Source organism: Sorangium sp. So ce363 (genome assembly GCF_051520435.1).
Taxonomy (GTDB): domain Bacteria; phylum Myxococcota_A; class Polyangia; order Polyangiales; family Polyangiaceae; genus Sorangium; species Sorangium cellulosum_B.
In genome coordinates this window covers 5,447,810-5,504,719 of sequence record NZ_CP150333.1, presented here as the reverse complement: position 1 = coordinate 5,504,719, position 56,910 = coordinate 5,447,810, and the positions used below count along the sequence as shown (strand labels likewise).

Annotated in this window: 47 protein-coding genes (2 of these 47 only partly in view); 27 read left to right on the top strand and 20 right to left on the bottom strand. The window is 72.0% G+C overall.

What is annotated here, in order from left to right; genetic code table 11:
• Window positions 1-1,861 carry the 3' portion of an ATP-binding protein gene (locus WMF12_RS20950; RefSeq protein ID WP_437873280.1) on the top strand. Its footprint begins 320 nt before the window's first position, so the window shows 1,861 of its 2,181 coding nt (coding positions 321-2,181); the start codon falls outside the window, past its left edge; its stop codon occupies window positions 1,859-1,861.
• Between the two features lie 37 nt (window positions 1,862-1,898).
• Here WMF12_RS20950 and WMF12_RS20945 read toward each other — a convergent pair whose 3' ends face one another.
• The 4 genes from WMF12_RS20945 to WMF12_RS20930 all read right to left on the bottom strand — a co-directional run bounded on the left by WMF12_RS20945 (window position 1,899) and on the right by WMF12_RS20930 (window position 5,277).
• Window positions 1,899-3,086: a phosphodiester glycosidase family protein gene (locus tag WMF12_RS20945; protein ID WP_437873279.1), complete on the bottom strand. Its 1,188-nt coding sequence runs from the start codon at window positions 3,084-3,086 to the stop codon at window positions 1,899-1,901.
• A gap of 159 nt (window positions 3,087-3,245) precedes the next feature.
• Entirely contained in the window at window positions 3,246-3,734 is a 489-nt protein-coding gene (locus WMF12_RS20940; protein WP_437873278.1) for a hypothetical protein, read from the bottom strand.
• Window positions 3,731-4,237: a hypothetical protein gene (locus WMF12_RS20935; RefSeq protein WP_012236567.1), complete on the bottom strand. Its 507-nt coding sequence runs from the start codon at window positions 4,235-4,237 to the stop codon at window positions 3,731-3,733. The genes WMF12_RS20940 and WMF12_RS20935 overlap by 4 nt, the downstream gene beginning before the upstream one ends.
• Before the next feature lie 245 nt (window positions 4,238-4,482).
• A complete protein-coding gene (locus WMF12_RS20930; RefSeq protein WP_437873277.1) occupies window positions 4,483-5,277 on the bottom strand; it encodes a hypothetical protein in 795 nt (264 codons plus the stop codon).
• A 136-nt stretch (window positions 5,278-5,413) separates the two neighbouring features.
• Here WMF12_RS20930 and mutY point away from each other — a divergent pair, with 136 nt between their 5' ends.
• Window positions 5,414-6,724 (top strand): A/G-specific adenine glycosylase, encoded by a 1,311-nt coding sequence (mutY, locus tag WMF12_RS20925; RefSeq protein WP_437873276.1) that lies wholly within the window; start codon window positions 5,414-5,416, stop codon window positions 6,722-6,724.
• Between the two features lie 381 nt (window positions 6,725-7,105).
• Window positions 7,106-7,261: a hypothetical protein gene (locus WMF12_RS20920; protein ID WP_020736650.1), complete on the top strand. Its 156-nt coding sequence runs from the start codon at window positions 7,106-7,108 to the stop codon at window positions 7,259-7,261.
• 78 nt (window positions 7,262-7,339) lie between these two features.
• On the opposite strand, the gene WMF12_RS20915 is transcribed toward WMF12_RS20920, so the two are convergent.
• The gene (locus tag WMF12_RS20915) at window positions 7,340-7,903 is read right to left on the bottom strand and encodes a hypothetical protein (RefSeq protein WP_437873275.1); all 564 of its coding nucleotides are present in this window, start codon (window positions 7,901-7,903) and stop codon (window positions 7,340-7,342) included.
• A 198-nt stretch (window positions 7,904-8,101) separates the two neighbouring features.
• Between WMF12_RS20915 and WMF12_RS20910 the strand changes: the two genes are divergently transcribed.
• The 3 genes from WMF12_RS20910 to WMF12_RS20900 are packed head-to-tail and all read left to right on the top strand — an operon-like array spanning window position 8,102 to window position 10,217.
• Complete coding sequence (locus tag WMF12_RS20910) at window positions 8,102-8,779, top strand: hypothetical protein (protein WP_437554491.1); 678 nt, start codon at window positions 8,102-8,104, stop codon at window positions 8,777-8,779.
• On the top strand, window positions 8,776-9,186 hold the full coding sequence (locus WMF12_RS20905) for a hypothetical protein (RefSeq protein WP_437873274.1): 411 nt from the start codon (window positions 8,776-8,778) through the stop codon (window positions 9,184-9,186). The genes WMF12_RS20910 and WMF12_RS20905 overlap by 4 nt, the downstream gene beginning before the upstream one ends.
• Window positions 9,183-10,217: a hypothetical protein gene (locus tag WMF12_RS20900; protein WP_437873273.1), complete on the top strand. Its 1,035-nt coding sequence runs from the start codon at window positions 9,183-9,185 to the stop codon at window positions 10,215-10,217. Before WMF12_RS20905 ends, WMF12_RS20900 begins: the two co-directional genes overlap by 4 nt.
• A gap of 45 nt (window positions 10,218-10,262) precedes the next feature.
• Here WMF12_RS20900 and WMF12_RS20895 read toward each other — a convergent pair whose 3' ends face one another.
• The gene (locus tag WMF12_RS20895; RefSeq protein WP_437873272.1) at window positions 10,263-11,765 is read right to left on the bottom strand and encodes a sulfatase; all 1,503 of its coding nucleotides are present in this window, start codon (window positions 11,763-11,765) and stop codon (window positions 10,263-10,265) included.
• A 77-nt stretch (window positions 11,766-11,842) separates the two neighbouring features.
• On the opposite strand from WMF12_RS20895, the gene WMF12_RS20890 reads away from it, so the two are divergent.
• Both WMF12_RS20890 and WMF12_RS20885 read left to right on the top strand, forming a co-directional pair.
• Window positions 11,843-12,940, top strand: a complete 1,098-nt coding sequence (locus WMF12_RS20890; protein WP_437873271.1) for a hypothetical protein — start codon at window positions 11,843-11,845, stop codon at window positions 12,938-12,940.
• A 24-nt stretch (window positions 12,941-12,964) separates the two neighbouring features.
• Entirely contained in the window at window positions 12,965-15,058 is a 2,094-nt protein-coding gene (locus WMF12_RS20885) for a hypothetical protein (protein WP_437873270.1), read from the top strand.
• Window positions 15,059-15,145: 87 nt separating this feature from the next.
• Here WMF12_RS20885 and WMF12_RS20880 read toward each other — a convergent pair whose 3' ends face one another.
• On the bottom strand, window positions 15,146-17,032 hold the full coding sequence (locus WMF12_RS20880) for an aconitase family protein (protein ID WP_437873269.1): 1,887 nt from the start codon (window positions 17,030-17,032) through the stop codon (window positions 15,146-15,148).
• Between the two features lie 638 nt (window positions 17,033-17,670).
• On the opposite strand from WMF12_RS20880, the gene WMF12_RS20875 reads away from it, so the two are divergent.
• The 5 genes from WMF12_RS20875 to WMF12_RS20855 all read left to right on the top strand — a co-directional run bounded on the left by WMF12_RS20875 (window position 17,671) and on the right by WMF12_RS20855 (window position 24,588).
• Window positions 17,671-18,030, top strand: coding sequence for a roadblock/LC7 domain-containing protein (locus WMF12_RS20875; protein ID WP_012236555.1), 360 nt, complete (start codon window positions 17,671-17,673; stop codon window positions 18,028-18,030).
• Window positions 18,027-18,494 (top strand): type II 3-dehydroquinate dehydratase, encoded by a 468-nt coding sequence (locus WMF12_RS20870; RefSeq protein ID WP_437748006.1) that lies wholly within the window; start codon window positions 18,027-18,029, stop codon window positions 18,492-18,494. The genes WMF12_RS20875 and WMF12_RS20870 overlap by 4 nt, the downstream gene beginning before the upstream one ends.
• A 57-nt stretch (window positions 18,495-18,551) precedes the next feature.
• Window positions 18,552-19,061, top strand: coding sequence for an acetyl-CoA carboxylase biotin carboxyl carrier protein (gene accB, locus WMF12_RS20865; RefSeq protein WP_437873268.1), 510 nt, complete (start codon window positions 18,552-18,554; stop codon window positions 19,059-19,061).
• Between the two features lie 21 nt (window positions 19,062-19,082).
• Complete coding sequence (accC, locus tag WMF12_RS20860; RefSeq protein WP_437747373.1) at window positions 19,083-20,429, top strand: acetyl-CoA carboxylase biotin carboxylase subunit; 1,347 nt, start codon at window positions 19,083-19,085, stop codon at window positions 20,427-20,429.
• Between the two features lie 319 nt (window positions 20,430-20,748).
• Window positions 20,749-24,588: an FAD-dependent oxidoreductase gene (locus tag WMF12_RS20855; protein WP_437873267.1), complete on the top strand. Its 3,840-nt coding sequence runs from the start codon at window positions 20,749-20,751 to the stop codon at window positions 24,586-24,588.
• 133 nt (window positions 24,589-24,721) lie between these two features.
• Here WMF12_RS20855 and yhbY read toward each other — a convergent pair whose 3' ends face one another.
• Window positions 24,722-25,024: a ribosome assembly RNA-binding protein YhbY gene (gene yhbY, locus WMF12_RS20850; protein WP_437747371.1), complete on the bottom strand. Its 303-nt coding sequence runs from the start codon at window positions 25,022-25,024 to the stop codon at window positions 24,722-24,724.
• Window positions 25,025-25,410: 386 nt separating this feature from the next.
• On the opposite strand from yhbY, the gene WMF12_RS20845 reads away from it, so the two are divergent.
• From WMF12_RS20845 to meaB, 3 genes are all read left to right on the top strand, one after another.
• The gene (locus WMF12_RS20845; protein WP_437873266.1) at window positions 25,411-26,205 is read left to right on the top strand and encodes an arginyltransferase; all 795 of its coding nucleotides are present in this window, start codon (window positions 25,411-25,413) and stop codon (window positions 26,203-26,205) included.
• A gap of 62 nt (window positions 26,206-26,267) precedes the next feature.
• Entirely contained in the window at window positions 26,268-26,612 is a 345-nt protein-coding gene (locus WMF12_RS20840) for a hypothetical protein (protein WP_437873265.1), read from the top strand.
• Window positions 26,613-26,678: 66 nt separating this feature from the next.
• Window positions 26,679-27,755: a methylmalonyl Co-A mutase-associated GTPase MeaB gene (gene meaB, locus WMF12_RS20835; protein ID WP_437873264.1), complete on the top strand. Its 1,077-nt coding sequence runs from the start codon at window positions 26,679-26,681 to the stop codon at window positions 27,753-27,755.
• A 50-nt stretch (window positions 27,756-27,805) separates the two neighbouring features.
• Here meaB and WMF12_RS20830 read toward each other — a convergent pair whose 3' ends face one another.
• From WMF12_RS20830 to WMF12_RS20820, 3 genes are all read right to left on the bottom strand, one after another.
• Window positions 27,806-28,087: a hypothetical protein gene (locus WMF12_RS20830; protein WP_437747367.1), complete on the bottom strand. Its 282-nt coding sequence runs from the start codon at window positions 28,085-28,087 to the stop codon at window positions 27,806-27,808.
• Between the two features lie 156 nt (window positions 28,088-28,243).
• Window positions 28,244-29,005 carry an endonuclease III gene (gene nth / locus WMF12_RS20825; RefSeq protein WP_437873263.1) on the bottom strand — a complete coding sequence of 254 codons (762 nt, stop codon included), beginning with the start codon at window positions 29,003-29,005 and terminating at the stop codon, window positions 28,244-28,246.
• Window positions 29,006-29,165: 160 nt separating this feature from the next.
• Window positions 29,166-30,359, bottom strand: a complete 1,194-nt coding sequence (locus tag WMF12_RS20820; protein ID WP_437873262.1) for a Fic family protein — start codon at window positions 30,357-30,359, stop codon at window positions 29,166-29,168.
• Between WMF12_RS20820 and WMF12_RS20815 the strand changes: the two genes are divergently transcribed.
• Window positions 30,349-31,377: a hypothetical protein gene (locus WMF12_RS20815; protein WP_437873261.1), complete on the top strand. Its 1,029-nt coding sequence runs from the start codon at window positions 30,349-30,351 to the stop codon at window positions 31,375-31,377. The genes WMF12_RS20820 and WMF12_RS20815 overlap by 11 nt on opposite strands.
• Here WMF12_RS20815 and WMF12_RS20810 read toward each other — a convergent pair.
• Window positions 31,314-36,611 (bottom strand): protein kinase domain-containing protein, encoded by a 5,298-nt coding sequence (locus WMF12_RS20810; protein WP_437873260.1) that lies wholly within the window; start codon window positions 36,609-36,611, stop codon window positions 31,314-31,316. The genes WMF12_RS20815 and WMF12_RS20810 overlap by 64 nt on opposite strands.
• Before the next feature lie 334 nt (window positions 36,612-36,945).
• Between WMF12_RS20810 and WMF12_RS20805 the strand changes: the two genes are divergently transcribed.
• Both WMF12_RS20805 and WMF12_RS20800 read left to right on the top strand, forming a co-directional pair.
• The gene (locus tag WMF12_RS20805; protein ID WP_437300928.1) at window positions 36,946-37,245 is read left to right on the top strand and encodes an FtsB family cell division protein; all 300 of its coding nucleotides are present in this window, start codon (window positions 36,946-36,948) and stop codon (window positions 37,243-37,245) included.
• A gap of 303 nt (window positions 37,246-37,548) precedes the next feature.
• On the top strand, window positions 37,549-39,186 hold the full coding sequence (locus tag WMF12_RS20800; RefSeq protein ID WP_437873259.1) for a hypothetical protein: 1,638 nt from the start codon (window positions 37,549-37,551) through the stop codon (window positions 39,184-39,186).
• A gap of 412 nt (window positions 39,187-39,598) precedes the next feature.
• Here the strand turns inward: WMF12_RS20800 and WMF12_RS20795 are convergent, their stop codons facing one another.
• On the bottom strand, window positions 39,599-39,910 hold the full coding sequence (locus tag WMF12_RS20795) for a hypothetical protein (RefSeq protein ID WP_437873258.1): 312 nt from the start codon (window positions 39,908-39,910) through the stop codon (window positions 39,599-39,601).
• 24 nt (window positions 39,911-39,934) lie between these two features.
• Between WMF12_RS20795 and WMF12_RS20790 the strand changes: the two genes are divergently transcribed.
• A complete protein-coding gene (locus WMF12_RS20790; protein WP_437873257.1) occupies window positions 39,935-41,263 on the top strand; it encodes a pre-peptidase C-terminal domain-containing protein in 1,329 nt (442 codons plus the stop codon).
• A gap of 329 nt (window positions 41,264-41,592) precedes the next feature.
• Window positions 41,593-42,759 carry a DUF1566 domain-containing protein gene (locus tag WMF12_RS20785; RefSeq protein ID WP_437873256.1) on the top strand — a complete coding sequence of 389 codons (1,167 nt, stop codon included), beginning with the start codon at window positions 41,593-41,595 and terminating at the stop codon, window positions 42,757-42,759.
• A 97-nt stretch (window positions 42,760-42,856) separates the two neighbouring features.
• On the opposite strand, the gene WMF12_RS20780 is transcribed toward WMF12_RS20785, so the two are convergent.
• From WMF12_RS20780 to WMF12_RS20770, 3 genes are all read right to left on the bottom strand, one after another.
• A complete protein-coding gene (locus tag WMF12_RS20780; protein WP_437873255.1) occupies window positions 42,857-43,735 on the bottom strand; it encodes a class I SAM-dependent methyltransferase in 879 nt (292 codons plus the stop codon).
• A 45-nt stretch (window positions 43,736-43,780) separates the two neighbouring features.
• Window positions 43,781-45,319, bottom strand: coding sequence for a protein kinase domain-containing protein (locus WMF12_RS20775; protein ID WP_437873254.1), 1,539 nt, complete (start codon window positions 45,317-45,319; stop codon window positions 43,781-43,783).
• A 367-nt stretch (window positions 45,320-45,686) separates the two neighbouring features.
• The gene (locus WMF12_RS20770; protein WP_437873253.1) at window positions 45,687-48,089 is read right to left on the bottom strand and encodes a DEAD/DEAH box helicase; all 2,403 of its coding nucleotides are present in this window, start codon (window positions 48,087-48,089) and stop codon (window positions 45,687-45,689) included.
• A 640-nt stretch (window positions 48,090-48,729) separates the two neighbouring features.
• On the opposite strand from WMF12_RS20770, the gene WMF12_RS20765 reads away from it, so the two are divergent.
• The 5 genes from WMF12_RS20765 to WMF12_RS20745 all read left to right on the top strand — a co-directional run bounded on the left by WMF12_RS20765 (window position 48,730) and on the right by WMF12_RS20745 (window position 52,326).
• Complete coding sequence (locus tag WMF12_RS20765; protein WP_437747356.1) at window positions 48,730-49,083, top strand: DUF4398 domain-containing protein; 354 nt, start codon at window positions 48,730-48,732, stop codon at window positions 49,081-49,083.
• Between the two features lie 26 nt (window positions 49,084-49,109).
• Window positions 49,110-49,577, top strand: coding sequence for a DUF4398 domain-containing protein (locus tag WMF12_RS20760; protein WP_437747355.1), 468 nt, complete (start codon window positions 49,110-49,112; stop codon window positions 49,575-49,577).
• A gap of 184 nt (window positions 49,578-49,761) precedes the next feature.
• On the top strand, window positions 49,762-50,445 hold the full coding sequence (gene lspA / locus WMF12_RS20755; protein WP_437873252.1) for a signal peptidase II: 684 nt from the start codon (window positions 49,762-49,764) through the stop codon (window positions 50,443-50,445).
• Window positions 50,446-50,704: 259 nt separating this feature from the next.
• Entirely contained in the window at window positions 50,705-51,385 is a 681-nt protein-coding gene (gene lspA / locus WMF12_RS20750) for a signal peptidase II (RefSeq protein ID WP_437873251.1), read from the top strand.
• A gap of 2 nt (window positions 51,386-51,387) precedes the next feature.
• Complete coding sequence (locus WMF12_RS20745) at window positions 51,388-52,326, top strand: prolipoprotein diacylglyceryl transferase (protein ID WP_437873250.1); 939 nt, start codon at window positions 51,388-51,390, stop codon at window positions 52,324-52,326.
• Window positions 52,327-52,506: 180 nt separating this feature from the next.
• Here WMF12_RS20745 and tatC read toward each other — a convergent pair whose 3' ends face one another.
• From tatC to rlmN, 3 genes are read right to left on the bottom strand one after another with little or no spacing between them, the layout of a single operon-like run.
• Entirely contained in the window at window positions 52,507-53,397 is an 891-nt protein-coding gene (gene tatC / locus WMF12_RS20740) for a twin-arginine translocase subunit TatC (protein WP_437873249.1), read from the bottom strand.
• Complete coding sequence (gene tatB / locus WMF12_RS20735; protein ID WP_437873248.1) at window positions 53,397-54,080, bottom strand: Sec-independent protein translocase protein TatB; 684 nt, start codon at window positions 54,078-54,080, stop codon at window positions 53,397-53,399. The genes tatC and tatB overlap by 1 nt, the downstream gene beginning before the upstream one ends.
• Window positions 54,081-54,124: 44 nt before the next feature.
• Window positions 54,125-55,366 carry a 23S rRNA (adenine(2503)-C(2))-methyltransferase RlmN gene (gene rlmN, locus WMF12_RS20730; RefSeq protein ID WP_437873247.1) on the bottom strand — a complete coding sequence of 414 codons (1,242 nt, stop codon included), beginning with the start codon at window positions 55,364-55,366 and terminating at the stop codon, window positions 54,125-54,127.
• Between the two features lie 51 nt (window positions 55,367-55,417).
• On the opposite strand from rlmN, the gene WMF12_RS20725 reads away from it, so the two are divergent.
• A complete protein-coding gene (locus WMF12_RS20725; protein ID WP_437873246.1) occupies window positions 55,418-55,663 on the top strand; it encodes a hypothetical protein in 246 nt (81 codons plus the stop codon).
• A 19-nt stretch (window positions 55,664-55,682) separates the two neighbouring features.
• On the opposite strand, the gene WMF12_RS20720 is transcribed toward WMF12_RS20725, so the two are convergent.
• Window positions 55,683-56,910, bottom strand: partial view of a hypothetical protein gene (locus tag WMF12_RS20720; protein ID WP_437873245.1) — the 3' portion only. Its footprint extends 164 nt past the window's final position; 1,228 of the gene's 1,392 nt are visible here — the last part of the coding sequence; its start codon lies beyond the right edge, outside the window; it ends in the stop codon at window positions 55,683-55,685.

Sequence of the window (56,910 nt, the reverse complement as noted above, 5' to 3'; positions counted from 1 at the left end):
GCTCGCGGAGGTGCTCCGCCAGGGGCCGACCCTCGCCGCCGAGTCCGATCTCGTCGGCGAGGCCTTCCGGCGCGGCGCGCCGGTGTTCCGCGCCAGCGTGGGCGGCGTCGTCGACGAGCATGCCGCGCGCGCGCCGGGCTGGGAGCGCGCGGCGTGCGCCGTCCCGATCCCGTGCGGCCCCCGCGTCGCCGGGGTGATCGAGCTGAGGAGCCGCGCCCCGCACCGCGGCGACGAGCAGCTGCTCCGCGTTCTTGCGTCCGTGGGCAGCCAGATCGGGCAGAGCATCGAGCGGTGGCGCGCCGAGCGGGAGGGCGCGCGCGCCGCGGGCGAGCTCCGCGCGCTATTTCACGCCATCCCCGATCTCTGCTTCCGCCTCGACGCCGAGCTGCAGATCGTCGACTACAACCAGCCGCGGCTCTCCGAGCTCCACGTCGCGGCAGAGGCGCTGTCGGGCAAGCGCATGACCGAGGTGCTCCCCCTGGAGCTCGGGGAGCGGCTCGATCGCGCGAGCCAGGAGGCTCACGAGGCGGGCGCCGTGGTCGCGCTCGAGCACGCCGTCGCGAGCGCCGGCGGAGAGCGGCACGTCGAGGCGCGGGTGATGCCGTTCCTCGAGGGGCACGTCCTCGTCCTCGTCCGCGACATCACCGAGCGGCGGCGCACCGAGGAGGCGCTCCGGCAGCGCGAGGAGCGCTCGCGCGAGTCGCAGAAGATGGAGGCGCTCGGCCGGCTGGCCGGCGGCATCGCGCATGACTTCAACAACATGCTCATGGTGATGCTCGGCTACGGCGAGCTCCTCATCCGCCGCCTCGGGCCCGACAGCGCGCTGCGGCGCGACGCCCTCCAGGTCACGAAGGCCGGGGAGCGCGCCGCGGCGCTCACGCGGCAGCTCCTCGCGATGAGCCGCCGCAAGGCGCTGCAGCGCGAGGTGCTCGACATCAACGCGGTGGTGCTCGACATGCAGACGATGCTGCAGCGCCTCATCGGCGAGGACATCGACCTGCAGACGAACGTCGGCCGGGATCTCGGCTCGATCAAGGTCGACAAGAGCCAGCTGGAGCAGGTCGTCCTGAACCTCGTCGTGAACGCGCGCGACGCGATGCCGAGGGGCGGCAAGCTCGTCGTCGAGACCTCCCTGGGCGAGCCTGGCGAGAGCCCAGCGGCGAGGTCCTTCGCGCCAGCGGAGCGGGACGACGACGACGCGCCCGCCGCTGGAGGCCCCCCCTACGTCGTGCTCTCGGTGACCGACAGCGGCAACGGGATGGATCACGACACGCTCTCGCACCTGTTCGAGCCGTTCTTCACGACGAAGGCGCGAGGCAAGGGCACGGGGCTGGGCCTCGCCACGGTGTACGGGATCGTGAGCCAGAGCGGCGGGCTCATCGAGGTCGAGAGCGAGCTCGGGCGCGGCACGACGTTCCGCGTCTACCTCCCGCGCGTCGAGGAGCGCGCCGAGGTGGCGCCCGCCCGCGCGCGGCCGTCGCCCGCAGGCGGCGACGAGACGGTGCTCGTCGTCGAGGACGACGACGCCGTCCGCAAGCTCATCGTCGATGTGCTCGAGCGGCGCGGCTACGGCGTGCTCTCGGCCGCGAGCGGTGAGGAGGCGCTGGCGATGCTCGCGCGGGAGGGGGAAGACGCGGTGGATCTCCTGCTCACCGATCTCGTGATGCCGGGCATGAACGGCCGCGAGCTCGCCGAGCGCGCCGTCGCGATCCACCCGCGCGCCCGCGTGCTGTACATCTCCGGCTACGCCGAGGACGTCCTCGCGGGCGCCGAGCCCGATCGCGAGCTCGCGCTGCTGCAGAAGCCGTTCACCCCCGAGACCCTCGCGCAGCGCCTGCGCGACCTGCTCGATCGCCGTTAGCGACGCGCGCTCTTCCGGGCGCGGCGAGGGCCGGTGGTCACCGCCCGCCGCGCTCGAGGACGTCGCTTTCGGGCGCCGGATCGGCGATCCCGAGCGGCGCCGACGGCCGACGGCGTCGCAGGTAGAAGAAGTCGCGCTGCGCCGGCTCCGCGACGTACTCCTCGGGCTTGAACTGCACGTCCGGGATCAGCGCCGAGCTGGCGCGCGGACCCGCGCCGTCCGCGCCGCGAGCGTAGAGGAGGAAGCGCGGGTAGGCGTGGTTGACGTCGAGCTCCGCCACGTCGTGCGCGCCCGCGGCCTTCATCCCGCGGGCGAGGCTGCGGGCCGTGACGGCCTCGCCGAGCCCGTAGAAGAGCAGCTTGCCCGTCGCGTCGACGCCGAGCGCCGAGCGCCGGATCACCGTCTCGCCGCTCACCGTCGCGCCCCAGTCCCGGTTCGAGTCGTACAGCGCATGGTGGAGCTCGCCCTGCTCGACCAGGCAAGGCGGCGTCTGCCGGTACGCGGCCATGCGGGCCTCGCCGTCGCGCAGCTCGGGCCAGGTTCGGATCCGCACCGCGCCGCTGCGGTAGAGCGCGATCGTGCACGCCCTGTCGCGCGGCGGCAGGAACGTGTCGCCGTCGAGCATCATCCCGTAGTGGCCATGCATCGCCTTGAAGCCCCCGTTGAAGGCGGCGACGAGCTCCGCGGCGTGGCCTCCTGGCACGAGGCCAGGGCGCCGCTCTGCCGGGATGTCCGGCGAGAACGGCTCCTTCGTGCCCGCGACCAGCCGGAGGTCGACGCGCCCGAGATCGATCGCCACCACGGCGATGGCCGCGAACACGCGCTTCGGGTCGGGGTGCACGACGCTCTTCCAGAGCACCTGCGCCTCGCCGGGCCGGGCGGCGCTGTCGGCGATCGGCGTCCAGACGCCGTCACCCGTGGCCGCGACCTCGGGGAAGGGCGGCTGGAAAGAGGCGGGCGACGTGACCGTCTCCGCCTCCGGGCCCTCGGCGCTCTTCACGGCCTCCGCGGCGGCGGGCGGGGGCTCCCAGAAGGTCTTCGGGGCCGCGTGGCGGTAGATGGTCCGGTTCAGCCGATCGGCGACGCCGTAGGCCACGTCCTCGGCCCACGCGACAGGCGCAGGGCCGACCACGGCGCGTACGCCGTCGGCGAGGGCCGGGCCGAAGCCGCGGACCTCGTGGATGCCGTACCAGAGCGCCTCGACGGCGATCGCGCAGATCGCCACGCAACGCAGCGCGCGCTCGGGCAAGCGAGCGCGGGATCGCCGCCTGCGCAGGGACCCGCTCGCAGAAGGGGGCGAAGGGTTGTCCAAGGCGATACCGAGGCTACCCGATCGCGCGGGCAGCCCCAAGTTTCGGGCTTCGAGCGAGCGCGGCGGCGCTCGTTACGGCTGCCCGTGCGCCATCGTCCGAGGGCCATCCTTGAACAGGATCTCGATCTTGCCCCGATCGATGACCTTCGCGACCACGCCGTCGCCGAACTTGCTGTGGTGGATCAGCTCGCCCTCGCCGAAGGTCAGCGTGACGCGGTACGGCTTGAACGCCCCGGACGGCTTCCCCGCGATGGCGCGCTCCCACGCGAGCGTCTGATCGCGCTCGGCGCGCTGGGCGGCCGTGAGGCGCTCCGCGCCGCCGCGCGGCGAGCTCGACGCCGCCCGCGGCTCGCTGCTGCTCCGAGCGGAGGCGCGCGCCGCCGCGCGGTTTTCCCGTTCGCTCTTCGGCTGGCGGTAGAGGTGGTGCGACATGCATGTCTTGCACTCGACCTTCTTCACCACGTCGCCGACCATCGCGATGATCCGATGGGTAAGATCGAGGCGGCACTTGGTGCACCAGGCGTCGACTTCTCCGCCCGTCCTAAGCTTTTTCGTCGTCACTTCTCCTCACGGCGCCGGTCTCGCCCGGTCTCTTTGCTTCGGTCTTTGACGTTCACCTGAGCGGTGACCTCCGGCTTCGGCAACCCGGTCCTCGGCTCGTCCTGGCTGTCGTCTCTCTTGGCCGCTTCGTTGGGAATGAAGCGGATCTCGGTCTTGATCTCGAAGGAGAGCTTCGTCAGCACCTTCGTGATTTCGTCCGCGAACTGGGTGTGCTCGAGCACATCCCGGATCTCCTTCGCGACGACCCGGTAGAGACCGTTCTTGGTCTCGTCGATCTGGGTATAGAGGTAGTGGAGGACCTCTTTGGGCAGCTTGAGGTCGCCCACGAAGTGTCGGAGGTTCTCGGGCCCCTCGCTGAGCTTGTCGATGCCGCTCTCGACGGCCCGCTCGACCACGCGCTTGAAGATCTCCGGGATAGCGCGCTCGAAGAGGCGTTTCTTCTCGCCTTCGCCTTCCACCTTGTCCCCTTCGTCCTCGCGGAGCGGCTCGGTGTCGTCGGCCATGGCTCGGGCTCCCCTAGCGGGACGGGGCGGCCACGTCAATGCAGGGGTGCGTGCAGGGTGCCGGCGTCGCGCCATGGTCCATGGATCTGCCGGATTTTGATGACGATGGGGAGCCTTTCGCGCGCGTCCGGCAGACGAGAGAGCTCTGCCTTCGATCTCTCGGCAGCGGACACTGCAGTGACCCGGACGGAAACCGTGGCGCCCGCGATGTCCGTGGATCGGGCGATGGTCGAGGCGGTGCCAGCTCAGAGCTCCTCGTAGGCGTCCGTCTCGTTGTTCATTTCGTACGTCTCGTCCTCTCCCGCTTCTGCTTCCGCTTCCGTGCCGGCGTCGCCTTGGCGCGCTCGTTTGTAGGATTTCAGCATCCAGACCTCCGCTGCGAACCGGCCACTGCCGCGGCGGGCGCTGATCTCCACGGTGGCGTTGTCGTCCTCGAGCGGGCAGAAGGGCCGATCCGGCTGGACGATCGGCCATGCGTCCTCGGTGCCGTCGCTGGCGATCATCGCCCCGCGGCTGCTCCGCACGGCGACGTCCAGGTTGAGGACCCCCGGTCCGCCGACGGCGAACACCCGGTAACATGCGCCCCGGACCGCCTGCAGCTTCTCCGTGACGATCGCGCCGCCTTCGGCCACCTGCCCTTCGATAGGCTTCGGCGAGATCCGGCGCATGCCGTTCTCCGGGCCGCAGAGCAGCGACAGGCGCGTCACGTCCTTCAGCGGATCACCGCTGATCCTGAAGTTCCCATAGCAGCGTACCCAGGGACCGCCGACGCGCACCGGGAGGACCGGCAGATCGAGATCCGTGCGCCCTCCGGCGTCGCCATCGCCCTGTCCCGCGTCGACGTCCGCGAGCCCGCCGGTCCCGATCGTCGCGGCTGGGTGCGGCGGCGCTGCCGAGAGCACGACCGCGGGGCCTGGCTTGCCCTCCCAGGGGCGCGGCTCGTCGCGGCACCCAGGCGCGACGAGCCCGAGGAGCAGCGCGGCGCAGAGGCGCGCTGCCCGAGGGAGCAGCTGGGGTGGGCAGGGGCGCCGGGACGACACCGCGGTCGGCTCTTGCGCTAGAGTCCCGCGCGATGGAAGCGTTTTCTGAGCACCGCGAGCGGCAGCCGCGCAACCTCAGCGATCCGTGCGACCTCGGTGATCCGCGTGGACAGCGCAGAGGCAGGGCCTTTCGCGCGTGAGCACGACGTCCCGGCCGCCCGCGCGCAGCCGTGCGAGCGCAGACCAGCAACCCGCGCGCAGCCGTGCGAGCGCAGACCAGCAACCCGCGCGCAGCCGTGCGAGCGCGGGCGAGGATGATCAGGCGCGGCAGCGCTCCCCGCGCCGCCGCGCCTCGTCCGGTGAGCAGGGCGCTGGCGCCCCTCCGCCCGCAGCGCCGGACCCAGGCGAGCGCGACCGGGAGATCGCGGCCGCCCTCGAGGCCTGGTTCGGCCGCGTTGCGCGCGACCTGCCGTGGCGGCGGACGCGCGACCCCTACGCGATCTGGCTGAGCGAGGTGATGCTCCAGCAGACCCGCGTCGAGACGGTGATCCCGTACTACGAGCGCTTCCTCGCCCGCTACCCGACGGTCTTCGCCCTGGCCTCCGCCGAGATCGATGACGTGCTCTCGCTCTGGAGCGGCCTCGGTTACTACCGCCGCGCCCGCGTGCTTCACCTCGCCGCGCGCGAGGTGACCGCGCGCCACGACGGCGCGCTCCCTCGCGACGTCTCCGCGCTGCTCGCCCTGCCCGGCGTCGGCGCGTACACCGCGGGCGCGATCGCGAGCATCGCGTACGATCAGCCGGTGCCGCTCGTCGACGGCAACGTCGCCCGGGTGCTCTCCCGCATCGAGGGCATCGACGACGACATCCGCAGCGCCTCGGGCACGCGCAAGCTCTGGTCCACGGCCGAACGCCTCGTGCGGGGCTCGGCGGACAGCGTCCATCCCGGACGCTTCAACCAGGCCTTGATGGAGCTCGGCGCCACCGTGTGCACGCCCCGGAATCCCCGCTGCGATGCCTGCCCCGTCGACGGCTCGTGCGTCGCGCGCGCCACGGGGCGGCAGGCGGAGCTGCCGGTGATCGCCCCGAAACGCGACGTCCCGGCGGTCGCGATGGTCGCCGCCGTGGTGCGGTCAGGCGATCGCGTGCTCTTCGTCCGGCGCGCCGAGGGAGGTCTCTTCGGCGGGCTCTGGGAGCCGCCCATGGTCGAGGCGCGCTCGCTCGCGGACGCCCGCGCGCTCCTGGAGCTCGTGGGCGTTGCGCGTGACGCGGCGCTCCGCGAGGTCGGCCGCGTGCGCCACATCCTCACGCACCGGCGCCTCGACGTGACGGTGGCGCGCGCCGAGGTGGCGGCCCCCTGGCGCTTCCGGGCAAAGCTTGCCTCCCCCTACGAGAAGGCGGCGTGGCTCGATCCGGGCGCGCTGGATATCGGCGTTTCCAAGCTCGCGCGAAAGGTCCTGTCCGCGGCATCGGCGCCGGACGCCGGAACGGCGCGAAGACCGCGATGACCGCGCGCGGGCGGGCTGAACGCCTGCGTGCCTCGGCCGTCGGCGAGGCCGGAGACGGCTCGAAATCGCGGTGTTGCGGTGCTCCGGGCGCGCCGCGCTCCGCTGCGGGCGGGGAGCGGCGCCGCTTGCGGCTGAGCCGCAGCGACGCAGCGGCGCGGGCCAGGGCGAAAGCCATATGTCGCCGTGGAACGCCGCGGGCTCCGGCGCTGCTGCGCCAACGTCGTGGCATGGAAGGCGCTTGGTGAGATGACGGGCAGGCCCTCTAGCCTCGCGGCGCCGGCGGTGGCCGGAGCTCGATTCAAGCCTGGGAGCTCAAGCGACATGGATGCGCGACGACGGACCACAGAGACGCTGCCCACGGCGAGCGCACCTGTGCGATCCATGACGGTGATGGCGGACGACGGAGCGCTGTACGTGCTGCCGCTGTGCGAGCGGATCGTGCTCGATGTGCTGGCCTACGAGGACGAAGGCCTGCTGGCCTTCATCCGCATCGACGGAGAGGTGGTGGCGGAGCTGCCCGTGCTCGGTCAGGCGTGACCGGGCCAGACCTCGTCGCGCGCCGTGCGTGACGGCGCACCGCGACCTCGCGCCGTCACGCACGGCGCGCGCTGCCTGTCAGCCCGCGTGCCGCCGCATCCGCTGGGTCACCGGTTGCTCGTCCTCTGCTTCGGCGTCCGGCTCTACGGACTCGACGTCCTCGTCTTCCAGGAGATAGGGCAGATCGCCGTCGTCGTCGTCGTGCGACATCACGACGTCGCTGACGTCCTGGCCCCTCGTCGCGCCTTCCAGGAACTCCGCTCCGAGGTCGCTCGCCAGATCGGCGGCGGCGTCGGCGGCGTCGGGGTTCACCTCGAACTCGGTGCTGCCGGCGTCGTTCGGGTGGTGGTGGTAGCCGCGGACCTCGTCGTCGAGCGTCGGGATCACGTCGCTGATCTCGCTGCGCGGGTTCACCTTGCCCCGCAGCGGCGGCGCCGCTGCGGCGTCGAGCATGTCGACGAACGGCTCGTCCAGCTCGCCCGCGCCGGCCCACATCGCGGCTTCATGGGCCGGCTTGAGCGGCCTTCCCGGTTCGCTGGGATCTTCTCGTTCTCGACGCCGCGTCGTGCTGGCGCGCGGCGCGCGCAGCGCCGACGGCTGTGCGGCGGTGCCTTGCCTGCCTCGGGTGCTTGAATTGCTCACGGTGGTCTCACCATGCAGGGTCCGGTCCGCAGGTGAAGCGGGCGGATACGCAGCGGAGGCGAGCGCCGTGCCGGAGGCGCGCGGCGCCGTCGCCGCCGTCGCCGGGCGGCGATGCCGCGGAGAGGCTCGCGCGGCGCGCGGCCGGGACGCAATTGAGCGTGCCAGCGGGCGCTGCCTCGGGGTAGAAGGCTCGTGGCCATGCTGGAACTCCGGACCGGGCTCGCGCTGGTGGCGGTTCTGCTCGGGGCATCCTCGGGGCGCGCCGCCGCGGCCCAGCCCGCCGCAGACCGCGGCGCCGAGGGGGCTGCGGCGCCGCTGCCCGGCGAGGATCGCGGCGGCGCCGAGCTCGATGCGTACCGCGCGCTCGCGCGGCCACCGGGGACGGCGGGGCGGGTCGTGTCGACCGTCGCGATGGGGAAGGGGATCCGGTTCAACAACCCCTACCGCCTGCAGACGCAGCTCGGCGAGACGGCGGAGTCGCTCTCGCTCACCGCGGGGTACCTCGATCTCGGGGTCGCGCTCGCGCTGGGGCCGGCCGACGGCGTTCAGCACGGCGGGGCGCTGCGCTTCTCGGTCGCCGTCGGCGGCGTCCCGCAGGAGTCGCTCACGCCGAGCTACTTCGTCGCTTACCGCGGCCTCTCGCGTGTGCTCGGGTACGGGCGGCTCGGGGCGGCGATCCTGATCGAGCCCGACGTGAACGTCGGAGGCGAGCTCGCCCTGGGGCTAGGGTATTCCCTGCTCGCGGGCGTCGCGCTCTCGGGCGAGATCGTCGGGGATCTCTTCTATGGCGCCGCGACGTACGACGCGGCGTACACCGTCTACCCCGTCGTCTCGGCGCAGCTCGGGCTCATGATCGATCACGAGCTCCTGCCATGAGCTTGCCGGAGCGCGAGCGTCGAGGCGGGCGCCCCCGGGCGAAGGAGATCGCCGGCGTGGCGGCGCTGCTGCTCTTCGTGGGCATCGCGCCGGTGGTCGGCGACATCGGCAGCTGCGGGCAGGCGCCGGAGGAGCTCGACCCCTACAAGTTCTTCGCCCTGAAGGCGCAGATCGACTGCGCCCGGTGCGACGAGTGCGGCCTGCGCACGCGCGCCTGCGACGCCGCCTGCGCCTTCGAGGCTGCGCCGGAGCTCCCGGCCGGCTGCTATCCGCTGGTCCACGACGGCGAGGTGTGCCTGCACAAGCTCAAGTTCACGAGCTGCGACGAGTACCGCGGCCACATGGCCGACGAAGGCGCGTCGACCCCGACCGAGTGCAATTTTTGCCCACTGGAAGAGGCGCCATGAGCGGGCGTGGCGCAGTCGCTTCCCGCCGACGCCTTGCGACTTCCGCTCGGAACTTCTCGTTCGCGGCGCTCGTCGCGGTCCTGTCCGGGTGCGCCTCGAAGCCGGCGCTCCTGGCGAGCTACGACGACTACGCGGCGTACCGGGCGACGCGCGTGTCGAGGACCCTCGAGGGGCGGCTCTCGGCGGCGTCGGCCTACCTGGAGCGCCATCCGCGCGGGGCCTTCGCCGGCGAGGTGCGCGCGTACCTCACGCGGGCCGAGCCGATCTATTACGCAGCGAAGCGCAGGACGGCCGCGGGCCTCACCGCGTACCTCGCGACGTTGCCCAGGGGCGCGTTCCGCGATGAGGCGACCCACCGGCTGCGCGAGCTCGTCCGCGAGCGCAGCGCCGGCGACGTCCTCTCGCGCGCCGCTCAGGAGACGGAGGCGCAGCTCGCGACGCAGCGCGCGGATCGCGCGCGGGTCGGCGAGGAGGTCACCGCGTGGCTGCGCCGGTTCCTGGACAGGCGGGCCTGGGGGCGGCCCCTCGCAGAGGCGCCGGCGGAGGTGATCGTCCCGTTCAGCCTGGCGCTGCCGCCTCCCCGCTGCGCGCCCGCCGACGAGCGCGCCGGCCCGGGCGCAGCGGTCTGCGCGAAGCGGATCCCGCTCTGGTTCGTCGTGACGGCCGAGGGCGAGAGCGCGCCCCGGCAGGCGGAGATCGAGGTCGCCGTCCTCGAGGACGCGTCGGGCCGCCCGATCGAGGTCGCGATCCGCGGGCCTGCGCTCTTCACGCGCCTCGAGGAGGCGCGCTCGGCGCGCGAGGTCGCCCCGGACGACGCGATGGGCCGCATCGGAGGCATCGCCCTGGCGGTCGAGCTCGCGCGCAGCGCCTTTGCGGCGCGCGTCTCGGGCGATCCGTCGTGCGGCCGCCAGGCGGTGGCGCCCGTCGTGCTCCACCTCGAGTGCGAAGGCGCCCGCCTCGTGGCGCGCGCCGGGATCGAGGCGGGCGAGGACGACGTCCTGACGCTCACCGTCGCCCCGACGGCGCGCTAGCGCTGGCCCTCGGCGGTGCCAGCGCGCGGCGCTCCGCTCCGCGCGCTAGCACCGCTTGTTGCTCTTCTTCCCCTTGAGCTTCGCCGTGTTCTTCGGGCACACGTCCTTGATGGCCGCGGAGCGCTCCTTGTAGAGCGCCTTCATCTCCTCGAAGACCGGCGCCTGCGTTCGCTTGAGATCCTTCGTCTCCCCCGGATCCGCGACGAGGTCGAAGAGGTCGAACGCGTCGTCGTCGCCGTACGCGATGAGCTTGTACTGCCCGTGGATGAGCGCCCTGCGCCGGTCGTTGTCGCTCGTGCGCGGAAGATCGACGATGACGTCGCGCGGCTCCGGCGTCGCGCCGTGGAGCTCGGGCACCAGGCTCTTGCCCGGGAAGGACGGCTCTGCCGGCGCGCCGGTCAGCTCCAGGATCGTCGGCGCCAGGTCGATCGAGCTGCGAGGCACGTCGATCCGGCGCGGGGTGATCCCGGGCGCCTGGATCATCAGCGGCACGTGGGTGAGCACGTCCCACACCTCGAAGCCGTGGCGGAACATCTTGTGCTCGCCGAACGCCTCGCCGTGGTCCGCGGTCACGATGATCGCCGTGTCCTTGGCCCACGGCTGCTGCGCGACGAAGTCCAGCAGCTTGCCGACGTGCATGTCGGTGAACCTGACCTCCCCGTCGTACTTGTCGCGGGCGCGCTTGCCGAACGTCGGGATCCCCTCGTGCGTCATGTACACGTCGTGCGGATCGAGGAAATGGAAGTACGCGAAGAAGGTGCCCGAGGTGTTCGCCTTGTCGGAGAGCATCTTCATCGCGAGCTCGAGGTGCCCCGGGCTCGTGACGTTCCGGTCGGTCGTGTTGTCGGCCGAGAGCCCCGGCACGATCTCGTACACGTCGAAGCCCTGACGGAAGCCCGCCTTCTGGTCGAAGTAGAAGTGCGCGTGCGCGCTCATCGTCCGCACCCCGGCCCTCTGCAGGAGCTCCGGGAACATGAGGACGCTGTCGGGGTAGTTGCCGAAGAAGTAGCCGCTGCGATCGACCTCGCTCGGGTACCGGCCGGCGAGGAAGCCGCCGACGCTCATCGAGGTGTACGACGAGATCGCGTAGTGGCGCGTGTAGCTGACGGACTTCTTCTCGAACGCGGTGAGCACGGGCGCGATGTCGCGTTCGTAACCGTTCCACGGCATGTCCGCGCGCAGGCTGTCGATCGAGACCACGAGGACGTTCAACCTCTCGCGCTGCCCTGTCGGCGCCCCGGCGGTGCCGTCCTTCCTGTCCGTCGCGGCGGTCGTCCCGGCGCTCTCTGCCGTGGCGGCCGGCGCCACCGCCGCGGGCTCCTGCCGTGCCGCGGGCTCCGGCGTGCGCGCGGGCGGTGGCTGGCCGTCGCCGTCGCGAGAGCAGCCCGCCCCGGCGCTGGCGAGCGTGAGCGCGAGCGCCGCCGCGAGGCGACGGCGGGCCAGGCGCGGGGGCGCCATGGACGAGAGGGCCGGCGAGGACGGCGCCCGTGGGCCTTCCGGTCCCCAGGCGCGCATGGGTGAAGCGAGCGTGTGCATGGCCGCGTGCATGGCCGCCGTCTTACTCCGACTCGCGCCGCTCCGCCAAAACCGCACACCACGGGCGAGTTCCGCTATGCTGTCGGGTCATGGCCCCGGTCCCTCGGAACCCTCCGCCGCTGCCGCCCTCGGGCCGATCGCAACCGGGGGGGAGGCCGGCGCACGAGCCGCCGAGGCCGCTCCCGCCCGACGCGCCGCGGCGCGTCGGCGAGCACGTCAGCCAGGCGCTGAAGGACCACATCACCGAGATGGCGCTCGGCCTGCTCGAGGAGCAGATGCAGGCCCGCATCGTCCACTACCGCGCCGATCTCGAGACCAACCCCGAGCTCGACGCGGTCACCGCGCAGGTCGTCGCCCAGCTGAAGGTGATCCAGGCGTCGGCGGGCGCCGGGGATCGCGGGGCGAAGAACCGCGACGCGATCCGTGACGCGCACGAGAAGACGCTCTGCGCCCTGCTCGAGCGGGTCATCCGCGAGGACGGCATCTCGCTGCTCGTCGAGCGGCGGCTCAAGAAGATCCACAGGAACCTCGCCCGCCTGTTCTTCCAGTCCGAGCTCCACGAGAAGACGCGCGGCCGCGACGGCGCGCCGAAGGTGATCCACCACGGCGAGCAGGCGCTCTTCTACGTGCTGACCCGCTACAAGAACCGGATCGAGGCCGAGCTCGACGGCTTCGAGTTCGCGTCGGAGGACGCGCGGGAGCAGTCGTTCGAGCTGCTCGCGAAGCTGACGAAGGACATGCAGGACGCCTTCCTCGCGCGCCGATCCAGCGAGCTCAGGCGCATCGTCTCGGTGGTCCACGCCGTGCTCGTCGACTTCTTCAGCGTGCAGCTCGCCCAGAGCCTCGGCGAGATCTCCGCGCGGGTCGTGCAGGACGCGCGTACGTTCGAGGGCAGGGCGTACGCGTACAAGCTGACGAGCGAGGCGTTCCCTCGCTTCCGCGCCGCGTTCGAGCGCCACCTCATGGTGATGCTCGTCGGCTACGCCGAGGACGAGCTGGTCGCCCAGCTCGCCGACACCGCGGGCGCCGAGCGCGACGAGACGATCCTCTTCATCACCGATCCCCACCTCTTCAGCATGATCTGCGGCGAGGTCTGTGAGGGGCTCTACGAGTTCCTCTGCAACGAGGGCTTTCTCGACCTGCCGCCCGACTGGCGTCGCGCCTCGACGGCGCCCTCCGACAGCTGACGCAAGCGAAACCCAGGGACATTCATGAGACGGTACGACGTCGCGCGAGCGGGCTCCGGCCTGCTCCTCGCTCTCACGCTGCTCGCCGGTTGCGCGCGTGGCCCCGATATAGACGCCTCGGGGCTCGCGCTGCGGCGCGTGGTCATCTACAGGAACGGCGTCGCGTATTTCGAGCGCCGAGGGCTCATCGACGCCGATCAGGTGACCTTCCGGATCCGCAAGGAGAAGGTCGGCGACTTCCTCGCGACGCTCGCGGTCATCGAGGCCGGCGGCAGCAGCGTCCGGAGCGCGTCGTTCCCTGTCGAGGTCGACGACGGATCTGGCGAGGACGAGGCCCCGCCGGAGCCTGGGCCCGAGGTGACGACCGTGCCGCCGCCGAAGGACAAGGGCGCGGCGGCGGCGAAGGAGCGCGACGACGACCACGAGACGGTCAAGCTCACCCTCGACGGGCGGGAGCACGATCTCGTGATCGGCTACGTGGCGGAGACGCCGGTGTGGAGGCCGTCGTACCGGCTCGTGATGGGGGCGGGCGGGGCGCAGGGCGCAGCGCCGCGCGCGGACTCGAAGCAGGCGCACCTCCAGGCGTGGGGCATCGTGCAGAACCTCTCGGGCGAGGACTGGAAGGGGGTGAAGCTGTCGCTCGTGGCGGGCGCGCCGCTCGCGTTCCAGGCGACGCTCGACCAGGCGGCGATCCCGCCGCGCCCTGTCGTCAGCGATCAGGGCGAGGTGATCGCGTCCGTGCCGACGAGCGAAACGACGCTGGCCACCGAGGCCGCGCCGCCGCCACCGCCGCCCGTCGCGCCGGCGCCCATGGCGCCGGGCGACGCCGCCGAGGAGTACGCGTCCGCAGACGAGGCCGAGCCCGAAATGGAGAAGGGCGGCGGCGGCAGGCTGCGGTCCGCGAGGCGGGCAGCGGTTGCCACGGTCCCCGCCGCGAAGCCGAGCGTGAGGCTGAACAATCGCGAAGACACGCGCGCCGGCGGGCAACACGCGGGGCCCCAGTGGAAGCAGTCAGCGCCGGCGGCGGCGCCGGCGCCGCCGCGCATGGCGATGAACCCCTCTCCGCCGCGCAACATGAGCGCCCTCGCCGCGGTCGCGATGGAGGCGGGCACGACCCGCTACGATATCCCGTTCCCGGTCGACATCCCCGACAAGAGCGCGACGATGGTCCTGCTCCTGGCCAGGCAGGTGCCCGGCGAGTCGATCTTCCTGTTCGCGCCCGACGGCGGCGTGCCCGCGTCGAGCTCACACCCGTTCCGGGTGGCGCGCTTCACGAACGACACGAAGGGGCTGCTGGAGCGCGGCCCCATCGCCGTCTTCGAGAACGGCGCGTTCCTGGGCCAGGGCATGGTCGAGCCGCTGCCGCCGGGGGCCACGACGACGGTGCCGTTCGCGCTGGAGCGGGGCCTCGCCGTCGACACGACGCGCGAGGAGAGCGCGGAGGGCGCGCGCATCGCGAAGATCGAGGGCGGCGCGCTCGAGATCGAGCGCGACTGGGTCACGCACACGAAGTACGCCGTCCGCAACGGCGCCGACCTCGCGGCGAGGACGCTCGTGAAGCACCCCCGCTTGCACGGGACGCGCCTGCACGCGCCCCCGAAGGGCACGGAGGACAACGTCGGCACGGGCAGCGCGCTCGTGCCGATCGACGTGCCGCGCCGGGGGACGGCGGTGCTCGACGTCGACGAGCGGCGGCTCTTCCGGCAGCAGATCGACTGGCTCGACCAGCTCGCCGACGACGCGGTGCAAGGCTACCTGAAGGACCCGCGCGCCGACGCGGCCGTGGCCAAGCAGCTCGGTCAGGCCTGGGACATCCGGGGCAAGCTCCGCCCGGCGATCGACGAGCGCGACAGGATCCTCGCCGAGCAGCAGCGCCTCGAGCAGCAGAGCCACGAGCTCCGCCAGAACCTCAGGGCCATCGAGAAGAACAAGACCGCCGACGAGCTCCGCCGCGACCTCACGGATCGGCTCGCGAAGGCGTCGGCGCGCCTCGACGAGATCACGAAGCGCGTCATCGTCCTCGAGATGCAGATCAACGAGCAGCAGATCCGCTTCCGCGATCTCACGAACGAGATCAAGCTCCTCGCTCCGCTGGCCCCCGTGCGCGCGGCTCCCTGAGCGCTGCTGTCCGGCTCCCCGGTTCCCGGTGGAAGGCGGCTCCCCGCTCCTGTGGGAGGCGGCCTCGCCACCGGGATCTCGGCCCGGCTACCTCGCTGGTTTGCCCGCGCTGGGCGGCTGCCGCACGGTGCCTGCGTGGGTCCAGCTCCGCTCCATGCCGGTCGCGAGCCAGGCCACCTCGACGCGCTCGCTCCCGAAGATCGCCGCGACGCGATCGCCCCACTGCGCGGGGGCGGGGAGCTCCACGCTCTTCTGGTCCTTGATGCTGCCGAGGGCCTCCGTGCCGACGAGGAACGTGGCGATCCCCTCGCTCGCGAACGCCGACACCGCGGTGCTCGGGACGAAGGGCGCGACCACCGCGCGCACCGTCGAGAGATCGGTTGCGCGCTCCGCGACCGCCCGCACCTCGTCGAGCGTCGACAGGACGAGCGCCACGCCGCCGGCCGGCTTGGCCTCCGCGGGCGCGGCCTGCCCCTGCTGGTCCGCGGCGGCCGCCGCGGGCGCCTCGACCGGCGCAGGGGCGGCGCGCCCGCGCGCCCCGACCGCCGCGTGCCCGTTCACCTCCGGCACGCCGGCGAGCACGTCGAGCGTCAGCGGCCCCTTCCACGGCACTGCCGCGGGCGCTGGCGGCGGCTTCTTCGTGCTCACCTGCTCCCCCTTCTTGTCGCGGAGGATCAGCACGTCGTCGGTCGGCAGCGCCCGCGGCACCGTCACCCGCACCGGACGTTTGAACGACCGCGGATCGCCGACCGCGCCCGTGGCCACCGCGTAGGCCAGGGTCTCCGCCGAGGCCACGACGAACGACGGCGCCCCGGCGATGCGCGGCTCCGGATCCGCGGTGCGCAGCGAGAGGCTGCCGGGCGGCGGCGGGTAAATCTCCGACGTGACGACGCGCCTGTCCGGCTCGACGATGCGTGCGCCCGTCGCGACGAGATCGACGAGCGCGCCCGACTGCGCGAGCACCTCGAGCACCTGCCGCGACGGCGGCGCGACGAGCAGGTCGAGCCGCGACGGGACGCGCTTCGACTTGAGCAGCAGCGCCGCCGCGAGCATGTCGCGCAACGTCACGCCGGAGTCGCCCCCGAGGACGACCTGCGCCACGGGCTTGCCGGCGAGATCGCGGACGGGCCGGACCACGCCCTCCTCGTCCATGAGGAGCGGATCGACCGTGCCGAGATCGATCGAGACGACCTCCTCGCAAGGCGCGCCCGGGTCCGGCACGAGCGCGCGGTGGGCCTTCGACCTGCGCTGATCGCGGAGGAAGACCTCCGTCTTCTCGTCGCTCACGAACAGCGCCGCCGCCGCGCCGACCTGCGGCGCGATGCCGCAGAGCACCGCGCGGTCGCCCACGGAGAGGAGCCGCGCGCTCGGCCCGGCGAACTCGAGGATCACCGGCGCGTGGTGCTCGCCTTCGATGCGGCGCACCACCTCGTCGAGGTTCCTGCGGAGCAGCTCGAGGGCGACGTCCCGCGCGCAGACGAAGGGCCGCACCCTGCCCGAGAGGTGGATCTGCACGCTGCGGGGCGGCCGGAGCCAGACCGAGCCCGTGGCGAGCGCCTGCCCGAGCTGGCTCGGCGAGACGACGAGCGACAGCATGCCGATGCCGCCGACGGTCGTGAGGCGCGGGTCGTCCGTGAGGGCGAGCCGCGCCGGCGCCGCGAAGCGCTCCAGGTGAACGGGCGCAGGGAAGCCGATGCCGGGCCGCGCGATCGGGATGTTGTAGGTCGGGAACTCGGGCGACACCGAGTGCGGGCTGCCCTCGTCGATATCCGCGAGCGAGCTCGCGTCGGCCACGCAGGTGCCGTCGTAGGCGACGGCGACCTCGACCGGCGTCTTCTTCATGCCCGTGGCGATGGCCTCGGCCAGCGCGCGCGACGGCGCCCTGGAGAGGATCACCTGGTCGACCTTGACCTGGACGAGATCACCGCGCAGCTGAGGATCCGTCGCCCGCCCGGCGAGGATCTTCTGGGGCATCGTGCGGGGGGGATCCCCGGCTCGAGCACGCATAGATGTTGGGCCGTCCTTGTTTTTCTTGATGAGATGGCGGGTACGGCGCACGCCGCTCCCGACCACGTTTGACGTCGGCCCCCCGGCGAGACGCGCCGGTGGGATCCGCCTCCGGGCCTTGCCGCGAGGCGAAAGAACGGCCGCACGTTAGCCGCTCGCCTGGACGAGGGTCAAGGCGTGCTTTGGAGCGGGCCCCCAGGGGCGGGAATCGCCCGGCTGGGACCAGGATGCAAGAGGCAAAGCGCCCGCCCGGTCCAACGTTCCGCCGCGCTTCGCCTGTCGCGTCGTGTTGCGTCTGTTGCGTCTGTTGCGCCTGTTGCGCCTGTTGCGCCTGTTGCGCCTGTCGCGCTGGTTCACGATGGCAGGCGGCCGGTACGAGCTTTCGCGGCGCTGCCGCGCAGTGCCATCTGTCGTCAACGCCGTGCGCGCCCGTCTGCCATCGGCCTGGCCGCGCGCGCCCGGTCGCCATCGGCCTGGCCGCGCGCGGCCAGGCCGAGCGGGTCGGGCGACGATGAGGAGCGCCGGCTCTCCCGGGCTGCGGCGCGAGATGCCGGGCCAGGTTCGTTTGTTTTCCCGATCGTGCCGCGCTTGGGTAATCTCGGCGCATGTTCCAGGCCGTGCTGAAGGAAGTCGTAGAGAACACCGAGGGCGGCATCGCGACCCTTCTCATGGATTTCGAGGGGATCCCGGTCGACAGCTACTCCAAGCCGGGGGCCGCGTTCGACATCACCACCATCGGCGCGGAGTTCAGCGTCGTGTTGAAGTCGATCCAGCGCGCCGCCGAGATGCTCGACGCGGGCAACGCCGCCGAGATCGCGATCCAGGCGGAGAAGGTCACGACCCTGATCCGCGTCGTGAACAACTCGTACTTCGTGGCCTTCTCGATGACGCCCGACGCGAACATCGGCAAGGCCCGGTACCTCCTGCGCACCAAGGTGCCGGTGCTGCTGAAGGAGCTCGCCTGAGCGGCTTCAGCATCTCGGTCATCTCCGGGCCGAACCTCGATCGACTGGGCAAGCGCGAGCCAGCGATCTACGGCACGGCCACGCTGGATGACGTTCACCGCGCCGTCGAGGAGGCCGCGAAGGCCCGCGGCGCCTCGGTGTCGTGCATGCAATCGAACTGCGAGGGAGAGCTCGTGACCGCGATCAGCCACGCTGGCGATCGCGGCTTCCACGGCATCCTCCTCAACGCCGGTGCGTACACGCACACCTCCATCGCGCTCTATGACGCGATCCGCGCGAGCGCGCTTCCTACCGTCGAGGTGCACATCTCCAACCCGGACGGCCGTGAGCCGTTCCGCCGTCGCTCCCGCATCGCGCCTGCGTGCATGGCGCGCGTCGCGGGTTTCGGTCCGAGCTCGTACGTCCTTGGGCTGATCGGGCTGCTCGGGCATCTGGAGAAGCTGCGATCCGACGAAAGAGGTTGAACATGCGCCGTCACTCTGGTTGAAAGGCGGCAAACATCGATGGCCGAACGTCCTTCCATGAACATCAACCTCAAGCAGTTGCGGGCGCTGGTACGCATCTTAGAGAAGCGCAACGTGAGCGACTTCGAGTTCGAGGACGAACACGTTCGCATTCGCCTCACGCGCGGAGGCGTTGTCCCGCAGGGCGCGGCGCCGCATCTCGCGCCCGCCGCCTTCCAGATCCACAGCGCGCCGGTCGCGCCGCCCGCGGCGGCGCCGGCCGCCGCGCCCGCGCCCGCGCCCGCGCCAGCGGCCCCTGCCGCGCCGGCGGCGGCGAGCGACGAGGGGATCTCCTATGTGACGTCGCCGTTCGTCGGCACGTTCTACCGATCGCCGTCGCCCGATGCGCCCCCGTTCGTCGATGTGGGCAGCGCGATCCGCGTGGGTCAGGCGCTCTGCATCATCGAGGCGATGAAGCTGATGAACGAGATCGAGGCGGACTCTCCGGGCACGATCGTCGAGATCCTTGTCGACAACGGCAAGCCGGTCGAGTTTGGGCAGCGTCTCTTCAAGGTGCGGGGCAGCTAGCGCTGCCCGGGCGAGGGTGCCGTGTTCCAGAAGATCCTGATCGCCAATCGCGGCGAGATCGCGATGCGTGTCATCCGCGCCTGCCGCCTGCTCGGCATCCGCACGGTAGCCATCCACTCCGAGGCGGACGCCGCGGCGCTGCACGTCCGGTTCGCGGACGAGGCCGTGTGTGTCGGTCCGGCCGAGGCGTCGAAGAGCTACCTCAACATCCCGCAGATCATCGCGGCGGCGGAGGTCACGGGCGCCGACGCGATCCATCCAGGCTACGGGTTCCTCTCGGAGAACGCGAAGTTCGCCGAGCTTTGCAAGAAGTGCCGCCTCACCTTCATCGGGCCGACCGCGGAGGCGATGCGGACCTGGGGCGACAAGGTGTCCGCGCGCGAGGTCGCCAAGCGCTTCGGCATCCCCATGCTCAGCGGCACGGGCGTGCTCAAGAGCGCGGCGGACGCGGCCGAGCAGGCCGAGCGCGTCGGCTATCCGGTGATCCTGAAGGCCTCCGGCGGCGGCGGGGGCAGGGGCATGCGCATCGTCCGCGAGGCCAGCGAGGTGCAGCGCTCGTTCGAGATCGCGACGCAGGAGGCCCTGAGCGGCTTCAAGAACCCGGACGTCTACCTCGAGCGCTACGTCGAGGCGCCGCGCCACATCGAGTTCCAGGTGCTCGCGGATCAGCACGGGGGCGTGTGGACGCTCGGCGAGCGCGAGTGCTCGCTCCAGCGCCGGCACCAGAAGGTGATGGAGGAGTCGCCCAGCCCGGCGATGGACAACGAGAAGCGCTCCCGGATGGGCGACATCCTCCGGGGTGCGATCCTCGAGACCGGCTACACCGGCCTGGGCACGCTCGAGTTCCTGATGGATGAGCGAGGCGAGCTCTTCTTCATGGAGATGAACACCCGGGTCCAGGTCGAGCACCCCGTCACCGAGATGGTGACCGGCGTCGATCTGGTCGCGCAGCAGATCCTCGCCGCTGCAGGCGAGCGCCTCTCGCTGCCCGACACGCGGCCCTGGAGCTTCCGGGGCCATGCCATCGAGTGCCGGATCAACGCCGAGGATGCGCGCTCGTTCGTGCCGTGGCCGGGCCTCATCACGGAGTATCACTCGCCCGGCGGCGTCGGGATCCGCGTCGATTCCGGCGTGTACGGCGGTTTTCGCGTTCCCAGCTCCTACGATTCACTGGTGGCCAAGGTGATCGCGCACGGCGCGAACCGGGCCGAGGCGATCGCCAGGCTCCGGTGCGCGCTCGACGAGTTCATCATCGGCGGCATCCGCACGAACATCCCGCTGCACCAGGCGCTGCTGCGAGATCCGGAGGTCGTCGCGGGCAACATCTCGACGCACACGATCGAGCGCGTCGTCTCGCAGGGGTTCTGACGCGATGCGCTGCCGGCTGCTCCGTCGAGGCCAGCGTCTCGGGGAGCCCGAGCGGGCCGGCGTCGTGCGGATGGCCGCTGCGGGGTGACTCCACGGCGGTCGCTCGTGGAAGCGAGCGGTGCTCGATGGAGATCGCCGTGGAGCACGCAGCCGTTGCGCGTTCGCCGCGCTGGCAAACGCAATCCGATTGCGATGATTGTTGCCCGAGCGACAGGTCGAAGGTGCGGCCTGATGCTACTTTACGTCGCTCTCACGGCCGCGTGGGCAGGCCATCGTCGGGCGAGCGACCCCCTTGAAATAGAAAGCATTTGCCGCGGGTATGGAAGCGAACGCTGGAGTGCAGGCTGACTTCTCTTCGTGGGTGCAGGCGACCTCCGATGCCTCCGAGCTCGAGCTCGGGCTCCCTGGTTTCGGCTACGCCGATCTCTTCGACCCCGCGAAGCTCGCCGAGCTGACGGAGCGCTTCGAGGAGTATTTTCACGCAGCGGACGAGGGCGCCTACGCGCGCTTCGACGCGTACCGGGCCTCGCTGCGCGCGGCGCAGGCGGAGGCCTCCGGCGCCGAGGGCGGCGGCGCGGGCCGCCCCGCGCTCACGCCGGAGCAGGTCTCCGAGGCGCTCCTCGCGGCGGCGCCCCACGTCGGCCGCTTCGTGGCGATGCTCTTCCGGGTCGAGCGGGAAACGCAGGCGCAGATCGACGCGACCCTCGAGCGGAGCGCGCTCTGGGACTTCAAGCGCGAGTTCTCGAAGAAGCGCCTGTTCAAGCCGAACCCCGGGAAGGCGTGGCGGGGCACGCACGTCGAGGCGGCGCACGCGGCGCGGCGGTCGCTCGCGGCGATGGGCGCGCCTGCGAGCGCGCTTGACGGCGGCTCCGCCGCGGAGGAGCTCGCGATCGCGCGCGCGACGCTCGCCCTGATCGAGGTCGACGAGATCGCGCGCAAGGCCGCGAAGGCCGGCGGCGCGAAGTGGACGGACGAGCTCCGCGAGCGGGCGGCGAAGGTGCGCGCGGCGCTGCGGGAGGACCCGGCGCTCGCCGAGGGTGTGGCGCCGGCGGCGGCGGTCGTTGGCGCGGAGCCGACGGAGGCCGAGGACGGGGCGGTCGTGGCGCTCGCGCTCGACGCCGTCGAGGCGTGGCTCGCGGCGCGCCGCGCGGACGAGCACGATCCGGCGCGGCGGTGGCCGACGCTGAAGGCGCCGCGCACGCTCGACTACCAGGAGCTCGTCCAGCTGCAGAGGAAGGGCGCGAACGGCAGCCCGGGCTCCGCCGAGCTCCTCGTCGGCCCCGAGCACGAGCGGAGGGATCGCGACGGCTTCGCGCTGACGGACCGCCGCGCGCCGCCCCGCGAGGTCGAGAGCCAGGTCGACTACTGCCTCTTCTGCCACGATCGCGACAAGGACTCGTGCTCGAAGGGCCTGCGCGACAACAAGACCGGGGCGATCAAGGCGAACCCGCTCGGCGTCGAGCTGAACGGCTGCCCGCTCGACGAGAAGATCAGCGAGATGCACAGCATGCGGGGGCGGGGCGAGTCGATCGCCGCGCTCGCGCTCGTCTGCGTCGACAACCCGATGTGCCCCGGCACCGGTCACCGCATCTGCAACGACTGCATGAAGGCGTGCGTCTTCCAGAAGCAGGAGCCGGTGGACATCCCGCAGATCGAGACCGCGGCGCTCACGGACGTGCTGTCGCTCCCGTGGGGCCTCGAGATCTACGGGTTCCTCACGCGCTGGAACCCGCTCGACGCGCTGCGGCCGCACGCGCTCCCGTACAACGGCAAGAACGTGCTCGTCGTCGGCCTCGGCCCGGCCGGCTACACGCTGTCGCACCACCTCACGCGGCAGGGCTTCGCGTGCGTGGCGATCGACGGGCTGAAGATCGAGCCGCTGCCGGTCGAGCTCACGGGCGACGAGTCGCGCCCGCCGCGTCCGGTCAAGGATTTCAAGCGGCTCTACACAGAGCTCGACGAGCGCGTCCTCCTCGGCTTCGGCGGGGTGAGCGAGTACGGGATCACGGTGCGATGGGACAAGAACTTCCTCACCGTCCTGTACGTCACGCTGGCCCGGCAGCGGCTGCTCCGGATCTACGGCGGCGTGCGGTTCGGCGGGACGATCGATCTCGACGACGCCTTCCGGCTCGGGTTCCACCACGTCGCGATCGCGGCGGGCGCGGGGCGCCCGACGATCATCCCGCTCAAGAACAACCTCGCGCGCGGCATCCGCAAGGCGTCGGACTTCCTGATGGCGCTGCAGCTGGCCGGGGCCTACAAGCGCTCGGCGCTCGCGAACCTCCAGGTGCGCCTGCCGGCGGTGGTGATCGGCGGCGGCCTGACGGCGATCGACACCGCGACGGAGCTCGCCGCGTACTACGTCGTGCAGGCCGAGAAGACGGCCGACCGGCTCGACGCGCTGGTCGCGGAGCGCGGAGAGGCCGCCGTCCTCGCGATGTTTGACGAGGAGGAGCGGGAGTTCCTTGTCGAGCAGCGGCGCCACGCGGAGGAGATCCGCGACGAGCGCGCGCGCGCCGCGCGCGAGGGGCGCCCGCCGCGCTTCCAGGGCCTGATCGACGCGTGGGGAGGCGTCTCGCTGGTCTACCGGAAGCGGCTCATCGACTCGCCGGCGTACCGGCTGAACCACGAGGAGGTCGCCAAGTCGCTCGAGGAAGGGATCCGCTACGTCGAGAACCTCGCCCCGGTCGAGGCGGTGCTCGACGAGCGCGGGTGCGTCTCCTCGCTCGTCTTCGATCGGCAGGAGATCGTGGACGGCAAGTGGCGGAGCGCGGGGCAGGCGGTCTCGATCCCCGCCCGCACCGTGTGCGTCGCGGCCGGGACGAGCCCCAACGTCACGTACGAGAAGGAGCGCCCGGGCTCGTTCGTGTTCGACAAGTGGCGGCAGTTCTTCCAGCCGCACCGCGCCTACGTCGATGAGGGCGGAGCGCTCCAGGTGGAGCCGGCCAAGGCGAGGGAGGGCTTCTTCACGAGCTACAACGACGGCGAGCACGCGGTGAGCTTCTACGGCGACAACCACCCCCACTACGCGGGGAGCGTCGTGAAGGCGATGGCGAGCGCCAAGGACGCGTACCCGTCCGTCGTCGCGCTGTTCCGCCACGACATCGCCCGGCTCGGCGAGGAGCCGCAGGCCGCGCGCGACGCGCGGCGGCGCGACCTCTTCGCCCGCCTCGATCACGACCTCGGCGCGGTCGTCGAGCGGGTCCAGCGGCTCACGCCGACGATCGTCGAGGTGGTCGTGCGCGCGCCCGCGGCGGCGCGGAAGTTCGAGCCCGGGCAGTTCTACCGCCTGCAGAACTACGAGGTGCGCTCGCCCGTGATCCGCGGCACGCGGCTCGCGATGGAGGGCCTCGCGCTCACGGGCGCGTGGGTCGACAAGGAGAAGGGGCTGCTGTCGCTCATCGCGCTCGAGATGGGCGCGTCCTCCCGCCTGCTCGCCGCGCTGCGCCCGGGCGAGGAGGTCGTCGTGATGGGGCCGACCGGGACGCCCACGGACATCCCCGAGGGGGAGACCGTGCTGCTCGCCGGCGGCGGGCTCGGCAACGCCGTCCTGTTCTCGATCGCGAAGGCCCTGAAGGCGCGCGGCGACCGCGTGATCTACTTCGCCGGCTACCGGCGAGGCGAGGATCTCTTCAAGCAGGACGAGATAGAGGTCGCGACCGACCAGGTCGTCTGGTGCACCGACGGCGGCGCCGAGATCCCCCCGCGGCGCGCGACCGACCACCACTTCCGCGGCAACATCGTCCAGGCGATGAGGGCCTACGCCGAGCGCCAGCTCGGCGGCGAGCTGGCGGCCCTCTCGGAGGTCCGTCGCATCATCGCGATCGGCTCGGACAAGATGATGAACGCCGTGCGCGAGGCGCGGCACGGCGTGCTGGCGCCGCACCTGGATCCGAAGCACGTGGGCATCGCGAGCATCAACTCGCCGATGCAGTGCATGATGAAGGAGGTCTGCGCGCAGTGCCTCCAGCGGCACGTGGACCCGGAGACGGGCAAGGAGACGCTGGTCTTCTCGTGCTTCAACCAGGACCAGCTCATCGATCACGTCGACTTCAAGAACCTCGCCGCGAGGCTCCGGGCCAACACGGTGCAGGAGAAGCTGTCGAACGCCTGGCTCGATCACCTGCTGGCCGAGCGCCCCACGCTCCGGCACGTGTGACGCTGGCTCGGGCCTCGGCGATCCGAGGCCTCGCCGCCGCGGAACGTGGGAAGGCGGCCTCGGCAGCGCCTCGTCGGCTCGAGGCGCCCGAGGCCGCGCATGGTGGGATGCGCGGCCGCGCGCGCGTTCGCGATCAGCTGCCCGCGGGCAGTTTGATCTTCGGCTCCTTGGGGTGGCGCCGGTACAGCAGGATCGTCCGCCCCAGCGTCTGCGCGACGGCGGCTCGGAGCCGCTCGGAGAGGGTGTCGGCGACGTCGTCCAGCTCGTCCGGGCACTCGGTGCCCAGGCGTACCTTCACGAGCTCGTGCCGCTCCAGGGCGACGTCGACGGCCGCGACGACGCCGTCGGTCAGGCCGGCCTTGCCGAGCTGCACGACCGGGTCGAGGTGATGCCCCAGCGCGCGGAGGTGGCGGCGCTGCTTTCCTGTCAGATCCAAAGCGTTCGGCCTTTCTTGAGGCGGTCGCGCGATTCAGGCGCTCGATGGTCGAGGGGACGTCCCTGTCGCGGTCGCGCGCGCGGTCATACTGGCCTCCGGGCCAAGCGAAAAGGGCGCGCCGCTCGATCTCTTCGCACAACGCGTGAATCGCTCAAGCTCCAGCGCCGGCAAACCGGAGCATGTGGCATGTGTGGGGTGCACGTGGGTTTTCATGGGTAGATGTGCGATTGGGTGTGCGATAAGGCCCAGCGCGGCGCAAGCGGGCGGAGCTCACCAGGGGGCCCGGGCGCTCTGGGTTTTGCTTGACGTGGCCGTGCAACAGGCATCCCCTTGATCTAGCGGCCGGCAGCTCGACGGGGGGCTCGAGCGCTCGGATCGACACCGACATGGGCTCATCGAGCGAGCGAGATGCGGTAGCGGGGCAGGATGCCGAGCTCCCTCGGCTGGATGAGGGAGCGGACCCGATCGAGCTCACGGTCCATGACGAGGTGAGCCCCTGTCCGTACCTGCCTGAAGCCGAGGCGCGGATGCCGCTGCGCGTGCCCATCCGTCCGCTCACGCGTCCGGAGTTCGACCAGCGGCTCGTCGCGGGCAATCGCCGCCATGGCAAGCTGCTCTACCGCACCCAGTGCCCCTCCTGCCGCGCGTGCGAGCCGATCCGGATCGTCGTTCGTGACTTCGTCCCCGGCCGCACGCAACGCCGGGTGCTCCGCCGCGGCGAGCGGGTGGTGGACGTCGAGATCGGCCCGCCCGTGACCACCCGAGAGAAGATCATCCTGTACAACCGGCACAAGCACGGCCGGGGGTTGATGCGCGATGACGGTCCGCTCGGCGCCGAGGGGTACGAGGCGTTCCTCGTGGACAGCTGCTGCGAGACGTTCGAGATGCGCTATCGCGTCGGCGGCCGTCTCGTCGGGGTCGCCGTCGTGGATCGGGGGCAGGATTCGCTGTCCGCGGTCTACTCCTTCTATGAGCCCGAGCTGGAGCCGCTGAGCCCCGGTGTCTTCTCGATCCTGAAGCAGCTCGAGCTGTGCCGTTCCTGGGGCCTCCGGTACCTGTACCTCGGCCTTTACGTCGAGCGCTGCTCGCGGCTGGTCTACAAGGCCCAGTACCTGCCGCACGAGCGGCTCATCGATGGCCGCTGGCGGCGCTTCGAGCGGCAGCCGACTGCGGCGCCATGACAGGAGCACGCCGCTGGATTTCGCGAGCGCGCCGCTCGGCTTCTCGTGGCAAGGACGTACCCATGTGGAATCGCGCTCTCGCTTTCACCTCGTGCGCTGTGCTCTGGGCTCTGCTCGTCGTCGCGTGCGGCGACACGAGGCCGATCTTCGACACCGCCGCCGGCGGCGCCGGCTCGTCGGCAGGCGGGGAGGGCGGAGCAGGCGGCGGTGAGGCCGGCGGCGGCGCGGCCGGCGGCGACGGTGAGGCCGGCGGCGACGGCACGGCCGGCGGCGACGGTGAGGCCGGCGGCGGCGCGGCCGGCGGCGACGGTGAGGCCGGCGGCGATGGCACGGCCGGCGGCGACGGTGAGGCCGGCGGCGACGGTACGGCCGGCGGTGGCGGCACGGCGGGCGGCGGGGCGGGGTAGGCAGGCCGGCGCCGCGTTGCCCGCGGGCCGGTTGTGTTCCGGCATCGCCGGGCCTAAGCCGCTCGCGTGCATCCGCTCGCAGACAAGGTCCTCGCCCGCGACATGCGCGCGACGGCGCGGGCCTGCCGGCTCGTCGACGACCGCGTCGGCGACTATGCCGCGATCCTGAAGGATCTCTTCCCCCATACCGGCCGCGCCTGGGTCCTCGGCGTGACGGGGAACCCGGGGGCAGGCAAGAGCACGCTCACCGATCGGCTGATCAGCGTGTTCCGGGGGCAGGGGCGCCGGGTCGCCGTGGTGGCGGTCGATCCCACGAGCCCGTTCACCGGCGGCGCGATCCTCGGCGACCGCATCCGCATGCAGGCCCATTTCGGCGATCCCGACGTGTTCATCCGGTCGCTGGCGACCCGGGGCGCGCTCGGCGGGCTGTCGCGCTCGGTGGTGGACGTCGTGCGGGTGCTCGACGCCTGGGGCGCGGACGTCGTGGTGGTCGAGACCGTCGGCGTCGGGCAGGACGAGCTCGAGATCACCCGGATGGCGCACACCACCCTGGTCGTCGCCGCGCCGGGGATGGGCGACGAGGTGCAGGCGATCAAGGCGGGCATCCTGGAGTGCGCCGACGTCTTCGCCGTGAACAAGGCCGACCGGGACGGGGCCGACGTGGCGGTGCGCGATCTGGAGCTCATGATCGCGCTCGGCGGCGAGGTGGCTGCGGCCTCTGGACGGGCGCGCGGGCACAGCGCCGCGGCGCTCCACGCCCGCGCGCAGAGGGCGCCCTCTCCAGGTGGCGAGCCCGTCGAAGGTCCGTGGGAGCCCGTGATCGCGCGGACCGTGGCCACACGTAACGAGGGCGTGGCGGCGCTCGTGGACAAGCTGGAGGGGCACCGGGCGTGGCTGTTCGGGACCGAGGCCGGCGCAGCGCGCCGAGAGGAGCGCCTGCGCGAGGCGATGCACGTGCAGCTCCGCGACGCGCTCACCGACGCCGCCGTCGCCGCGCTCGGTCCCGCGCTCGAGGCCGCGGTGCATGCCGTCGCGCGGCGCGAGGTCGACCCCTACACGGCGTCGGAGCGGCTCGTCGCGGTCTTCCGCAGCGCAGGCGCCGTCACGGCTGGCGCCGCCGTCGCGCCCGGCGGCGGGACCTGAGCGGCGGCCAGGAGGCCGGGCGGCCGGCTCAGGTCGACCGCGCGGCAGCGCTAGTCGATGCAGCGATCCAGCGCGTCTTTCTCGTATTTACAGGACGTACTCCACTTATCGTCGCGGTTGCAGATCCCGGTGTCGTCCTCGCACTCCAGGAGAGCGTCGTACTGGTCGACGCAGCCGCGGCGGTCGGCGTCTACGTACCTGTCATCGTAGCGATCGAGGCAGTCGCCGTACTCGCGGTCGCTGCACCCCTCGCAGTCGCACTTGTAGTCGCAGAGATCGTCCTCCAGAGGGCTGCACGCCGCGGTGAAGAGGCAGGCAAGGGTGAGGATCATGTGCGAAGCCTTCATTGGCCCAAGGTTATCCCGCGTCCTCGGCTCCAGCGCGATAAACAGCTCGCTGGGCGCCGAGCGACGATGAGCCGCGCTCGCCTGCTTCCCACCTTCCGCCGGTGCGCTCGACACCCACTTTGCGCGCAGCGCGGCGGGCGCTCACGGCGCGGCGCCGCGGCGCCGTGGCGGCTTGCGCCCCACGTTCTCTGCGCGGAACGCGCTCGGGCACGCGTCGCTGAGCCCGCAGCCTCCGCACGCTGGCTTCCTCGCGAAGCAGATCCGGCGGCCGTGGAAGATCAGCGTGTGGGACAGCATATCCCAGTCGCGCCGCGGGAAGAGCGCGACGAGGTCGCGCTCGATCTGCTCTGGCTTGTCGCTGGTCGTCCACCCGAGCCGCTGCGACAGGCGCTGCACGTGGGTATCGACCACGACGCCCTCCGGCGCTCCGAAGGCGACGCCGAGCACCACATTCGCCGTCTTGCGCCCGACGCCAGGCAGCTTCACGAGCTCGGCGAGCGTCCTCGGCACCTCGCCGCCGTGCCGCTCGATGAGGCCTCGCGCGAGCCCCACGATGTTCTTCCCCTTCTGGTTGAACATGCCCATCCCGAGCCGCTTGAGGAGCGCGCCCACCTCGGCGGCATCGGCGCTGGCGAGGGCGCGGGCGTCGGGATACGCGCCGAACAGGTGGGGTGTCACCTTGTTGACCAGCACGTCCGTCGTCTGGGCGCTGAGCACCGTCGCGACGAGGAGCTCGAACGAGGATCGATGATCCAGCTCGCAGTGGGCGTCCGGGTGCAACGCGCGCAGCCGCGCGAAGGTGGCCGGAGGCGTGCTCGGCGCTGCGCGTGCCGGCGTCGGACGAGCCGCGTCGGCGGCCGCTGCCGCCTTCCTGGGCCTCGGCTCGCGCGTCTTCGCCGCCATGGAAGCTCCCTTGCGAGCCGCCTTGTCCGGCCGCTTCACCGGCGGTGCGACGCCCTCGTCTCGATGTTGGTCTGCGGGATCGACAGCGACGGACGCGGGCGGTCGGCGCGCGCCTCGCCCAGTCGGGACGAGGTCTCGCGCGCGACCGCCCTCTGCCGTTTCAGCTGACGAAGGCGCGCTTCCGCGTCTCATGCTCATCGAGGAGCTTCTCGACGCTCGCGAGCGCGTTTTCCACCGACTCTTGCACCATCTGCAGCACCGTCGTCGCCGAGCCCTTCAGCGCCTCGTAGTAGCGCTGCCGCTCGGTCGAGTGGATGATCGACGGAGGCAGGCCCGTGCGGAGCAGCAGCATGTTCATGAACAGCCTCGCGACCTTGCCGCTGTCGTTCGGGAACGGGTAGACCCGCAGCAGATCGTAGTGCGCGCGCGCAGCGATCCGGATGCCGTTCCGCGTCTTCCGCGTCTCGGGGTCGTTCAGCCAGTCGATGATCTGACGCACCTTGTAGGCGATCTTGTCCGGCGGAGCGTACTCGTGGAAGTAGAGCCGGTGCTGGGGGATGTCCTTGCGGTATTTCACCGTCTTGAGATCCCCCTCCTCCGGATGGAGGATCAGGTACAGCTTCTTCATGCAGTCGAGCGTGAGCGGGGCCCGCTTGTTCTCGCCCTGCTCGCGCACGTACGCGATGGCCTCCTTGTGCCGCCGGATGTCATCGTACGTCGGCTGAAGGCTGGAGTCCGTCACGAGCGGCGCCGGGCCGGCGAGGGCCGCGCGCAGCTCGTCGAACGTGTAGACCACCCCTTCGAGCGCGCTGTCGTGGTAAATCCACGACATATCGAGGCTGTCGATGTAGCGCCGCCGGAAGTCCTCCGACTGCGCGCTCAACCGCTGCTCGATGATCGCGCTGCGCTCCTCGATGGTGGCGCGCCGAGGCGGCGGCAGCATCGGCAGCGGCAGGGTGACCACCCGCGGCGCCTCCCGGAGCGGGACGCGACCCGGACGGCGCTCGATCGACGCCCCCGCGCTCTTCCCCTTCGCCACGCCCGGCCGCGCGCTCTTCTTGTCGACGACCGGCTTGTCGCTCGTGCGTGACGGCCTGTCGCTCGTGCGCGACGGCCTGTCGCTCGCCCGGCGCGGTCGCTCGGCCTCGCCCGGCGCGGCCTGCTCCCTGACGTCCTTGAGCTTCAGCTTCTCCTTGAGCTTCAGCTTCTCCTTGGGCTTCGGCTGGTCGTCGAGCCTCAGCTTCAGCTTCTTGCGGAGCTTCGTCGGCTCCGCCGCCGGCGCCGCGATCGTCCGCTCGGAGCGCGCCGCGATCTTTCTCCTGATGAGCCTCGGCTTGGCGGCCTTGACCCGCACGAGCCTCGGCTTGGTGGCCTTGACCCGCGCGACCTTCGTCTTCGCGGCCTTCGCCTTCCGCGCCCGCCCGGCGACCGCCCTGGACTTCGCGGTCCTGGCCTTCGCGGCCCTCGGCTTTGCGGCCCTGGCGCGGGTCACCTTGGCCTTCGTGGCCTTGGCCCTCGCCGTCTTCGCCCGCGTCGCCTTGGCCTTCGCCGCCCTCGCCTTGACCTTCGTCGCCCTGGCCTTCGCCCTGGCCTTGGTGGTCCTGAGCTTGGCGGCGGCGCGCGTCGACCTGGCCTTCGTCCTGGCCGCGGCCTTCTTCGCCTTGGAAGCGTTCGTTCGCTTCGCGGCCGCGCGGGTGGCCTTCTTCGCCCTCCCGACCGCCGCTTTCTTCCTCGCGCCCGTACGGGTTGCCCGCGCCGGTGCGCGCGCCGCCTTGCGCCGCGCCGGGGCCGCCGACTTGCGGGCGGTCGCCCGTTTTGTCGTGGTTTTCCGGCGCTTTGCCGCCTTCACGGCAGCGGTGCGTCGCGCAGCAGGACGAGAGGACGCGGCCTTCCGCTTCGGCTTGCGCGCGGCTGAGCGGGCGGCAGGCTTTGCCTTCCGCGTCCGCGCTGTCGAGGCTGCTCGCCTCGAGCTTGCCGCGCTGGCCTTGGTCGCTCTCTTCCGGTCTTTTTTCGAAGTTTTTCGGGTCTTCTTTGCCGCCATGGGCGTGCTTTCACACAATCGCTCAGGCTGCCCGCTGCCACGCTGCGGCGAGCTAACATACGATCGAAAAGGCCTAATGCCGGCCAGCAGCCTAGCAATTTGGGGATTTATCCGTCAACCAGTCCGGTGCGGAAGTGGGCAGGAAGCGACATCCCGCAGCTGGATCGTCGATGATCCAGTTGACCCGCCCTGCCAGATTGCGCCCGCGATCCTGGCAGGCGTAGCTCGAGGCCGGGCGCGAGCGCTCCGCGACCGAGGGGCCGGCCCTCAGCTGTCGATGTTGATGCCGAGCCGCTGCCGGATGGCGAAATACTCCTCGCTTGCCGCGTAGAGCGTGAGCTCCTTGAGCCTCTCCTTGTGGGGGAGGGCGGCGCTCGCCTCGTCGGTCGCCTTGATCATCTCCTGCGCCAGCTCGAGGTCGTTGGCGAGGAGGAAGCCCGCGCGGTCGGCCGTCAGGTCGACGCCGGACACCCAGCGCTTCAGGTCGATGGCGCCGGCCTGGAGCAGCTTCGTCACGGCGCTCGCGAGCTGATCGCGCGCCGGCCCGACGAGGATGGGCTCCAGGACCGCCAGGTCGTCCATCACCGGCCCCTCCAGCTCCTTCGTGATCGGGAACGTGGGCGAGATCAGCTTGATCGCCGCGAACAGCCAGGCGCGCAGGCCGGTGCCCGTCGGCACCAGGTGCCGGAGGTACATGCCCGGCCGGTAGTAGGTGAGGTGGCGGGCCGCGATGAACGCGGCGGCCTGCGTGGGCAGGTCCATCTGGAGCGCCGCGGCGCCGAGCACGATCGCCGGGACGTGCGCGTGGAGGAACGAGACGCCGCCGCCGTCGTTCGGATCCTGGAACGTGAGCGGCGGCGCGAGGCCCAGGACACCCGCCGCGTAGTAGAGCGTCTGCGACATCGGGTAGGGGTGGCGCGAGAGATCGAGCTGGTAGGCGAGCTGGTAACCGAGCTCCTCCAGCGGCTGCCCGTTCTTCCTGAGCACGGCCGGCTCGATGACGCCGAAGACCGCGGTCAGGAGCGGATCCGCGTCGGGGTGGACGAGCGCGGTCGCCCACGCGTGGTCGTCGAGCGGCTGCTGCGCCGCCGCGGCCGTGTCGGGGCGCAGGCGCCGGAAGAAGCGCTCCTCGTCCGGCTCGGCGGCGCTGAGGCAGCAGAGCACCTGGCACAGGCAGAAGGCCGCGTCGGCGCGCTTCGCCTCGGTGTACATCTTCCGGAGCAGCCGGTACGCGTCCGGCTTGTACGGGTTGCGCCGCAGGATCGGGGCCTGCGCGGCCACCGCCTTGTCCAGGTACTCCGCCGGGTTGCTCGCGTAGAGGTTCGCCAGGAGCTCGTTCCGCGCCTCGCTGTCCGGATCGAGCGTCTGCGCCGCCTCGTAGGCGTCGATCGCCTCGCTCATCCAGCCGAGCTTGTCCTTGTAGAGGGCGCCCAGCCGGTCGAACGTCTCGAGCATCTTCGCCGTGTCGTTCCCATCGGTCGCCCGGTCGAGCTCGACCTTGAGCAGGCGCTCCACCTCCTCGTGGTCACCCTTCTCGCCGCGGAGGTCGATCGCCTCCGCGAGCGCGCGGGTGAGTGACGGGTCGAGCGCCAGCACCTCGTCGTAGAACGTGGCGGCCCGGTCGAGATCGCCGAGCTGCCGCGCGCTCACGATCGCCGCCGTGTGCAGGTACTTCGCCTTCTGCCGGCTGTCGTCGATCTTGGCGGCGAGCTTGAGGACGATGTCGACGAGCTTCGACCAGTCCTTCTCCTCGCTGTAGAGCTGCATCAGCTTGGTGAGGATCTTCCGGTCGTCCGGGCGCTCGTCCAGCGCCGCCACGTAGCTCTTCGCCGCCCGCGCCCGGTCGTGGAGGTGCGCCGCGAACAGGTCGCCGATCTCGAGAAGGAGCGCGCTCCGCTCCTCGCCGGTCACCACGTCGAGCCGCCGGTGCTTGACGCGCACGACCTCCTCCCAGTCCCCCTTGGCCTCGAAGACCCTGGAGAGCAGGGCGAGCGGGGCAGGGGACTCCGGGAGGAGATCGGCGGCGCCGTTCAGCGCGGCCACCGCGCCGTCCGGGTCGCCGGCCGCGAGCCTCGCCTCGCCGAGCCCGAGGAGCGCCTCCGCCCGATCGCGCTCGGGCAGGCCGGCGCCGAAGCGGTCCACGAGGCGGCCGTAGAGCTCCGCGGCCTCCTTCGCCCTGCTCGCGTCGAGGTTGACCCTGGCGGCCCGCGAGAGCGCCGCCGGATCGTCCGGCGCGAGCGCGAGCAGCGCCTTCACCGTGCCGATCGCCTTGCCGCTCGAGCCGCTCTTGCCGAGCGCGTCGACATAGCGGAGCAGGAGCTTGAGCCCCTGCTCCTTCGGCAGGACGTCGACCCGGCTTGCCAGGAGCTCGTAGTGCCGCGCCGCCTCGAGGAAGCGGCCCGCCTCGAACGCGAGATCGCCCGAGATCATGAGCCCGAGCACGCCCGTCGGATCGAGGTCGACCGCCCTCGTCGCCGCCTCCGCGGCGCGCTCGTCGTCCTTGAGGCGCTCCCGGAGGAGCAGCGCCATCTCGCCGTACAGGCGGCCCTTGGCGAGGTTGCCCTCCGCGACCTCGGCCTCGCGCGCGATGAGCTCGACGGCGCTCGTCGCGTCGCCCCGGGCGAGGTAGGCCGCGCGAAGCGCCGAGGACGCGCCCGCGTTTTGCGGCTGCGCGTCGAGGGCCATCTTGTAGCGCTCGATCGCCCCGTCCCGATCGCCCTTCTCCTCGAGCAGCTTCGCCGCGCGGATCCAGAGATCGGCCCTGCTCTCCGCGGTCTTCGCCGTCGCCGCGAGCGACTCGATCGCGCTCAGCGCCGCCGCGGCGTCGCCCGTCGCGGCCCGCACGTGCGCGAGCGACTCCAGGGCCCCGGCGTGGTGGGGATCGATCGCGAGCACCCGCTCGTAAGCCTTGCGGGCGCGCTCGGGCGAGCCGACCTGATCGAGGAGCACGCGCCCCATCGCGAGCAGCAGCTCCTCCCGGCGCTTGTCGTCGGGCACGATGCCGAGCTGCCGCTCGTAGAGCGACACCACGTCCTCCCAGCGCTCGAGGGCGCGGTAGTGCCGCCCGAGCGCGGCGAGCGAGCCCTCGTGCGCGCTGTCGATCCTGAGGATCGCCTCGAGGGCCTCGGCCGCCTTCGCGTGATCGAGGAACTCCTCGTCGTGGATGCCGGCGATCCGCTCGTAGAGGTTGATCTTCTGGCGCGGCGTCGCGCTGACGTCGATCTGTCGCGCCAGGTTCTGGAGGAGCGCCGCGTAGCTGCCGGCGCGGCTGTGGATGCGATCGAGCCCGCGCAGGGCGGTCAGGCTGGCCGGATCGAGCTCGAGCGCCGCCTCGTAGCGGCGCGTCGCCTCGCCCAGGTCGCCGAGCCGGTCCTCGTAGAGCTCGGCGAGCTTGCACATCGTGTCGACGCGCTCCTCGCCCCGCAGCGCCTCCGCGCGCCGCTCGAGGATCCTGGCGTAGCCCGCGTGATCCTCGGCGCGCCGGTAAATCCTGAGCAGCGCCTCGCACGTCCTCGTGTGCCCGGGGTCCTCGGTGAAGATCTGCTCGTAGAGGTCGCGCGCGCGGCCCGCGTCGCTCAGCTTCGTCTCGAGGAGCTCGGCCGCCGCGGCGCGGAGGTCGCGCGCCTCCCCCGGGGTCGCGGCGCGATCGGCCCGCGAGAGCAGCACCTGGACGAGCTCCTGCCACTGCTGGGCGCGGCGGTAGACCTGCGAGAGCCCCTCCAGCGCCTCCTCGTTCGCGGGGTCGAGCCCGAGCACGAACTGGAAGCACGGGATCCCGAGGTCCGCCCGCGCGACCTTCTCCGCATACCAGGGCCCGAGCCGGTTGAAGAGCGCGAGCTTCGCCTCGGCGGGCATCGCCTCGTCGGTGCTCGCCTGGCTCAGGATCTGGAGCGCCTCGGACCAGACCTTCATGTCGCTGCCGGCCGCGCGCTCCAGGTCGACGGCGTACGCGTCCTGCTCCGGATCCTGGGCGAGCGCCTGGGCGAAGGCGAACACCCCCTGGTCCTTGTCGTCGAGCTCCCGCACGTAGAGGTGCCCGATCTCGTTGAGCGCCCGGGCGCGCTCGCCGGCGGTCTCGGCGCGCTCGCTCCGCTGGAGGAGCATCTCCACGAGCTCCTCGTGCTTGCCCAGCGCCTTGCGGAGCTCCTCGAGCGCGGTGAAGGCGATGTCGTCGCCCGGGGCGAGCTCGAGGAGGCGCAGGTAGACCGCCTCCGCCTTGTCGTGCAGCCTCCCCTTCTCGTAGATCCTGGCCGCCCGGAAGTGCAGGAGCTTCTTCGCCGCGACCGCCTGGTCGTCGCCCTGGCCGGGCGCCGAGCCCGCGTCGATCTGCTCCGAGGCCATCACGAGCGCCTCGGCCACGCGCCCCGGGTCAGCTCCCCGATCGACGGCCGCCTCGACGGCGAGCGCGAGCTCCGTGTCCGTGGGGCTGGCGACGAGCCGATCGATGAGGTCGTTCAGCTGCGCGCCCTCGATCGTCGCCTCGTGCTGCTGCGGCTTGCCGAGCGGCTCGATCGCGTCGAGCACCGCGCGCGTCCCCCTCGGCCGGGCGTCCTGCGCTTTCGCGAGCAGGCGCCCCGAGAGCTCGTCGATGTCCTTGCCCACCCAGCCGCGCGGCGCGACCGCGCTCGGCGGCGGCGGCGGCTCGATGAGGTGGGCGACGGCGATGTCGACCGCGGCGGCGCCCGAGAACACGGGCTTGCCCGTGAGGAGCTCGAAGAGCAGCGCGCCGAAGGCGTAGAGATCGCTCGCGGGGCCGACGCTCTCGCCGCGCAGCTGCTCGGGGCTGGCCGCCTCGACGAGCTCCAGGCTGGACCACCCGGCGCCGAGCCGATCGCCGCCGACGTCGACGAGGATCGGGAGCGGCTCCCCGTCCTCGCCGCGGGCCACGACGACGTTCTCGAGCTTGAGCGCGCCGTGGACCAGGCGCTGCTCGTGGAGCGCGGCGAGGCCGCTGAGGATCCCGCGGAGCAGCGGCTTCGCCTCGTTGATGTGGAGCGGCCCCGAGCGCGCGAGGCGCGCCGAGAGCGGCAGCCCGTCGACGTGCGTGTACGCCACGAACGCCCGGCCGCCCACGATCCCCGCGTCGATGCCGCTCGCCAGGTTCTCGTGGTGCACCTGCGCGGCCAGGCGGACGTGGGTGAGGTACCTGCGCACCGCCCGGCTGTCCCGGGTCGCCTCGCGCCGGAGCACCTTGAGCGTCCGCGGCTCGGTCCCCCGGGTCGCCGCGTAGACCAGGCCCCGGGGGCCCTCGCCGATTTTTCTCGTGATGATGTAGTCGCCGAACGCCTCGCCGGGCCCGATCTCCTCGACCAGGCCGAGCCCATGCGCGCCGAGGGCGCGGACGCGCGCGTCTACCTCTGCGCGCGAGGCGATGACGGCATCGATCAACGCGTCGATGGCGTCGAGCTCCACGCAATGATCCGTGAGGGCGCGCGCGAAGGAGGCCTTGGAGGCGCTGCCCCCGATCTCGGCCGGGCTGAAGCCGAGGAGGTCGGACGACAGGGCCATCATTTCATCGAGCGAAAAGAGGCGCTCGAGCTCGCCTCGGACGATATCAATGGACATGGGACTCCTCGGGCCGAGCCCTCGTGCCGGCGTTGCGCGCGCAGCGGACCTGCCGGACGGCGGGGGACGTGGGGCATGCTAGCGAAGCTTGGGGCTCCATGCGACATCCGACGAACGCCTGTTTTGCAGGGCGATTCCGCGGCGCGCGGCGCGACGGCGGCGCTCGACGTGGGCACAATCGACGTAGATCGACGTGGCGCGCGGGGTCGTGCTCACCGCGCCTGCCCCGCCGAGAGGCCGGGTAGCCGGGTAAAAGGTAGCCGGGTAAAAGATAACGCGGAGTTGCAGGAACCCTGGAGGAAAGTTGACAGGAACGCGGAGGACGTGCGAGCGGATGTCTGTGCGTCGAATAGCGCAGTTCCTGGAGCGGACCCTCCCCATCGCGGTGCTCATCGTCGCCGTCGTGGGCGCACCGATCATGATCTTCTCGCCGCAGGGGCTGCCTCGCCTGCGGGAGCTCGAGAGAGAGCTCGCCGACGTCGAGGAGGAGAATGCCGAGCTCGGGCGGCAAATCGAGGCGCTCCGCGGCAAGGTGGCGCGCCTGCGCGATGACCCGACCGCCGTGGAGAGGATCGCGCGCGACAACCTGGGTCTCGTGCGGCAGAGCGAGGTGGTCTTTCAGTTCTCCCGCTGAGGACTCCGGGTCTCTCGGCCCTCCCCAGGCCTGTTGTCCTATCGGCCACAGGGCTCCGCCGCGGAAGCGCTGGACGTGAGGACGTGCGCCGCGCTCGGCGCCAGGACGTGAGCCAGCGCTCGGCGCGAGCGCATGAGCTCGCCTGGCTCGCTCCCTCGCCCAGCGCGCGCCACCCCGCCGCCTGGGGCGGCGAGGGAGCGGGCCCGCTGCCCGCTCGCCGCCCGTCCAGAAAGAGCAGCATCCGTCGTGACCGGATGCGGGGCGCTGCACGCTGGCAGCGTCCTTTCTGGTATTGTGCAGCCAGTGTCGCTAGACCTGGGCCGCCTCCTCATCGCCGCCGGCGCCGTCTCCAAGGCTGAGGTCGAAGCCGCCCTCTTCGTGGCGGTCCTGCGGGGCATCCCGTTCCCTCGCGCCCTCATCGACCGCGCCGCCCTCAGCGAGCGCGCCCTGGAGGAGGAGCTCGATCGCCACGGCGGCCTCGCGCTCCGGCAGGTCGTCGGCGCCCGCGATCTCGTCGCGCGCTTGCCGCGCGCCATGTGCCGCCGCCTCGGCGCCGTCCCGATCCGCATCGATCCCGGCGTCGGCACCATCGACGTCGCGGCGGCCGATCCGCTCGATCGCCACATCGCCGACGAGTTCAGCTTCCACCTCGGCGCGCCGGTGCGCATCTTCCGCGCGCCGATCACGGCGATCGAGGAGGCCATCCGCGCCCTCGATCTCGACGAGCGGGAGCAGGTCCCCTCCCGCGCGCGGCGCGCGACCCCGGCGTTTCCGCACGGCGCGCCCCAGTCGACCATCCCGCCGCCGCCGTCGTCCGAGGTGCCCATCCCGCTGATCCGTCGCGCCTCGGTACCCTCGTTCGACGAGGTGAGCCTGGTCGAGGCGCCGAGCGGCAAGCATGGCCACCGCGGAGCGGCGCACAACGGTCACGCTCAGCGCGCGGACACGCCGGCGGGGCACGAGGACGCGATCCTGCCGCTCCGCCACGCCAAGGCGGCCCCCGGCGCGCGCGGCTCTCCCTCGAGCGCTCGCCGCTCAGCGGACGCCGAACGTGGCGCCGGCGGGAGGGCGACCGGGCGTCAGGCGGCCCTGCGCGCGTCGGCGGTCGAGCCGCCGGCCGTCTCCTTTCCGCCGCCTCCGCCCGTGGAGATCTCGCCGCCCTTCAAGCTGCTCGCCTCGATACTGCCCCAGGCCTCGCCTGGCCCCGACCGCGCGCCGGACAGCGCCGGGCGGGAGCCGGCCCCCTCGACGCGGCGCCTCGGCCGGCTGCCGCTCGACGCGCCCTCCGGCCTCGCGCCGCGCTCGCGCCGCCGCTCCGTCGATGCGGAGGCCCCGCCGCCTGGAAGCGGCAGGGCTCGCCCGGAGAGCGCCGCGCCGCCGTCGAGCAGGCGCTCCGGGCGGCTCCCGGCGCTGCCCCCCGCGCCCGAGCCGGAGCTCGGCGATCCCCTCGACGACGATCCGCCGCCGCAGCCCTTCGTCGATCTGAGCGACGTCATCGACGCGCTTTACCTCGCGCGCACGCGCGACGACGTCATCCGGCTCGCGCTCCGGGGGCTGCGGCTGTTCGCCGGGCGTGTCGCCATCTTCGCCGCGCACCGCGGGGTCTTTCGTGGGTTCGCGTGCAACGCGGAGTTCGGCGACCAGGAGGCGCTGCGCAAGCTCTCCCTCCCGATGGATCAGCCGAGCGTGCTCGCCACGGCCGTGGCGACCCACCTCTACGTCGGCCCGATCCCCGGCACTCCCACCCACGCGCCGCTGCTCGACGTCATGGTCAACCCGAGCCTCGACGTCGCCGCCGTCGCCGTGCAGGTCGTCGGCCGGCCCGCGATGATCCTGGTCGCCGATCGGATCCTCGACACCTCGAGCGGCTCGCGCCGGATGGTCGAGCTCGCGCGCGCCGTCGGCGAGGCCTTCAGCCGGATCCTGTCGGCGCGCGGGTGAGCGCCCGCCGTCGTCCCGCGCGACGGGCGCTGCGCGCCGTCCCGACGCTGCCCTGAAGCATCGCGCCGCGCTCGGCGCCCGCGGAGATGCCCGCGCGCTGGCGGCTGCCGCGGCGCTCGCAGCTGCGCCCGCACGCGCCGCGTTGCAGCCGTCGCGTTGCATGCGTGCGTTCCGCGCCTTTCATCGGCGCAACGGAGGCAGGAGGATCCCGATGCCTGTCCTGGTGCAAGTACGCGTCGCTCGATCTCAAGATGTGTTGTTTTCCAGTGTGTCTGTCCGACCCGATCTGTTCGCTTCGCGTGTTACAGGAATTTTCCTGTGACAGGGGAACCGTGTCCGCTCTCTTCGAAATTTTTTACAATCCTGAACCCTTTTTATGAACGGCGGTCAGATTTGGCTATCCGACTGAGGGTCAAATCGGGTTAAGGCATTTGGGTCTCATCGAGTTCGCGTGGACAGCGTGATTCGCCTCCCCCGAAAGGAGCTCCAAATGCATCCTGCAAAGCCGCACGAGAGCAATGTGATCGCCCGTAAGCTCGTTCTGGTGATCGCTGGTTTGACCGCTGCCGCGGCCGGTTGTTCGGCAGACGTCGGCGGCGCCGACACCGAGGAAGTCGGCACGAATCAGCTGGGATTTGAGCGATTCGAGCGGACGGTGTTCCGGGAGCCTGACACCGGCATCTACATTGTTAACGGGGACACGCCGGTCGTAGATATCAAGCATCTGCGCGAGTTCTGGGAGGCGCATGTGCGCGATGGTGCGCTGATCGTCAACCAGGAAGGCGGGGAAGACGTCATCTGGACGGCGGAGCAGCGGCACAACCTCTCGTACTGCGTGAGCACGAGATTCGGGGACAAGTACGAGGAGGTCGTGACGGCGATGGCGGATGCCGTCAAGGCATGGGAGGACGTCGCGGACGTCGACTTCATCCATGTCGAGTCTTCCGACTCGCGCTGCACCTCGAGCACCAGCGAGGTCCTGTTCGACGTGAACCCCGTCAGCGCCGGCGGCCAGTACCTGGCGCGCGCCTTCTTCCCCGGCCAGTCGAGGTACTCGCGGAACGTGCTGATCGACAGGACCGCTTTCGACAGCACGCGGCCCACGATCACGGGCATTCTCCGCCACGAGCTAGGCCACACCCTTGGCTTCCGTCACGAGCACACCCGTCCTGAGTCGGGCACCTGCTTCGAGGACGACAACTGGCGCGCCCTCACCGAGTACGACGGCGCGTCCGTCATGCACTATCCCCAGTGCAACGGCACAGGCGACAGCACGCTCGTCCTCACGGAGAAGGACATCGCGGGCGTCCAGTCGCTCTATGGCACGCCGAGCGGAGATGGCGGAGGCGGCGGAGGCGGTGGAGGCGGCGGAGGCGGCGGAGGCGGCGGGGAGCCGCCGACCGGGGAGCCGCCGGCCGGGGAGCCGACCACCGAGAACTTCAGCGGCCGCCTCGCCCGGGGAGCCTTCGATGCGGTCGGGCCCGCCGAGGGGTTCGAGGTCGTGGCCGGGACGACCCTCACCGTCGTCATGACCGGGACCGGAGACCCCGATCTCTTCGTGAAGTTCGGTGATGCGCCGACGGCGAGATCGTTCGATTGCCGGCCCTACCTCAGCGACGCCAACGAGACCTGCACGCTCGATGTGCCCGAGGGCCAGACGAGGGCCTTCGTCAAGGTGCACGGCTTCACGGCCTCGACCTACGACATCGAGGTGCGCTACTCCGCGCCGAAGGCGCCCGGAGGCGAGCCCGGAGGTGAGCCCGGAGGCGGCGGCACCGAGACGTCGACGAGCTTCGACGGCAGCGTCTCGCGGCGCGAGACGGCGTCCCACGGGCCGATCTCGGTGGTCCCGGGCACGACCTTCCGGGCCGTGATGAGCGGCACCGGGGATCCCGATCTCTACGTGCGGTTCGGCGAGCAGCCCACCCTGAGCGCCTTCGACTGCCGGCCTTACCTCGACGGCGCGGACGAGACGTGCGAGCTGACGGTCCCGGAAGGGCAGTCGGAGGCCTTCCTCCTCGTGCAGGGGTACGCGGAGAGCACGTACACGGTAAAGGTCGACTACACGACGCCGTGACGCGGCGGACCCTCGGCCCGCAAAGGCGGAGAGGGCACCAGACGCAACCTGCGTAGAAGAAGTCGACGCGGCGGAGAGGCACCGAGGTGCACGGGCTCAACCCCACTCTCCGCCGCGCGTCGTTCTTCCATCATGCTCGCTTCGCCTCTCATGGGCCGACCCGCCCGCGCGGGCGGCGCGAACGCCGCCGACGCGGGCGCGGGCGCGGTTGCCCGCGCGCGCGGGCAACCGCGCCCGCGGGGGGAACTGAAGCGGGCGGCGGGCGGCGGGCGGCAGCGATGCGAGCCTGCGGCGCGAGGCGCTGCGAGGAAGTCGACCCCCGCGCCCCGGTGAATGATAGGCTGCTGGCCCGGATCCTCTCCTGGCGCCGCCGCTTGCCCATGCCGAACGAGACCCCTCACGCCCTTCGCTTCACCTGGCTGTTGGCCGCGCTGCTCGTGGAGTCCGTCACGCTCGCCGGATGCATCGGAGAGCCCTTTCAGCTCGGCAGCAGCGGCGGCGGCGAGCCGATCGGCGGTGGCGGCAGCGAGCCGATCGGCGGCGGCGGCAGCGAGCCGATCGGCGGCGGGGGCGGCGGGGGAGGGACCGGCGGCGGAGGGCCGCCGCCCGTGCCGGTGACATGGCCGGACTCGCCGACCACGCGCTGCTCGAACGGGACCACCGTGCTGGAGGCGTGCCCAGGGCCCTCGGCGCCCTTCTTCGGACAGGACGGGAACTACGAGATCGCCGTCCCCTCCTACACAGAAACCGACGGCGCGGTAGAAGACTCGGTGACCGGGCTCACCTGGGAAAAGGTGGCGGAGAACGGGATGTTCACGCTGGTCGGCGCGCAGGAGCACTGCGCGGCGCTCAGCGCCCAGGGGATCGGCGGCCTCTCGGACTGGCGCCTGCCGACGCGGATCGAGCTCGTCTCCATCCTGGATTTCGGCCATCCCACGGCGTTTCCCGATATCTTCTTCACGTCCACCCAGGACAGCTTCTACTGGTCCGCGACCGACGTCGCCGCAGACAGCTCGTTCGCCTGGGGGGTGCTGGCCAGCGATGCGTCCCTCGGCTTCTTCGCGAAGGACGACACGGCCGGCGCGCGGGCGCTGTGCGTCGGAGGTGTGAAGGGGATCGCGCCGGCCGATCTCTCGCCCGGCGAGGACTGGGTGCTCGATCGCTCGACGGGGCTCGTCTGGCAGCGCCACGCCTCCCAGACCCGGTTCATCTGGAGCGACGCGCTCGCGCACTGCGAAGACATCGACCTCGCCGCGAAGGGCGACTGGCGGCTGCCGAGCGCGAAGGAGCTGCTCTCGATCGTCGATGATCGGCGGTCCGGGCCGGCGATCGACCTGGAGGCCTTCCCGGGGACGCCGTCCGACGTCTTCTGGTCGTCGACGCCCGCCATCGGCAGCGCGGAGAAGGCCGTCCTCGTCAACTTCACGAACGGCGCATCGCAGGACCACACGGTCCGCGATCGGCGGCTCGTGCGCTGCGTTCGCTCCGACGGGTGAGCGCCGCCCATGCGCCGAGGGGCGGCTCCGATGGCGGATGGCATGCGCCGCCGCCGCTCACCCCCTGCTCGCGATGAGCCCGGGCCGCCGCGGCGGCTCAGCCCCCGGGCTTGACGAACTTCAGGACGAAGCGGTCGCTCGTGCCCCGCTTGTCGCCCGCCACCATCGGCGAGGCGTTCCAGTCGCGCGTGTCCGCGGGGCTCCGGAGGAAGGTCGCCTCGGCCGCGAGCCGGAAGCCGGCCCGCTCGATCTCCTCGCGCACGATCTTCTCCTCGATGCGGTGGAGCGTCTTCACCTCGGTGACGCCCGTCCCGGCGCGCCCGGCATGATCGACGATCGCGAACACGCCGCCGGGCTTGAGCGCGCGGAAGACCGCGCGGTTCATCGCGGCCCGGTCCGCCTCCATCCACACCGTGTCGTGGTAGAAGAGCACGAGGAACACGGCGTCGAGATCCCGCGCCTCGGGCGGCAACGGGTCGTCGAGCTCGCGATCGACCCGGACCACCGGCTTCATCACGGGCTTCTTGAGCCGCTCGCTCCACGGCTTCTCGGCGAAGCGCTCGAGGACGAAGCGGTTGTTCTGCGCATAGACGACCCCTCCCGGCCCGACCGCCCGCGCCAGGAGCTCGGCCGAGTAGCCGCCCCCCGCCGCGAGCTCCGCGACCTTCATCCCCGGCTGAATGCCGAAGAATGCGAGCGTCTCCGCAGGCTTACGGCCGGCGTCGAGCGCCCGGTCGGCGTCCGCGCGATCGGCGGCGTCGACGACGGCACGCAGGGCAGCAGGCACCTCGACCGAGGCGACCGATAACGGCGCCGGGGCGACCACGTCGCCCGGGGCGGGGGCCGCCGCAGCGGGCGGCGCGTCGGGCTGAGCCGGGGGCGCAGCCGTCGGAGGCGGCGGAGCTGCGGGCGGCGAGGCGCTACAGCCGGCGAGCGCGGTCAGGGCGAGGGCGAGGAGGACGTGAGGGCGTCGCATGCCGCGCTGCTAACCGAGCGGACCGAGCGCCGCAAGCGATGCGACTCACGGGGTGTCCGCGGCCGGCGCGGCACCTGCGGTAGAGCCCGCGGCCGGCGCAGCGCCCTCGGCGGGGCTCGCAGGGGAAGGAGCTCTTCGCAGGGGCAACAGCGCGGCCTGCACGGCGGCGGTGATCTGCGGCTGCACTGCCCGAACGGCGCGCTGCACGGCCGCGGGGGAGGCTGCGCTCGGTCCGCCGCGGCCGACGCGCACGCTGGCGACCGCGATCCCCGCCAGCGCGGCGCAGGCGATCGCCCCCGCGAGCAGGCGCTGCCGCGTCGCCCCGGCCGGCGGAAGGACCGCGCCCGGCGCCGAGGACGGCGGCCGCGCCTCGTCGCGCGGCCTCGGCGTCAAGGAGACCGCCCCCCTCGGGCTCGACGCCTGGAGCGGATCGATCGAGCTCTCCTCGCCGGACGCCGGCGCCACGACGTGGAACCCGCCGCTCACCGGGGCGCTCGACGGCGCCGGGAGCGCCGCGTCGATGCCATCGAGCGCATCGAGCGCCTCGGCCTCGCCGCCGAGCACCTGCGACGATGGGCCGGGGCGCCGCGTCGCGCGCAGGGTGAAGGGGCTGTCCGCGTCGGCGCGCGTCAGCTCGCCCCCCTCCAGGTCGTCTTCGTCCTCGGGGAGCTCGGGCGTGTGGGGGCCCGGCGGACGCGACTCCGGCGACTCCTTCAGCGCCGCGCTCACGAGCGCCCCGAGGTCCTCCGGCGCGCCGATCTCGTGGCCTGCCTCGCGCAGCGCCTCGATCGCCTCCAGCATCGCGCGCGCGTCGGGGAAGCGGTCGTCCCGGCGCGGCGCGAGCGCGCGCGAGAGGATCGCCTCCAGCGCGGGGCTCACCTCGGGGCGCAGCTCGCTCGCCCGCAACATCTGCCCCTCGCGCGCCGCCGCCATCCGCGAGGCGGCGCTGCTCCCGGGGAAGGGCCGCGTCCCGGTGAGCATCTGGAACAGGACCACCCCGAGGGCAAACACGTCGGCGCGCGCGTCGACGCGCTCGCCGTCGAACTGCTCGGGCGGCATGTAGCTCGGCTTCCCCACCAGGTCGCGCCTGGCGGCGTCCCCCACGTCGCCCCGCGTGGCGATCGCCACGCCGAAGTCCGCGATCTTCACGGCGCCGCTCAGCGAGATGAGCACGTTTCCAGGGCTCACGTCGCGGTGCACCATCAGCCGCCCCTCGGCGGCCGAGCGCTCGTGCGCGTAGCCCAGCCCCTCGAGCACCTGGGCGGCGACGAAGAGCGCGATCGGCACCGGGACGGACTCCCCGCGCGCCCAGAGCCCCTTGCAGAGTCGCCCGAGATCCGTCCCGGACACGAGCTCGAGCACGAGGTAGAAGTCGCCCGCTTCGTCGACGCCGAAGTCGAGCACCTCATCGATGTTGGGGTGCTTGAGGCGGGTCATCATGCTCGCCTCGGCGATGAAGAGCTGCCTGAGATCGTCGCTGCCGGCGTGCATCGGGACGATTCGCTTGATGGCGACCGGGACCTCCTCGCCGTCCGGCCCGAGCGCGACCGCGCGAAACACCTCGCCCATCCCGCCGCGCGCCATCCGCGGTCCAATGGCGTAACGCCCCAGAACAACCCCCCTCGATGGCGCGCTCTCCACGGTGCCCCGACTCTAGATTGCACCGAGGGGCGGGGTAAAGGGGCGACAGCGCTCGATCTCCAGAGACGCTGCGGTCGATTGCACAAATCGACTCGTGGTGTTCCCCTCCGCGCCGAAACATGGCTGTCACGATCGCCAGCGCGGGCGGCGGCGACACGTCCACGACGAGCGCCCATCGCGAGTGTGGTAGGGGCTCAGGGGCGCAGAGCGAGGTGGATGTCGCTGGATCTGCGTGGGTCTGGTCCCCGTCCGCTCGGGACATGATGCGCGGCGCGCCGCGGCGAGCGCCCGGAGGCGCTCGCCGCCGGGCTCACGCCTGGTGGAGCAAGATCGCGAGGAGCCCGAGCGACGCGCGCTTGCGCTTCGCGTCGATGGTCTCCGTGGCGCCGACGCAGAGCGGACAGCCGGCCTCGTCGCAGCGGCAGCCGGCGATGAGCTGCCGCGTGCGCGCGAGGAGCTCGTCGCGCTGCTCGTAGATGCGCTCGGAGAGCCCGACGCCGCCTGGCACGTTGTCGAACAGGAACAGCGTCGGATCGAAGACCCCGGCCGCCTCTCCGCCGGCCGGGACCTCCCGCGCCTCGCTCCCGTCCTCGAGCGTCTGGCCGATGTCGCGCGGATCGCACATGAGCGAGAGCGTCGCGACCGTCTCCAGCGCCCGCGCGATCCCGCGCAGGCCGTCGATGGCGGTCGCGCGGCCGAGGCCGAGCTCCTCGCAGAGCGGCTCGGGCACGGTGAGCCAGAACGAGGTCGTGTGCATCTGGATGTCGGGCAAGCGCACGTCGCCGTATCCCGTGTTCTCGTGCGTGTAGAACTTGATCTTCTTGTACCCGACCACCTTCTCCACGATGCTCACCTCGCCGAAGGCGGCGGTCGCCCGGCCGAGCGGGGCGGCCGCGCTCTCGTCGAGGATGCTCACCTTCCGGTGGGTGAGCGCGGTCGTAAAATAGTCGGGGACGACCTTCGTCACGAAGGCTTTGTGGTTCTCGTAATCGAGCCGCTCGACCTGGTACTGCTCGCCGTCGTGCTGGTAGATGGCCTGTTCGTGGAGCATCGTCGGCGCCGCGCGCCAGTCGAGCTCCGCGAGCGTCTTGCCAAGGGCCTTGTCGATGATGACGAAGTTGTCCCAGCCCACCGAGCGCAGGCTCACGTGGTTCGCCGGATACGCGTCGGACGACCAGTGGAAGCGATCGTTCGACTCGTGCACGACCCCGTTGTCCTGCAGGAAGCGCAGCGCCGCCACGGTGTCGTCCGGCGGCATCGCCGCGTAGGGCTCCCCCTTGAGGAACGGCAGCTCGAACGCCGCGCACTTGAGGTGCTGCACGAGGATCTCGGTGTTCTGCGGATCGATCCGGGCCGACTCGGCCCCGCGCTCCAGCAGGTAACCCGGGTTCCTCGCGAGGTACTGGTCGAGCGCCGCGCTGGTGGCGCACAGGACCGCGATGCTCGTCTTGCCGCGCCGGCCCGCCCGGCCGAAGCGCTGCCACGTCTCGGCGACCGACCCGGGGTAGCCGGCGCAGATCACCGCGTCGAGCTCGCCGATGTCGATGCCGAGCTCGAGGGCGTTCGTGGCCACGACGCACAGGATCTCGCCCTCGCGCAGCCCCCGCTCGACCCGCCGGCGCGTCTCCGGGAGGTAGCCGCCGCGGTACGCCATGATCGCGTCCTCCGCCCCGATCTCCTTGCCGACGCCCTCGCGCAGGTACTTCAGCATGATCTCGACCGAGTTGCGCGACTGGCCGAACACCAGCGTCGGCACGCGGGCGCGGGCGAGATCCCCGGCGAGGCGCACCGCGCTCTTCAGGGTGCTGGCGCGCACCCCGAGCTCCGCGTTCACCACCGGCGGGTTGTACAGGAAGAAGCGCCGCGGCCCCCGCGGGGCGCCTGACTCGTCGATGAGCTCGAGCTCGTCCTCGGCGACGCCCAGCAGGCGCGCGGCGTGCGCCCGCGGGTTGCCGATCGTCGCCGTCGCGCAGAGGAAGGTCGGGCTCGATCCGTGGAACGCGGCGACACGGCGCAGCCGGGCGAGGACGTGGGCGACGTGCGACCCGAACACGCCGCGGTAGGTGTGGAGCTCGTCCAGCACGACGTAGCGCAGGCGCTGGAACGTCCGCGCCCAGTGCGCGTGGTGCGGCAGGATCCCCGCGTGGAGCATGTCGGGGTTGGTCATCACGATGGGGCTGCGCTCGCGCGCCGCCCGCCGGGCGTCGCCCGGCGTGTCCCCGTCGTACACGATCGCCGGGATCGTGAGCCCCGCCTCGCGGATGAGCGCGTGCAGGCCGGCCTCCTGGTCCCGGGCGAGCGCCTTGGTGGGGTACAGGTAGATCGCGCTGCCGCCCTGGCCCGACGCGGCGCCCTCGGCGAGCGCGTCGAGCACCGGGAGATGGAAGCAGAGGCTCTTGCCGCTGGCGGTGGGCGTCGCGACGACCACGTGCCGCCCCGCCCGCGCCGGCTCCGCCGCGGCGCTCGGGCCCGCCGGCGTCGCGCGGGCCGCCGCGAAGGCCCGCGCCTGGTGGTCGTAGAGCCGATCGATGCCGCGCCGCTCCAGGGCGCCGCGGAGCGCCGGCGAGAGCGCGTCGGGCATCGGTGCGGTGCGCGCGTCGGCCGGCGGAAGCTCGCGATCCGCGGTGAAACAAGGGCGGACGTAGCCGGAGGCAAGCCACGACGAGATGACGGTCTCGACGCCGGTCTCGATCTTCCAAGGGGGCGACGGCATGGCGCAGGTATACTAAACAGATGCGCCGTGTCACTCAACCGGATCGGGCGCGACGCACACGTCGGCCGCCGTGACGCTGCGCTGGCCTGCGCGGCCGGGATCTCGGAGGGCGGCGCGCGGGTGAGGGGAGGGCGGCGCGCGGGTGAGGGTAGGACGGCGCGCGGGTGAAGGGCCGGCGCGGCAGGCGCGGCGGATCGGCGCGGCAGGCGGGCGCGGCGGGCCGGCGCGGAACGCGGTCGCGGCGGGCTGCCGCGGCAGGCGGGCGTACAGCGGAGAGGGGGCCTCTCCCGTCCTCGAAAGAGATCCGGTGTCTGGGGCTCTCCTGTGGTCCAGTCGCCGCAAGCGACGCACACGGGGGCTCCGGCGAATGGCTCGTTTGCGCGCAACCGATGGGAAGCGCGGATACGGCGCGTGAGGCGATGTCTCAGCGTCGTCGTGATTCCTTCTGCACCGACGGACGCAGGGCGGCGCTTCTCGCGTGCGCGCTCAGGCGCCGCCCCGAGGCCGTCGGCCCTGGTGTGCTGGTTGCCTGAGGACGAGCCGATCGACGACGGAGATCCGGAGTCGATGATCCCATCCGCTCTCTCACCCGCCTTCTCCGGGCGAGCTCTCGTCCGGGGCTGGCAACGAGGTGTCGCAGATGAAAAACGCAGTGTTCTTGACGCTCTTCGGCGCGTCGATGGCGGGGTGCGCCGCGTACGCTCCAAGCTTCAGCGAGCGGCTCGGCGCGTCGGAGGCGATGATTCGAGCCGCCGAGGAGGTCGGAGCCGACGAGGACCCGCGGGCGGAAGCCCACCTCCGCCTCGCCCGGGAGCAGGTGCAGCGGGCGACGAGGCTGTCGGCCGACGGCGTGCCCGATCGGGCGCAGCGCATGCTCCTGCGCGCGCAGGCGGACGCGGAGCTCGCGCTCGCCCTCACGCGCGAGGCGCAGGCCCAGGCCCGCACACACGAGGCGCTCGAGGAGGTCGGATCCATCCAGCGGCAGCTCCGCTAGGGCTGGCGGACAGGAGGCGCGGAATCATGCGAACCAATCACGGGACAGTGGCCATTCTGCTCGTCGGCGGTCTCCTGGGGTGCGCGAGCGCCCCGCTCCCGCCGAAGGAGCTCATCGAGGCGAGGAAGAGCTACGAACGCGCCCGGGCGGGCGCGGCGGCAGAGCTCGCGCCCGCGGACCTGCGCGGCGCCACCGAGGCGATGGAGCGCGCTGAGCAGGCGTTCGCCGGGGGGAGCGAGCTCGCCGAGGCGAGGGATCTCGCGTACCTCGCGGGGCGCCGGGCGCAGCTGGCCGAGTCGCTGGGGCGCGCGGCGGCCACGGAGCGGCAGCGCGGCGCGGCCCTCCAGGCGTACGGCGAGGTGCACCTCGCGCTGCGAAGGAGGGAGGCGCCGGCGGTCGACCCGGCCGGTCCGACCGATCCTCCCGGACGGGAAAAGGCGCCGGTGCGATCGCGCGCCCCGGAGCGTCCGGTGGTGATCCTGAACCAGCGGTGAACCGGCGCGGCGATCGGCGGAGGAGGCGCGGGCGAGAGCGGAAGACGGAACCGGAAGGCGCGAGGGGGGCAAACGGACGAACGGACGAACGGACGAACGGAAGAGCAGAAGACGACCGCCGCCGGGCATCGCTCTGCTCGAGGCTGTTTGCTCCGTGCCACGCCATCGCGTAGAAGCGAGGACGATGTCCTCGGACGCACCGCAAGCGTCGCCCGTCGCGCACCTTCCCGACGACCTCCCCAGCGAGGAGCGCGCCTCGCTCCGCTTCTTGGCCGTCGTGGCGCTCGTCTCGTGCGCCGCCGACCTGGTGACGAAGGGGTGGGCGCACGCGCGCCTCACCGGGTTCGACCCGAAGCGGTCGGGCGCGAAGGTCCTCACGATCATCCCGGACCACCTCGATTTCATCTTCGCGCAGAACCCCGGCGGCGCCTGGAGCTTCCTGCGCGGCCTCCCGGACGGCCTGCGGCGGCCGTTCTTCCTGTTCGTCTCCGCCGCGGCGATGGTCTTCATCTTCTCGATCTACCGGCGCGTCCACAGGGACCAGACGGGGATGAAGTGGGGGCTCGCGCTGGCGCTCGGCGGCGCGATGGGCAACCTGGTCGACCGGATCCGCTACGGCTGGGTCATCGACTTCATCGACATGTACGTGATCCGCGGCGGTCGGGAGTATCACTGGCCGACGTTCAACGTGGCGGACATCGCGATCGTCGCGGGGGTCATCCTGATGTCCAAGGACATGATCGTCGCGACCCGCAGCGCGAGCGCGCCGTCTCCAGACGCGCGCGGCGCCTCGGAGGGCTCGGCGGGCGGCGACCCCACTCCTCCGCTATCGACGGAAGCGCCTCCGCCTGTGCCGCCGGCCAGCTGAAGGATGCGAGCGGGCGGCTCGGCCGGAGCAGACGGCGCGTGGGGCGGCGCGGCGCGGTGCGGCGCGCGCAAGTCACGCACGTCACGTGACACGCGCGAGGCGTGAAAGACGCGCGCGGCGGCGCCTGCGGAGGGAAGCCTTTGCCGGAGCGCTCGGTTTGTCGTAGAGGAACGCGCTCCGCATGACTGAAGACGCGACGCCGCGAGACGCTCCCGTTGAGACCGAAGGTGCCCATGCGGAGCCGCATCGCTCCGCGTCCGTGAACACGCCGGCCGGCGAGCCGCCGGCCTCCGCCGGCGAACGCGACCACGAGGGGCGCGGCTCCTCGCAGGAGGGGGACGCCGACGACGTGGTCGCACCGACGAAGCCCGCCTACCGGCCGTCGTACGTGTTCCTGATCGCCGTCGCGGCCGTCACCCTGGCCGCCGATCTCGGCACGAAGTGGTGGGCCAAGGACCGGCTGGAGCCGCAGGCGCTCACGGACCTCACCGCCGCGCCGCGGCCGCTCTCGTTCCGGAAGATCGAGGTGATCAAGGATCACCTGAACATGATCTTCGCGAAGAACCACGGCGGGGCGTGGGGCATCCTGGGCGACGAGAGCGAGGCGATCCGCCGCCCGTTCTTCCTGCTGGTCTCGCTCGCGGCGATCGTCTTCATCGTCTCGCTGTACCGCAAGCTCCACCCCTCCCAGACCGCGCTCAGGTGGGGGCTGCCGCTCGTGCTCGGCGGTGCGCTCGGGAACCTGGTCGACCGCATCCGTTACGGGTACGTCATCGACTTCATCCAGGTCCGGCTCACCTCGACGTTCGTGTGGCCGACGTTCAACGTGGCCGACATCGCGATCGTCGCGGGCGTCGGGCTGATGGCGATCGACATGTTCTCCCCCCACCGCCCCGAGCTCGCAGGGAAGGCGTCCGGCGCGAAGGCGTCCGCGGGCTGATCATGCGGCCCGAGCTGTTCCGCCTGCTCGACGTCGCTTTCCCTGCCTACTTCCTGCTGCTGCTGACCGGCTTCCTCTTCGCGACGGCCATCGGCGCGCTGTGGGCGCGGCGGATCGGCGAGAACCCGGACGTGATCGTCGACCTGGGGCTCGCCTGCCTGCTCGCGGGCGTCGTCGGCGGCAGGCTCCTCCACGTCGTCGCCGACGGATACTTCTGGGATTACGTGCACCTGTGCACCGACCCGTCGCTTGTCGACTGGAAGGTCGAGCAGGCGCTCTGCGCGTCGCGGTACCACGGCGTGTGGGACGCGGCGAAGGGGGTCTGCCACCCGGTCGAGCGCGATTGCCTGGCGTGGGCGAAGTTCTGGGCGGGCGGCCTGACGTACTACGGCGGCTTCGTGGGCGCGTCGGCGATGGCGTACTGGCTGCTCAAGCGCGATCGGTTCCCGTTCTGGAAGGCGGCGGACATGGCGGGCTTCGCCGTGCCGCTGGGCCTCGGGTTCGGCCGGATGGGCTGCCTGCTCGCCGGCTGCTGCTTCGGCCTGCGCACCGACGGGGCGTTCGGGCTCTCGTTCCCGCCGAACAGCCCCGCGAGCGACGCGCAGTTCAAGCTGCTCGAGCTCACGAGCCCGCGCCTGCCGTCGCACCCGGTGCACCCGACGCAGATCTACGAGTCGGCGATGTCGTTCGCCATCGCGGCGATCTGCCTGCTCTACGTGCACGGGCGGAAGCGGTACGACGGGCAGGTCTTCGCGACGTTCCTCGGCCTCTACGCGCTCGGGCGCTTCGTGCTCGAGTTCGTGCGCGCCGACGACCGCGGGGGCTTCGTTGGCCTGTCCACGTCGCAGCTCATCGGGCTCGCGATGGCCGGCGCCGCGGTCGCGATCCACGTGGCGCGGAGCCGGAAGGCAGCGCCCGCGGCGGCCGCGCCCGCCGCCTGACTGCGCCGCCGCGGAGGACGGCGCGCGGAAGGAGCAGCGCAGCGGTCTGCCGTGCGCCACGCCGCGCGGAGGACGGCGCGCGGAAGGAGCAGCGCAGCGGTCCGCGATGCGCCGCGCCGCCGCGGAGGACGGCGCGCGGACAACGCAGCGCAGGCGGCCCGGCCGGCGCCGCGCCGCCCGTCAGCCCTTGGTGACTTCCTTCTCCTTGCGCGCCTTGTACGCCGCGCGCTGGGCGTCGGTCGGCGGCTTGCCGAAGACGTACGCGAGGCCGATCGAGACCACGTAGAGGAGGCACATCGGCACGGCCATGACGAGCTGGCTCGTGATGTCCGGCGGCGTCAGGACGGCCGCCAGGATGAAGGCGCCGAACACGAACCAGCGGCCGAACAGGATGAGCTGGATGTAGTTGATGACGCCGGCGATGGAGAGGAAGAGCACGATGAGCGGGATCTCGAAGATGATCCCGAAGCCGAGCAGGAGCTGGGCGACGAAGTCGAGGTAGTCGCCCATCATCACGGTCGGCGTGATCGTCACCCCGTCGCCGCCGACCGTGCCGGCCAGGCTGAGGAAGTAACCGAACGAGATCGGGAAGGCCGCTCGCCAGCCGAACCAGCCGCCGCCGACGAACAGGATCGTCGAGAACAGGACGAACGGGATGACGTAGCGCTTCTCTTTGGCGTAGAGGCCGGGCGCGACGAACGCCCACAGCTGGTAGAAGATGAACGGCGAGGCCATCGCCGCGCCGCCGATCATCGACAGCTTGAAGTAAGCGACGAACGCGGCCGCGGGCGCGCCGAAGTGGAGCGAGGGGTTGCCCGCCAGGCTCTGCTCCCGCCACGCCTGCACGAACGGGACGGTCAGGAAGTGCAAGAGCTCCTCGCGTACCTCCCACCCCACGACGCAGGCCGCGAAGAAGACAAGGATGCTCCGGACGAGCCGCTTTCTCAGCTCGTCGAGGTGCTCCCAGAACGACATCGGCTTGTCTTCGCCCGGATCCTCCGCGGCGTCGCTCGGCGCGCCCTCCGCCCCCGGGGAGCCGCTCTTCACCGCCGCCGCCTGCTCCTGGCTCATCACGTCGCTCCGTTTCCGGTCGCCACGCCCTGCGTCGCCGCGGCGGTCTCTGCGGTCGCGGTCGCTGTCGCCGCGGTGGTCTCTGCGGCCACGGGCGCTGTCGCCGCGGCGGTCTCTGCGGCCACGGGCACTGTCGCCGCGGCGATCTCTGCGGTCGCGGTCGCGGTCGCTGTCGCCGCGGCGGACTCGACGCCGATCGTGGCGTCCGCCGCACTCGCGGTCTCCGTGGGGGCCGCGCTTTCCGGTGCGACCGGCAGGCCGGCGGCGCCGTCCGGGGCCGCGTCCAGCGTCACTCCGTAGGCGTCGCAGCCGAGGACGGGGTACTCGCGCTCGCGGGGCGGCTGCACGACGGGCGGCGGCGGCGGCTCGGGATCCGGCGGCCTCACGCGCGGCGTGGACGAGGCGATCGTACCGGCGGTCACGGCGCCGACGACGGGGTTCACCAGCGTCTCGATCACGTTGACCCGCGACAGGGCGCGGAGCTCGCGGAGCTCGCGCTCGAGCCCCTCCTGGCGGATCAGATCGTCGATGCCGCTCTGCGTCCGGAGCTCCGTGCTCAAGCGGCGGAGCTTGGCGATCCAGCTCCCCGCCGACCGCATCATCGCAGGCAACCGCCGGGGACCGACCACGATGATGCCCACGATGGCGAGCACCATGATTTCGCCGAAGCTGAAGCCGAACACGCGCGCAAGCTAGCGCGCGTGGGAGCAGGGATCCATAGCGACGCTCACGCTGGCCTGGGCGGCGCGCTCGGCCCGACGTCGGCTGCGCCCGCGGTCGCCCCGGCGCGGGGCGGCGCCCGGCGGCCGCCCGGCCGCGGCGCCTCCGCCGAAGGCCGCGCTAGCTGCCCGCACGCCGCGCCGACGTCGCCCCCGCCCGAGTAGCGCACGATCGAGCCGACGCCGGCGGCGGAGAGGACCGCGCGGAAGGCGTCGAGCCGCGCCGAGCGCACGAACGGATCGGCCGACGCGCCGCGTTCATCGCCGCCGTCCGGCGAGGGCAGGGGATCGCCGGGCGCGCCGATCGCGTTGTAGGGGATGAGGCTGAGCCGGGGAGAGATGCCGTGCTGCGCCGCGAAGCCGCGGGCGAGCGCGGCCAGGCACGCGGCGTCCTCGTTCGTGTCGTTCTGGTCCGCGAGGAGCGTGTACGCCCACATCGGCGCGTGCCCGCTCGCGCGCGCGTGCTCGCCCACGGCCGCGAGGACCTCCTCGAGCGGGTGCGCGCCGTCGATCGGCATGAGCAGGCGCCGCTTGCCGGGGCGCACCGAGCCGAGCGACAGGCCGAGCCGGACCGCGGGGACCTCGGCCGCGAGCCGCCGGATGCCGGACGGGAGCCCCGCCGTACAGACGGTGATGTTGCGCATGTCGATGGCCTGCGCGCTCGGCTCGGAGAGCACCCGGATCGCCTGGATGACCCGGTCGGCGTTGGCGAGCGGCTCGCCCATGCCCTGGAACAGCACTCCATGGACGCGCGCGCCGCCGCCTACGGTGGCGTCGAGATCGCGGCGGATGAGCCGCACCTGCTCGACGATCTCCCAGGCCTCCAGGTTGCGCGTGAGGCCCATGCGTCCGGTGGCGCAGAACGCGCACGCGAGCGCGCAGCCGACCTGCGAGCTCACGCACGCCGAGTACCGGCCCGGCCGCTCGAGCGGGATGCGCACCGACTCGACCGTCGCGCCGTCCTCGAGGCGGAAGGCGTACTTCACGAACGGATCCTCGGCGCTCGCGCGCCGCTCGACGAGCGCGAGCGTCCTGATCTCGCCCGCCGAGCGCGCCGCGTCGAGCGCGGCGCGCCGGACGGTCGCGGGCGCGCGGGCGGGCAGCTCGCCGAGGCGGTGCGCCAGGGAGACGATGCGGCGCGCGTCGGTGAGGTCGATGCCGCACGCGCCGGCGAGCTCCTCCGGCAGCACGGCCTGGAGCGCGAGGCGGGGGCGGCGTTCGTCCGGGCTGCTTCGAGGGCTGGGATCCACGGCGGATACCGACTAGCGCGCCAGGGCGGCCCAGTCTACGGCCGCGCGCGCATGTTTCGCGGGATCCGCCGGAGGGGGCGCGGGGTCGCGCCGTTCCTTTCGGCGGGGCTCGCCCTCGTGCAGGGCGGGCGCGGCGCAGGCGTCGCCGGAGGACGTGCTCGGCTTCCGGCGGGGGGCCTGCGCAAGGTGGCCGGGCAGGGCGAGCGCCGCGCGGTCGAGATCCCGCTCGGCGCGGGCTACGTCTACGAGAGGTCCCCGGTGCCGCTGCAGGAGGGCGTGACCTGGGGGCGACGGTGACGGCGGCGTGCTGACCTCGTCACGATGACTCGAGCGAGAGAAGCCTGCGATGGAGGTAGTCCATCGGGGTCTCGTCCAGCGTGTCCATTTCGTCCAGTATCCAATCGTGCCGAAGGAGAGCGCCCGCGGGATTCATGTAGAGTGTTGCTTCGATGTCGCTGCCGACCGGCACGAGCTGCGCGCCGTTGAAGCGTACGCGCGGCCATTCGGTGCCGTCCTCGAGCGTGGCGCTGTCCTTTGCCCATAGCGCATGGTCCTGGGCCTCTCTCTCGAATGCCAGCACCTGGAACGCACCGAAGGACAGCGATGCGGCCCCCTCGCGCAGGGGACATCGGAGCCCTCCGAGCCGGAGCTCGAGCGCACGCACCGTCGGAGTCGACGGCAGCCCATGGCGCTCGAGGAGCGCGTCGAGCTCCTCGACATGGCACGTGCGCCGCAGATCGCGCCGAAACCCAAGCCGGAGGAGCCGTGCCTCATCCTCATCAGGCAGACCTTCGACCCAGGGCGCTACGTGCTCGACGGCGCGCCCGCTCGGCCATTCCATCTCGCTTATCCGATATCCATCGATGATGCAGACTTCTTCGACGGCGGCATGATCGCTGCCATCGACCCAGGCCACCCAGCCGTCGCCACGACCGAAGCGGGGCCGGTAGCGAAACCAGCTGGAATTAGGGCATCCGTCCGGTTCGCGCACGAGAGGGGCGATTGTCGGCGCCTGCGGGCCATGTACGAGGGCGCCCGAGAGGCCGAGCGCGCAGCACGCATCGATGACGCGCTTGGCATCGGATAGGCGTGCGAGAGCGTGTACGGCGGAGGCAGCGGGGGCATCGAGATCACCCTCGTAAAGGAGGATCGCGCCCGATTGCCAGAAGCGTTGAAGCCCATCGCTCGCCGCGGCGATCCCGAGGACGCCGAGTCGCTCCGCCAGCAGCTCGATTTTCTCGCGTTCCAGGAGGACGACGTGCAATCGCTGGTCTTCCTCAGCCATACCAGCGAGCGCGAGCCTCGCCAGGTAGGTGGCCGGGTGCTCGGCTAGAGGAATCCACATGTCTCCGCGGATGCTGAAGAGTCTCCCGCGCTCGTCCATCCCGAGCGCGCCGCCCCCGACGAAGCGGCCTATGATCACGACCGTCCGGCCGTCTCCGGGAAGCGTCGCCTGCGCGGCGCCCGTGGCCACGGTCCCGAAGCACGTGTCTGCCAGCTCGAGCAGATAAGGGGAGCTCAGAGATCCTCCCCCGCCGAGTGCA

Excerpts from the sequence above, each read along its gene's own strand:
- accB (WP_437873268.1), top strand. The coding sequence starts at position 18,552 with ATGAACATCAACCTCAAGCAGTTGCGGGCGCTGGTACGCATCTTAGAG.
- WMF12_RS20920 (WP_020736650.1), top strand. The coding sequence starts at position 7,106 with ATGACGGTGATGGCGGACGACGGAGCGCTGTACGTGCTGCCGCTGTGC.
- WMF12_RS20890 (WP_437873271.1), top strand. The coding sequence starts at position 11,843 with ATGGCCCCGGTCCCTCGGAACCCTCCGCCGCTGCCGCCCTCGGGCCGA.
- WMF12_RS20885 (WP_437873270.1), top strand. The coding sequence starts at position 12,965 with ATGAGACGGTACGACGTCGCGCGAGCGGGCTCCGGCCTGCTCCTCGCT.
- WMF12_RS20770 (WP_437873253.1), bottom strand. The coding sequence starts at position 48,089 with ATGCCGTCGCCCCCTTGGAAGATCGAGACCGGCGTCGAGACCGTCATC.
- WMF12_RS20935 (WP_012236567.1), bottom strand. The coding sequence starts at position 4,237 with ATGGCCGACGACACCGAGCCGCTCCGCGAGGACGAAGGGGACAAGGTG.
- lspA (WP_437873252.1), top strand. The coding sequence starts at position 49,762 with ATGTCCTCGGACGCACCGCAAGCGTCGCCCGTCGCGCACCTTCCCGAC.
- WMF12_RS20780 (WP_437873255.1), bottom strand. The coding sequence starts at position 43,735 with ATGCGACGCCCTCACGTCCTCCTCGCCCTCGCCCTGACCGCGCTCGCC.
- WMF12_RS20905 (WP_437873274.1), top strand. The coding sequence starts at position 8,776 with ATGAGCTTGCCGGAGCGCGAGCGTCGAGGCGGGCGCCCCCGGGCGAAG.
- WMF12_RS20910 (WP_437554491.1), top strand. The coding sequence starts at position 8,102 with ATGCTGGAACTCCGGACCGGGCTCGCGCTGGTGGCGGTTCTGCTCGGG.
- WMF12_RS20745 (WP_437873250.1), top strand. The coding sequence starts at position 51,388 with ATGCGGCCCGAGCTGTTCCGCCTGCTCGACGTCGCTTTCCCTGCCTAC.
- WMF12_RS20880 (WP_437873269.1), bottom strand. The coding sequence starts at position 17,032 with ATGCCCCAGAAGATCCTCGCCGGGCGGGCGACGGATCCTCAGCTGCGC.
- WMF12_RS20805 (WP_437300928.1), top strand. The coding sequence starts at position 36,946 with ATGTCTGTGCGTCGAATAGCGCAGTTCCTGGAGCGGACCCTCCCCATC.
- WMF12_RS20875 (WP_012236555.1), top strand. The coding sequence starts at position 17,671 with ATGTTCCAGGCCGTGCTGAAGGAAGTCGTAGAGAACACCGAGGGCGGC.
- WMF12_RS20775 (WP_437873254.1), bottom strand. The coding sequence starts at position 45,319 with ATGGCGCGCGGCGGGATGGGCGAGGTGTTTCGCGCGGTCGCGCTCGGG.
- WMF12_RS20725 (WP_437873246.1), top strand. The coding sequence starts at position 55,418 with ATGTTTCGCGGGATCCGCCGGAGGGGGCGCGGGGTCGCGCCGTTCCTT.
- nth (WP_437873263.1), bottom strand. The coding sequence starts at position 29,005 with ATGGCGGCGAAGACGCGCGAGCCGAGGCCCAGGAAGGCGGCAGCGGCC.
- WMF12_RS20845 (WP_437873266.1), top strand. The coding sequence starts at position 25,411 with ATGGGCTCATCGAGCGAGCGAGATGCGGTAGCGGGGCAGGATGCCGAG.
- WMF12_RS20895 (WP_437873272.1), bottom strand. The coding sequence starts at position 11,765 with ATGCACGCGGCCATGCACACGCTCGCTTCACCCATGCGCGCCTGGGGA.
- WMF12_RS20830 (WP_437747367.1), bottom strand. The coding sequence starts at position 28,087 with ATGATCCTCACCCTTGCCTGCCTCTTCACCGCGGCGTGCAGCCCTCTG.
- WMF12_RS20760 (WP_437747355.1), top strand. The coding sequence starts at position 49,110 with ATGCGAACCAATCACGGGACAGTGGCCATTCTGCTCGTCGGCGGTCTC.
- WMF12_RS20810 (WP_437873260.1), bottom strand. The coding sequence starts at position 36,611 with ATGTCCATTGATATCGTCCGAGGCGAGCTCGAGCGCCTCTTTTCGCTC.
- WMF12_RS20840 (WP_437873265.1), top strand. The coding sequence starts at position 26,268 with ATGTGGAATCGCGCTCTCGCTTTCACCTCGTGCGCTGTGCTCTGGGCT.
- WMF12_RS20795 (WP_437873258.1), bottom strand. The coding sequence starts at position 39,910 with ATGCTTGATATCTACGACCGGCGTGTCCCCGTTAACAATGTAGATGCC.
- WMF12_RS20765 (WP_437747356.1), top strand. The coding sequence starts at position 48,730 with ATGAAAAACGCAGTGTTCTTGACGCTCTTCGGCGCGTCGATGGCGGGG.
- WMF12_RS20855 (WP_437873267.1), top strand. The coding sequence starts at position 20,749 with ATGGAAGCGAACGCTGGAGTGCAGGCTGACTTCTCTTCGTGGGTGCAG.
- tatC (WP_437873249.1), bottom strand. The coding sequence starts at position 53,397 with ATGAGCCAGGAGCAGGCGGCGGCGGTGAAGAGCGGCTCCCCGGGGGCG.
- WMF12_RS20900 (WP_437873273.1), top strand. The coding sequence starts at position 9,183 with ATGAGCGGGCGTGGCGCAGTCGCTTCCCGCCGACGCCTTGCGACTTCC.